This is a genomic window from Paenibacillus piscarius (assembly GCF_022234545.1).
In the GTDB taxonomy this organism is placed as follows: domain Bacteria; phylum Bacillota; class Bacilli; order Paenibacillales; family Paenibacillaceae; genus Paenibacillus_AQ; species Paenibacillus_AQ piscarius.
In genome coordinates this window covers 23506-81176 of record NZ_JAIEUI010000025.1, presented here as the reverse complement: position 1 = coordinate 81176, position 57671 = coordinate 23506, and the positions used below count along the sequence as shown (strand labels likewise).

General features: G+C 55.8%; 51 protein-coding genes and 1 riboswitch (1 of these 52 running past the window's edge). Of the genes, 11 read left to right on the top strand and 40 right to left on the bottom strand.

Annotation, left to right across the window (positions count from 1 at the left end):
• From K1558_RS28225 to K1558_RS28205, 5 genes are all read right to left on the bottom strand, one after another.
• A protein-coding gene (locus K1558_RS28225; RefSeq protein WP_238655308.1) for an RNA polymerase sigma factor crosses the window boundary here: on the bottom strand, positions 1-212 show its start. 391 nt of this gene lie to the left of the window's left edge; only the first 212 of its 603 coding nucleotides appear in the window; its start codon is at positions 210-212; its stop codon lies beyond the left edge, outside the window.
• Between the two features lie 163 nt (positions 213-375).
• A complete protein-coding gene (locus K1558_RS28220; RefSeq protein ID WP_238655307.1) occupies positions 376-1344 on the bottom strand; it encodes a glycoside hydrolase family 43 protein in 969 nt (322 codons plus the stop codon).
• A gap of 29 nt (positions 1345-1373) precedes the next feature.
• Complete coding sequence (locus K1558_RS28215) at positions 1374-2210, bottom strand: carbohydrate ABC transporter permease (RefSeq protein ID WP_274529039.1); 837 nt, start codon at positions 2208-2210, stop codon at positions 1374-1376.
• A 24-nt stretch (positions 2211-2234) separates the two neighbouring features.
• The gene (locus K1558_RS28210) at positions 2235-3125 is read right to left on the bottom strand and encodes a carbohydrate ABC transporter permease (protein WP_238655306.1); all 891 of its coding nucleotides are present in this window, start codon (positions 3123-3125) and stop codon (positions 2235-2237) included.
• Positions 3126-3230: 105 nt separating this feature from the next.
• Complete coding sequence (locus K1558_RS28205) at positions 3231-4631, bottom strand: ABC transporter substrate-binding protein (protein ID WP_238655305.1); 1401 nt, start codon at positions 4629-4631, stop codon at positions 3231-3233.
• Positions 4632-5019: 388 nt separating this feature from the next.
• On the opposite strand from K1558_RS28205, the gene K1558_RS28200 reads away from it, so the two are divergent.
• Positions 5020-5979 (top strand): ArsR/SmtB family transcription factor, encoded by a 960-nt coding sequence (locus K1558_RS28200; protein ID WP_238655304.1) that lies wholly within the window; start codon positions 5020-5022, stop codon positions 5977-5979.
• Between the two features lie 77 nt (positions 5980-6056).
• The gene (locus K1558_RS28195) at positions 6057-6215 is read left to right on the top strand and encodes an asparagine synthase (protein ID WP_238655303.1); all 159 of its coding nucleotides are present in this window, start codon (positions 6057-6059) and stop codon (positions 6213-6215) included.
• Between the two features lie 715 nt (positions 6216-6930).
• Here the strand turns inward: K1558_RS28195 and K1558_RS28190 are convergent.
• The 16 genes from K1558_RS28190 to K1558_RS28115 form a co-directional block, all read right to left on the bottom strand.
• Complete coding sequence (locus K1558_RS28190; protein WP_238655302.1) at positions 6931-7701, bottom strand: class I SAM-dependent DNA methyltransferase; 771 nt, start codon at positions 7699-7701, stop codon at positions 6931-6933.
• 21 nt (positions 7702-7722) lie between these two features.
• Positions 7723-8649, bottom strand: coding sequence for a CvfB family protein (locus tag K1558_RS28185; protein WP_238655301.1), 927 nt, complete (start codon positions 8647-8649; stop codon positions 7723-7725).
• Positions 8646-8993 carry a ribosome silencing factor gene (rsfS, locus tag K1558_RS28180; RefSeq protein WP_238655300.1) on the bottom strand — a complete coding sequence of 116 codons (348 nt, stop codon included), beginning with the start codon at positions 8991-8993 and terminating at the stop codon, positions 8646-8648. Before rsfS ends, K1558_RS28185 begins: the two co-directional genes overlap by 4 nt.
• A complete protein-coding gene (yqeK, locus tag K1558_RS28175; RefSeq protein WP_238655299.1) occupies positions 8990-9568 on the bottom strand; it encodes a bis(5'-nucleosyl)-tetraphosphatase (symmetrical) YqeK in 579 nt (192 codons plus the stop codon). Before yqeK ends, rsfS begins: the two co-directional genes overlap by 4 nt.
• Entirely contained in the window at positions 9540-10142 is a 603-nt protein-coding gene (locus K1558_RS28170) for a nicotinate-nucleotide adenylyltransferase (RefSeq protein WP_238655298.1), read from the bottom strand. Before K1558_RS28170 ends, yqeK begins: the two co-directional genes overlap by 29 nt.
• Before the next feature lie 12 nt (positions 10143-10154).
• Entirely contained in the window at positions 10155-10448 is a 294-nt protein-coding gene (yhbY, locus tag K1558_RS28165) for a ribosome assembly RNA-binding protein YhbY (protein WP_238655297.1), read from the bottom strand.
• Positions 10449-10509: 61 nt separating this feature from the next.
• A complete protein-coding gene (gene aroE / locus K1558_RS28160; protein WP_238655296.1) occupies positions 10510-11391 on the bottom strand; it encodes a shikimate dehydrogenase in 882 nt (293 codons plus the stop codon).
• Positions 11392-11410: 19 nt separating this feature from the next.
• The gene (gene yqeH, locus K1558_RS28155; protein ID WP_238655332.1) at positions 11411-12532 is read right to left on the bottom strand and encodes a ribosome biogenesis GTPase YqeH; all 1122 of its coding nucleotides are present in this window, start codon (positions 12530-12532) and stop codon (positions 11411-11413) included.
• Positions 12533-12540: 8 nt separating this feature from the next.
• A complete protein-coding gene (locus K1558_RS28150; protein WP_238655295.1) occupies positions 12541-13065 on the bottom strand; it encodes a YqeG family HAD IIIA-type phosphatase in 525 nt (174 codons plus the stop codon).
• Positions 13066-13163: 98 nt separating this feature from the next.
• Complete coding sequence (locus K1558_RS28145; protein WP_238655294.1) at positions 13164-15407, bottom strand: DUF4129 domain-containing transglutaminase family protein; 2244 nt, start codon at positions 15405-15407, stop codon at positions 13164-13166.
• Positions 15404-16654, bottom strand: a complete 1251-nt coding sequence (locus tag K1558_RS28140) for a DUF58 domain-containing protein (RefSeq protein ID WP_238655293.1) — start codon at positions 16652-16654, stop codon at positions 15404-15406. Before K1558_RS28140 ends, K1558_RS28145 begins: the two co-directional genes overlap by 4 nt.
• A gap of 1 nt (position 16655) precedes the next feature.
• On the bottom strand, positions 16656-17612 hold the full coding sequence (locus K1558_RS28135; protein ID WP_238655292.1) for an AAA family ATPase: 957 nt from the start codon (positions 17610-17612) through the stop codon (positions 16656-16658).
• Positions 17613-17911: 299 nt separating this feature from the next.
• Entirely contained in the window at positions 17912-18262 is a 351-nt protein-coding gene (spoVAE, locus tag K1558_RS28130; RefSeq protein ID WP_238655291.1) for a stage V sporulation protein AE, read from the bottom strand.
• On the bottom strand, positions 18259-19293 hold the full coding sequence (gene spoVAD, locus K1558_RS28125; protein WP_238655290.1) for a stage V sporulation protein AD: 1035 nt from the start codon (positions 19291-19293) through the stop codon (positions 18259-18261). The genes spoVAE and spoVAD overlap by 4 nt, the downstream gene beginning before the upstream one ends.
• A gap of 3 nt (positions 19294-19296) precedes the next feature.
• Positions 19297-19794: a stage V sporulation protein AC gene (spoVAC, locus tag K1558_RS28120; RefSeq protein WP_238655289.1), complete on the bottom strand. Its 498-nt coding sequence runs from the start codon at positions 19792-19794 to the stop codon at positions 19297-19299.
• Positions 19795-19928: 134 nt separating this feature from the next.
• Positions 19929-20099 (bottom strand): hypothetical protein, encoded by a 171-nt coding sequence (locus K1558_RS28115; RefSeq protein WP_238655288.1) that lies wholly within the window; start codon positions 20097-20099, stop codon positions 19929-19931.
• A 148-nt stretch (positions 20100-20247) separates the two neighbouring features.
• Between K1558_RS28115 and K1558_RS28110 the strand changes: the two genes are divergently transcribed.
• On the top strand, positions 20248-21321 hold the full coding sequence (locus K1558_RS28110) for a M42 family metallopeptidase (RefSeq protein ID WP_238655287.1): 1074 nt from the start codon (positions 20248-20250) through the stop codon (positions 21319-21321).
• 87 nt (positions 21322-21408) lie between these two features.
• Here the strand turns inward: K1558_RS28110 and K1558_RS28105 are convergent, their stop codons facing one another.
• From K1558_RS28105 to K1558_RS28070, 8 genes are all read right to left on the bottom strand, one after another.
• On the bottom strand, positions 21409-22554 hold the full coding sequence (locus tag K1558_RS28105; RefSeq protein ID WP_238655331.1) for a mannitol-1-phosphate 5-dehydrogenase: 1146 nt from the start codon (positions 22552-22554) through the stop codon (positions 21409-21411).
• The gene (locus K1558_RS28100) at positions 22554-22988 is read right to left on the bottom strand and encodes a PTS mannitol transporter subunit IIA (RefSeq protein WP_238655286.1); all 435 of its coding nucleotides are present in this window, start codon (positions 22986-22988) and stop codon (positions 22554-22556) included. The genes K1558_RS28105 and K1558_RS28100 overlap by 1 nt, the downstream gene beginning before the upstream one ends.
• A gap of 16 nt (positions 22989-23004) precedes the next feature.
• Complete coding sequence (locus K1558_RS28095; protein WP_238655285.1) at positions 23005-25071, bottom strand: BglG family transcription antiterminator; 2067 nt, start codon at positions 25069-25071, stop codon at positions 23005-23007.
• A gap of 196 nt (positions 25072-25267) precedes the next feature.
• Positions 25268-26707, bottom strand: a complete 1440-nt coding sequence (locus K1558_RS28090; RefSeq protein WP_238655284.1) for a PTS mannitol transporter subunit IIBC — start codon at positions 26705-26707, stop codon at positions 25268-25270.
• 286 nt (positions 26708-26993) lie between these two features.
• Positions 26994-27857 carry an aldo/keto reductase gene (locus tag K1558_RS28085; RefSeq protein ID WP_238655283.1) on the bottom strand — a complete coding sequence of 288 codons (864 nt, stop codon included), beginning with the start codon at positions 27855-27857 and terminating at the stop codon, positions 26994-26996.
• A 119-nt stretch (positions 27858-27976) separates the two neighbouring features.
• Positions 27977-28291 carry a DMT family transporter gene (locus K1558_RS28080; protein ID WP_238655282.1) on the bottom strand — a complete coding sequence of 105 codons (315 nt, stop codon included), beginning with the start codon at positions 28289-28291 and terminating at the stop codon, positions 27977-27979.
• A gap of 1 nt (position 28292) precedes the next feature.
• On the bottom strand, positions 28293-28676 hold the full coding sequence (locus K1558_RS28075; RefSeq protein WP_238655281.1) for a DMT family transporter: 384 nt from the start codon (positions 28674-28676) through the stop codon (positions 28293-28295).
• Between the two features lie 62 nt (positions 28677-28738).
• Positions 28739-28849, bottom strand: a riboswitch (guanidine-I (ykkC/yxkD leader).
• A gap of 116 nt (positions 28850-28965) precedes the next feature.
• Entirely contained in the window at positions 28966-31245 is a 2280-nt protein-coding gene (locus tag K1558_RS28070) for a glycoside hydrolase family 3 C-terminal domain-containing protein (protein WP_238655280.1), read from the bottom strand.
• 119 nt (positions 31246-31364) lie between these two features.
• Between K1558_RS28070 and K1558_RS28065 the strand changes: the two genes are divergently transcribed.
• The 7 genes from K1558_RS28065 (at position 31365) to K1558_RS28035 (ending at position 39586) form a co-directional block, all read left to right on the top strand.
• Positions 31365-32630 carry a helix-turn-helix domain-containing protein gene (locus K1558_RS28065; RefSeq protein ID WP_238655279.1) on the top strand — a complete coding sequence of 422 codons (1266 nt, stop codon included), beginning with the start codon at positions 31365-31367 and terminating at the stop codon, positions 32628-32630.
• 112 nt (positions 32631-32742) lie between these two features.
• A complete protein-coding gene (locus K1558_RS28060) occupies positions 32743-33075 on the top strand; it encodes a hypothetical protein (protein ID WP_238655278.1) in 333 nt (110 codons plus the stop codon).
• 205 nt (positions 33076-33280) lie between these two features.
• Positions 33281-34657 (top strand): radical SAM/SPASM domain-containing protein, encoded by a 1377-nt coding sequence (locus tag K1558_RS28055; protein WP_238655277.1) that lies wholly within the window; start codon positions 33281-33283, stop codon positions 34655-34657.
• A gap of 70 nt (positions 34658-34727) precedes the next feature.
• Entirely contained in the window at positions 34728-34868 is a 141-nt protein-coding gene (locus K1558_RS28050) for a hypothetical protein (RefSeq protein ID WP_238655276.1), read from the top strand.
• A 78-nt stretch (positions 34869-34946) separates the two neighbouring features.
• Positions 34947-36314 carry a radical SAM/SPASM domain-containing protein gene (locus K1558_RS28045; protein WP_238655275.1) on the top strand — a complete coding sequence of 456 codons (1368 nt, stop codon included), beginning with the start codon at positions 34947-34949 and terminating at the stop codon, positions 36312-36314.
• A gap of 28 nt (positions 36315-36342) precedes the next feature.
• Positions 36343-38298: a B12-binding domain-containing radical SAM protein gene (locus K1558_RS28040; RefSeq protein WP_238655274.1), complete on the top strand. Its 1956-nt coding sequence runs from the start codon at positions 36343-36345 to the stop codon at positions 38296-38298.
• A 40-nt stretch (positions 38299-38338) separates the two neighbouring features.
• The gene (locus K1558_RS28035) at positions 38339-39586 is read left to right on the top strand and encodes an MFS transporter (protein WP_238655330.1); all 1248 of its coding nucleotides are present in this window, start codon (positions 38339-38341) and stop codon (positions 39584-39586) included.
• 13 nt (positions 39587-39599) lie between these two features.
• On the opposite strand, the gene lpdA is transcribed toward K1558_RS28035, so the two are convergent.
• Positions 39600-40994 carry a dihydrolipoyl dehydrogenase gene (gene lpdA, locus K1558_RS28030; protein ID WP_238655273.1) on the bottom strand — a complete coding sequence of 465 codons (1395 nt, stop codon included), beginning with the start codon at positions 40992-40994 and terminating at the stop codon, positions 39600-39602.
• Positions 40995-41130: 136 nt separating this feature from the next.
• On the opposite strand from lpdA, the gene K1558_RS28025 reads away from it, so the two are divergent.
• Entirely contained in the window at positions 41131-41712 is a 582-nt protein-coding gene (locus tag K1558_RS28025; RefSeq protein ID WP_238655272.1) for a TetR/AcrR family transcriptional regulator, read from the top strand.
• A gap of 142 nt (positions 41713-41854) precedes the next feature.
• Here K1558_RS28025 and K1558_RS28020 read toward each other — a convergent pair whose 3' ends face one another.
• The 10 genes from K1558_RS28020 to iolC form a co-directional block, all read right to left on the bottom strand.
• On the bottom strand, positions 41855-43591 hold the full coding sequence (locus K1558_RS28020; RefSeq protein WP_238655271.1) for a hypothetical protein: 1737 nt from the start codon (positions 43589-43591) through the stop codon (positions 41855-41857).
• A 33-nt stretch (positions 43592-43624) separates the two neighbouring features.
• Positions 43625-44569, bottom strand: a complete 945-nt coding sequence (locus K1558_RS28015; protein WP_238655270.1) for a sugar phosphate isomerase/epimerase family protein — start codon at positions 44567-44569, stop codon at positions 43625-43627.
• Between the two features lie 42 nt (positions 44570-44611).
• Positions 44612-45484 carry a carbohydrate ABC transporter permease gene (locus K1558_RS28010; RefSeq protein WP_238655269.1) on the bottom strand — a complete coding sequence of 291 codons (873 nt, stop codon included), beginning with the start codon at positions 45482-45484 and terminating at the stop codon, positions 44612-44614.
• A gap of 25 nt (positions 45485-45509) precedes the next feature.
• On the bottom strand, positions 45510-46412 hold the full coding sequence (locus K1558_RS28005) for an ABC transporter permease (protein ID WP_238655268.1): 903 nt from the start codon (positions 46410-46412) through the stop codon (positions 45510-45512).
• 75 nt (positions 46413-46487) lie between these two features.
• Positions 46488-48101 (bottom strand): extracellular solute-binding protein, encoded by a 1614-nt coding sequence (locus tag K1558_RS28000; RefSeq protein ID WP_238655267.1) that lies wholly within the window; start codon positions 48099-48101, stop codon positions 46488-46490.
• A 382-nt stretch (positions 48102-48483) separates the two neighbouring features.
• A complete protein-coding gene (locus K1558_RS27995; RefSeq protein ID WP_238655266.1) occupies positions 48484-50751 on the bottom strand; it encodes a helix-turn-helix domain-containing protein in 2268 nt (755 codons plus the stop codon).
• Positions 50752-51670: 919 nt separating this feature from the next.
• The gene (gene iolE, locus K1558_RS27990; protein ID WP_238655329.1) at positions 51671-52567 is read right to left on the bottom strand and encodes a myo-inosose-2 dehydratase; all 897 of its coding nucleotides are present in this window, start codon (positions 52565-52567) and stop codon (positions 51671-51673) included.
• A gap of 107 nt (positions 52568-52674) precedes the next feature.
• Positions 52675-54669, bottom strand: coding sequence for a 3D-(3,5/4)-trihydroxycyclohexane-1,2-dione acylhydrolase (decyclizing) (iolD, locus tag K1558_RS27985; protein WP_238655265.1), 1995 nt, complete (start codon positions 54667-54669; stop codon positions 52675-52677).
• A gap of 23 nt (positions 54670-54692) precedes the next feature.
• Complete coding sequence (locus tag K1558_RS27980; protein WP_238655264.1) at positions 54693-56153, bottom strand: CoA-acylating methylmalonate-semialdehyde dehydrogenase; 1461 nt, start codon at positions 56151-56153, stop codon at positions 54693-54695.
• A 48-nt stretch (positions 56154-56201) separates the two neighbouring features.
• Positions 56202-57212, bottom strand: a complete 1011-nt coding sequence (gene iolC / locus K1558_RS27975; RefSeq protein ID WP_238655263.1) for a 5-dehydro-2-deoxygluconokinase — start codon at positions 57210-57212, stop codon at positions 56202-56204.
• Positions 57213-57671: the final 459 nt, after the last annotated feature.

The window sequence follows — 57671 nt, the reverse complement described above, 5'->3', positions numbered from 1 at the left end:
GGCCTCTCCAGGTTGTATTGGTCCAGCTTGCGGAAAGTCTTAATGAATACCTCCTGCGTACAGTCTTCCGCTTCTGAATAATGACCTAACATATGATAGCAATACGAGAAAATCCGTCTCTGATACCGTTGCATGATCAGTTCAAACCGGGCCGTGTCCCCGTTGAGGATATCCGGGATCATCTGCTGCAGATCCAGGTCCATTTCGTCCATGTTCTCACCCCTTTCCGTGAAGTCTCTCTTGACCTCTTTATATTCTGTACTACGCATGAGCCTTAGCCTAATGTGACGCTTCGGCAAAAAGAGGCAGCCCAGGACAACATCCTTGTCCCGGACTACCTCTATATCGGAGTAACTCTGCATAACTAATTAATCATCAGAACCTGTCCCGGCCGTCCTTCACCGGCACTCCGAAGTCCGGCGTACCGTCTTCGTTCCAGTGCAGGCGCTGGGCCCGGGTATGGCGGTTCGGGTCGTAGAGCGGATCACCCTTGATCTCCTTATAGTTGCGGGCGTGGTAGATCAGCACATCCGCGCCATCCTCATCCACGGTGAAGCTGTTATGCCCCGGGCCATACTGGCCGTTCTCCTCGCAGGTCTGGAACACCGGCTCGGGATGCTTGACCCAGGAGGCCGCATCCAGCAGGTCGCTGTCCTCATCGGCGGTAAGCAGCCCCATACAATAATTGTGATCGGTGGCGCTGGCCGAGAAGGTCATGAAGATCTTGCCGCCCCGCTTCAGCACGGCTGCTCCTTCATTCACTTTGAACCCGATCACCTCCCACGGATATTCTGGGATAGAGATCATCGTCTGCGGACCGGTGAGTGTCCAGCCATTCTCCATCGCGGAGATGTACAGGTTGGAGTTGCCGTCGATATCGGGGTCCTTTTGCGCCCATACATAGTAGTATACGCCCTTATGCTCGAAGGTCGTGGCGTCCAGAGCGAAGGATTCCCAGGCCGTCTTCATCTGGCCTTTCTCCGTCCACTGGCCCTCCAGCGGATTCGCCGCAGTATTCTCCAGCACATACATCCGGTGGTCGAACAGCCCCTCCTTCGTCTCCGTGGTGCGGGCAGCGGCGAAATAGATATACCATTTGCCGTCCATGTAATGAATTTCAGGTGCCCAGATGTTGGCGCTGAGCGGACCGCTCTCATACTTGCGCCAGACAACCACCGGCTCAGCTTCTCTTAAGCCTTCTATACTCGTAGCTCTGCGCACTTCAATCCGGTCATATTCCGGTACAGAGGCTGTGAAATAATAATAGCCGTCCGTATGCTTGTAGACCCAAGGGTCGGCCCGCTGCTCGACCAGCGGATTGGTATAGTCTCTATTGGTATTCATTATGGTTTCTCCTTCTGTATATGTACCCATTATCCCTTAACGCCGGAGATGGCTACAGATTCGATAATTTGCTTCTGGAACACCAGGAAGATGATCAGCATCGGCAGCAGGGCAATAATCGAAGCCGCCATAATCAGCGGATAGTCCGTCTGAATCGCATAGGTCGCATTGAAGTTCGCAATAACAAGCTGGAGCGTCTGCTTCTCCGGCGAATTCAGATAGATGATCGGCGCCAGATAATCATTCCAGATGCCCATGAACCACAGAATCAATTGGGCGGCGACCGCCGGCTTGATCAGCGGGAATGTAATCGAGCTGTACAGGCGGAAGTAGGAGCTTCCGTCAATTTTGGCCGCTTCAATGATCGCGTTCGGCACACTGCTCAGGTATTGCCGCAGGAAGAAGATCATCACGATATTGCCGAACAGGCCCGGAACGATCAGCGGCAGCAGCGTGTCAATCCAGCCCAGCTTCGAGAACATGAAGAACTGCGGAATCATCACCGCCGGATATGGTATCATGAGCGAGGACAGCAGCAGCAGGAATATCTTATTTTTGCCGGGAAAACGCAATTTGGCAAAAGAAAACGCCGCCAGACTGGAGGTAAACGTCCCTACTACCGTCACGGTCACCGCAATAGTCAGACTGTTCCTAATCCCGCTCAGCAGCGGGCCAGCCTCCCAGATCTCTTTGTACTTATCGAAATGGAAGGGACTTGGAATCCACACCGGAGGCAAGGCGAATACGTCCTGCTTATCCTTGAACGAGGTGGACAGCATCCAGAGCAGCGGGCCGATCATGAACACTGCGCCGATTAATAATAAAACAAAGATAATACTATTGGTCATTCTTCTTCTGCTCGTCATCTTTATCGTCTCCTCCCCTTCAGCTCAATCGACATCGAACGATTGCTTCTCGTTCATCCGGAATTGGATTAGAGTCACGACAAATATGAACACGCCGAGGAAGACCGCCATGGCTGAGGCATAGCCCATCTGGAAATTGCCGAAGGCCTTCTGCCAGATGTAGAACACAACGGAGGCCGAAGCATATTCCGGTCCGCCGGTCGGGGTCATAATGTTCATCTCGGTAAAAATCTGTGATCCTCCAATAATATTGGTCACGACGATGAAGAAGGTTACCGGCCGTACCATCGGCCAGGTAATATGCCGGAAGGACTGGAAGCCGTTCGCTCCATCCAGCTCAGCCGCTTCATAATAGGATCTGGATACGCTCTGGAGCGCCGCCAGATAGAGCAGCATCGTATAACCGAGGCCCTTCCAGACCGCCATAATAATCAGCGCCGGCTTGACCGTATATTTATTGGCCATCCAGTTCGGTCCGCTGATGCCCAGCAGGTCCAGAAACTGATTGACAAGACCATAATCTCCGTTATAGGCCCAGTTCCACATAATCGATACAGCGGCCAGGGATGAGATCACCGGAACATAATAGATTACCCGGAACGCTGTCGTGCCGGGTACGCCCCGGTTGAGCCCAAGCGCAAGCAGCAGCGCCAGCGTAATCCCGATCGGAATCCCGAGCATCATGAACAGCGTATTGAATAAAGCCTTGTGGAACAGTTCATCCGACAGCAGGTCTGTGAAGTTGCTCAGGCCGATCCAGTTCATCTGGCCGAGGCCGTCCCAATCCGTAAATGAGCCATAGATCGAATAAATCATCGGGTAGAGCGTAAAGATCAGCAGCCCCAGCACCGGAGGAAGGATGAACAGAAATCCGTAGATTCTCTCCTTGCGGTACAGATTGGACTTGGCGTTCATAACATCACCTCAAATTCAGATAGGCCAGAAATAAAGTGATGCCAGTCCGTTGTTACAGGATACTTGGCATCACTTGTATTTCGGATAATAACCGTGTGAACCGGCTTACTTCTTGGACTTGGCCTCCTGCTCCACTGCCTTATCCAGCAGCTTCTGCATCTTCGGCTGTTCTGCCTTCACGTACTCTGCGGGGGTAATCTTGCCGTCCAGGACAGGCTGGATATCGGTGAAGAACAGGTTATACCATTCCGCATTGTAGGTGTAATGACCCGGCAGCACGCGTCCGTATTCGTTCACGACCTGCAGGAATTCTTCCTTGTTCGCCGGCTTGGTGGTGGTATCGGCAGCCCACTCTTTTGCCATATCAATCAGGTTCGGAATCTGCACCTTGGCCTTCACCAGCGCTTCCATGCCTTCCTTCGATGCGGTCAGGTAGTTAATCAGCTCTACAGCCTCATCCGGGTGCTTGGTCTTCGCCGAAGCGCCGATGCCGAGCGAGCCGGTCCAGGTTGCGCTCTTGCCGGTGGAGCCGGCCGGATAAGGGATCAGGTCATACTCGAACGGCAGCTTCTCATAGGTGCTCATATCCCAAGGACCTACCGGGAAAAAGGCCATCTCGCCCTTCATCCAGCGCTGGTACGTATCGAGGGTCTGAGCCTGCTCTGTGGATGGTGTAATGCCGTATTTCAGCTGCATGTCAGCGAAGAATTGCAGGGCTTCGATGAACTTCGGCTCATCAATGGTCACCTTGGTCTTGGTGGCATCCAGCCAGTCCGCACCATTGCTCCATACGAAGGAAGGCAAGGCCCACTGTACGTTGAAGCCTGCGCCGAACTGGTCTTTTTTGCCGTCTCCGTCCTTATCGATGGTAAGCTGCTGGGCGACCTTAATGAATTCATCCCACGTATACGGTTTGTCCTTGTCCGGCAGCGGCACCCCTGCTGCTTCGAACATCGTCTTGTTATATCCGAGTGCGAACGGGCCTACGTCCTTCGGCATCCCGTACAGATTGCCTTGCCCGGCCATGGTGCCGTCATAACGGTACAGGTCGACGCCGTACTTCCAGATATTATTAAGATCTATGTTCGGGTTATTCTCTATGTAGCTGGTCAGGTCGAGCAGAATCCCGCTGTTTACATAGGCCTTCAAATCCCCCGATTCAAAATAAAACACATCCGGCACACTGTTGCCTGTGATCGAGGCCTTCAGCTTCGTTGCATACTGGTCAGCCGCCGTCATGACAATCTTCACCTTGACATTCGGATGATCGGCTTCAAACTTCTTCACCACACCTTCATATGCCTTCTGCTCATCGGTCCCCCCGCGGAACATGAAGGTCAGGTTCTTGGTTTCCTGTGAATCCTTCTTGTCTGCACCCGCCGTGGCTTCGCCACCGCTGTTGTTCCCGGACGATGCCTTATTGTTCCCGCCGCCGCAGCCTGTAAGTACAACAGATACCATAAGAACTAACGACAGCAGTGTGAACCAGCCCTTTTTCTTAAACATGTAACCCCTCCTAGGATTTGCTGAACAAACCATAATGCTTCACATTCTTCTCAAACAATTGAGAAACAATTGAATGTATTCGCTTACAGGTTTAAAATAGCATATATAAACGTCTGTTGTAAATATAAAAGTTTAAATCTTTTTAAATAAATAGAAAACAAAACAAAAATATTGACTTTTTCTCATTGGAAAGTGACTAATTTCACTTGATACACACCTTATCGTTTAAAATAAATTAAAATAAACAGATGATTTTACGAAAAATTCGCTTATGTTTAACAATATTTTATATTTAGGTTAAGATTACTTCCTTTTTCCGGGTGATTAGTTTATAATTTTATAAAATAGTCTCTGATTAAGTAACCTACTGGAAGAAGGTACTGTAACTATGATTTATATCAAAGATCTGATGAGCGGAATCGATATTTTCAAGGCGCTCAGCTCGGAAATCCGCATCCAGATTCTGGAGCTGCTGGCGACCAATCAGGCCCTGAACCTTAATGAAATTGCCAAGAAGCTGAACCTTAGCAACGGAGCGATCACCATGCATATCAAGAAGCTGGAGGAGAGCGGCTTAATCGAGATTAATACAGCGGTCGGCAAGCACGGCATTCAGAAGGTCTGTTACCTGAACAAGGATAAGCTGATGGTGGATCTGCGCAGCAAGGATGTCGATAATCTGTACGAGGTCGAGATTCAAGTGGGCCATTACAGCAATTATCAGGCGGTTCCAACCTGCGGACTGGCTACCAAGGACAGCATCATCGGCGATTTTGACGAGCCTCGTTACTTCGCCGACCCGCAGCGCATTGATTCCGAGATTATCTGGATGGCCGAAGGCTTCCTGGAATACCGTATCCCTAATTATCTCAAAGCGAACCAGAGCTTCCGGGAGATCCAGTTCTCCATGGAGATCGGCTCGGAGGCTCCCGGGTACAACGAGAATTATCCCTCGGATCTGTACTTTTATGTGAACGGTATCGAGATTGGCTCCTGGACCAGTCCTGGCGATTTCGGCGATATCCGCGGTACCTTCAACCCCGACTGGTGGCCGCCCCACCTCAATCAGTATGGCATGCTCAAGCTAATCCGCATCAACCATGAAGGCAGCTTCATCGACGGATGCCGCATCTCGGACATCACGCTGAATGACATCAAGCTGGATTACCGGAGCGAGCTGACCTTCCGCATCGCTGTCACCGACAAGCCGGTCAACAAGCGCGGGCTGACGATCTACGGCAAGCATTTCGGCAACTATAGCCAGGATCTGCTGGCGCGTGTGCTCTATAATGTGCATGAGGTGGAAGATCCCACCGGCCATGTGACCACCGCAGGAGCCGCAGACTGACCGGGGCGGGTATAATTCGCGCGTCATTTATACACACTAACGAATGTCTTTCAATCTACCGTGAGGGAGTGTTTCGTATGCGTGAAGGGATGATACCCGCCATACTGGGGACCGTGGTAACCGCTTCGAGTGCAGCTTTTCTGGGAAGCAGATATAAGGTGGCTGCAACCGGCATTCTTGGATTTGGTCTGGCGCATATTGTACTCGGCACCATCGATTTGTTCGAGCACCGGTAAGCAGTGTTGGAAGATGGCCAGGCCGTATCGGAGAGATGCGGCCTGGTTTGCTGTGTTGTGGACCCGCACACCGGCACAGTAGTAAACCCGTCCCCGCGCAGCTACACATTATATGTTGTTTTCCGCATACATTGGCCCTGCCTACCCCCGCAGCTGCACCGATTGTATGTTGTTTTCCACATACATTTGCCCAGCTCCCCCTCGCAGTTGCACATTGCATGCTGTTTTCCACATACATTCGCCTCGCTCACCCTTGCAGCTGCACATTGTATGTTGTTTTCCACATACATTCTCCCCGCTCCCCCTTGCAGCTGCACATTGTATGCTGTTTTCCACATACATTCGCCTCGCTCACCCTTGCAGCTGCACATTGTATGTTGTTTTCCGCATACGCCGGCAATGGACCCTACTAAATAACAACGCAAAAAGGCCCCCACCCGATGGCAGGGACCTTTAATAGTACTAATCATTTCAAGAAGCTCTTAAAGAATGTAACGCAAAGCGGAGGAGCGGAGGGGAAATTTGGAACTGTAGGAGCGGTAGCGTCCGCCTGAAAGCTTTCTGCAGGAAAGCTCGCATCGTAAGCATCAGCTAGTCACCGGATTTCATCCGCAAACAACGGTATAAATCAAGAAATCTGGGGATGGGCAGCGGCCGGAAGTCCAAATGTTCACCGGAGTGACGCTCACGCTGCCAGTTCAGTTCTTAAAGAGCTTCACTTCACCGCCACATAGAACAGCCGCTGCGCCGAATCGTCCGCCTCAATCCACTCAAAGTCCGCATAGATTGACACCTCGCGGAATCCGGCGGCAAGCAGCTCCTGCTTCATCCACCCGGGATCATACGCCCGCTGCGTGTGGATCTCTTCAAACCGGCGGTAGACGTCGTGGCGGCCCTCCTCGCGGGCGAAGATGGACAGATGATGCTCAATCTCCCGGCGGGGTACATCCAGCTCACAGGTCCAGATATAGGAGATGTCCGGCTCATCCAGCACGAAGGGCTGCTCTTCCTCGTAGCGTATCAGGGTGTTCGGATGATGGACATCGAACAGGAAGGTGCCGCCCGGCTTCAGTCCGGCATACGTACTGGCGAATACAGACCGGATGTCCGGTTCCTCCAGCACATAATTCAGGCAGTCACAGAAGGAGATGACGGCGTCCACCGGCTCCGGCAGCTCCCATTCCTTCATGTTCTGCTGCACCCACTGCACACTGCCCTCCCGCAGGAATCTGCGGCCCTGCGGCTGCTCCTCCAGCTTACGCCGGGCAACCGACAGCATGTCCGAAGACAGATCAATGCCGGTCATATGGTAGCCTGCCGCCGCCAGCGGAAGGGTCAGGCTGCCTGTCCCGCAGCCAAGCTCAGCTACGGTATGCGGCTTGCCGTACCTGCTCCAGGCGGTCTCGGCAAAGGCCAGCCAGTCCGTATAAGGCATGTCCGCCATCAGCGCATCGTAAACATAAGCAAATTTGCCATAGGAAGACACTGCTACACCGCTTTCTTTGTACTATTGTTCATCCGAATCCGCATCAGGGGCAGGGCTGCTGTTCCCTTCCCGGTCCGCCAGATAGGTCCAGTTCTCCTTCTGGACGATCAGACCTTCCTTCATCAGCTTGCCGAGCGCACGCTTGAAGGCGGACTTGCTGATGCCAAAACGCTGCTTGATAATATCGGGCGGCGTGGCATCCGAATACGGCATCCCGCCGCCCGGGCGGGAGTTCAGGAACTCCAGCAGCGCGGCTGAATCGACATCCCGGCCAACCTCCTTGCGGTGGCCCATGCTGAGATTCACGCGGCCATCCTCACGGATATGCGTGATCCGTGCTTCAATCACTTCACCCAGACGCAGCAGCCGGCTGCGCTCGGAGGAATGCACCATGCCGATGATACCGAAGCCCAGCACACCGGCATCCACAAGGACGAAGGTTCCCATCTGCAGCGGCTTGTACACCCGGGCTGTAACAGACTGTCCCTGCCAGGAGGCAGGGGCAGGCACCGCCAGCGGCGCCAGCTCCTGCTCGCCGGCCAGCTTGGCCCGCAGGCGGCCCTGCTTGTCATGCTCCATGATGGCGAATACCTTGTCGCCAATCTGCGGACGCAGCTCTACCAGCTCAGGCAGCTCTCCGAGCGGCAGCAGCAGCTGGCGGCCTAGCCCCATCTCCAGGAAGCAGCCCAGGCGCGGATGGATATCAGCCACTTCCAGCAGAGCCATCTCGCCAAGGGTGAGATAAGGCTTTTTCATCGTCGCCGCAGGGCGGTCCTCCGTATCGAAGAAGATGAAGACCTCCACCTTGTCGCCAATCTTCGGCTTGCTGCCCACCAGTTCGGTATAATGAAGCATAATATCCTCATCGCCCGCGCTCAGGAAGTACCCGTAAGGGGATACCTCCCGCATCACTTCAAGCGTTACCGTCGTTCCAGCAATCAGACTCATACCGTCTCCACAACCTTCGCATCTGACCACAGACGCTCAATGTTATAGTATTCGCGTTCATCGCGGTGGAAAACATGGACAATTACATCGCCCAGATCCATCAGCACCCAGCGCGCCGCATCCATTCCCTCGATGCCCTTAATGATCCCGCCCGCTTCATGCACAACCTTGCGTACCTCCGTAACGATCGCCTGAACCTGAGTATCGGAATTACCGTGGCAGATAATGAAATAATCAGAGATCGGTGATACGTTGCGCAGATCCAGGGCGACCACGTTCATTGCTTTTTTATCCTGGACGGCGTTCAGGGCCAGCTCCAGCAGCTTGTTTGAATTTACACTCATTGTTTATCCTCCAATGTTCTTACTAAATCGTTGCGCGCCAGCACCGTAAGCGGGAACACGATCCGGCGCTTCGCAAGCAGCAGGCTGATCGTCGAATCGAACCCGGCGACCAGCCCTTCCTCCAGACTGGACTCTGCCAGCCTGCGGATCTCATTCACTCCGGGAAAATCGCGTCCAGGCTCGATATAATCAGCCAGACAGACGATTTTGTCCAGCAGGGTCATGTTCTCCCGTCCTGAGGTATGGTAGCGGATCGCGTCCAGCACTTCAGCATCCCGGATGCCGTAATCATGCCCAGCGACATAAGCGCCCACCTCGGCGTGCCACAGCTGCTTGTCGTACCGGAGAAGCTCTGCAGACAGCCCGTTCTGCTCAATGACCTCACGCATCCGCTCCACAGGCCAATACTTGGCCACATCATGCAGAATCGCCGCCGTCTCGGCACGGGCCGGATCAGCGCCGTAACGGTGCGCCAGCTCCACAGAGGAGGCCATGACGCCAAGGGTATGCTTCCAGCGTTTGTCCGGCATCTGGCCGGAGACCTGCTCAATCAGCGCTTCGCGGCTGTACTCCATACAATCCACTCCTCTGAACATAATCATACACAGCGTCCGGCACCATATAACGGATCGATTTGCCCTCCGCAGCGCGGGCCCGGAGCATCGTCGAGGAGATATCCACCAGCGGCATATCCGCCAGCAGCACCCTTCCGGCAATGAAGCCGGGCAACAGCCCGAGATCAAGCGGCGTGCCCGGACGGCCGACTCCGATGAAGACGAGCCGCTTCACCAGCTCCTCAATCCCCTGCCACTTAGGCAAATACTGAACCATATCTGCACCCACAATGAAAAAGAATTCATGCTGCGGATACTCCTCCTGCAGGCCGATCACCGTCTCCAGCGTATAGGACACCCCGCCTCTGACGATTTCCCAGTCGAGGATGCCAAAGGACGGGTGATTCTTCACCGCCTCCCGTACCATCGACAGCCGCTCTTCGCCTGTGGCCCCGGCTTCATGCTTGTGCGGCGGAATATGCGAAGGCATGAACCAGACTTCGTGCAGGCCGTAACTCTCCCGCGCGGTCTCCGCTGCCATCATATGCCCGATATGCAGAGGATCGAAGGTTCCTCCCATGATTCCTACTTTCAAGGTGTTTACCTCCTAGCGGGGAAGCTCAATCGTTTTGTTGTCGCGGGATTCCTTGTACAGCACGATGGTCTTGCCGATCACCTGCACCAGCTCGGAGCCGGACTGCTCGGCAAGCGCCGCACCAATCTCCTTGGGATCGTCCGCGTTGTTGTTCAGCACACTGATCTTCATCAGCTCGCGCTTCTCAATCGCCTCTTCAATGTGGCGGATCAGATGATCGTTAACGCCGCCTTTACCGACCTGAAAGACAGGATCGAGGTGATGGGCCAGTGAGCGTAAATAGCGTTTTTGTTTACCAGTTAACATAAATAGAAAAACTCCTTAATTAAACATATATAATTCTATTATACCCCGATATGGGGAGAAATCATTTGTCTGCACTGCCCCCGAGGCACTCCTCGATGGTCTGGCGCATAATCTCCGCAGGCGCTTCAAGTCCTGTCCAGTATTCAAAGGCATACGCCCCCTGGTACACAAACATCCCCAGCCCGCCGTGAACGGTGCAGCCCCGCTTCAGAGCCTCTGTCAGCAGCCGGGTATGCAGCGGATTATAGATCAGATCGCTGACCACCATACCTTCATGCAGCCCGGCCGGATCGATTGGCATCTCCTCCATAGAGGGATACATGCCTACCGACGTCGTATTAATCACGATATCCATTCCGCCAATCATACCGGGGACAGCTTCCATCCCCGCACCGGCTACACTTCCCCGGCTGCCGAAGCTCTCTGCCAGATGATGCGCCCGTTCCTCATTGCGGTTGGCGATCAGGACCGATGCCGGCTGCTCCTTAAGCAGCGCAGACACAATCCCTCTGGCCGCCCCTCCGGCTCCGATCACCAGAATACGGGAGCCCGAGAGCTCCGGGACTGCCTCTGTCTTCAGCGAACGGACATAGCCGATGCCGTCGGTGTTGAACCCGGTCAAGACCCCGTTGTCGTTCACAATGGTATTGACCGCGCCCACATCCACAGCGCTTGCATCCAGCCGGTCCAGATACTGCATGACCGCCACCTTATGCGGAATCGTGACATTCACCCCGCGGAAGCCAAGCGTGCGGATCGCCTGTACTGCCTCGCCCAGCTCGTCCGGCATGATATGGAGCGGTACATAAGCGCCGGGAAGTCCCAGCGCCCGGAGTGCTGCTCCATGCATTAACGGAGATTTGGACTGGGCGATAGGGTCACCCATCACCCCCAGCAGAAGCTCCTGCTGTACGTCCTGTATGTTCCTGCCTGTCCCGGTCATAGGTCGTCCTCCTCTACGGTTAGATCAGCGAAGGACGCGTAAGCACCTTGACGCCGCGCGGTACATGGACAGCAACGACTGCCCCAGAGGTGCTGTTCACCTTAATCCAGCCGAGGCCGGAGATGAACAGATCCGTCTGTGCATTCTTGCCGATGCGGAATTCATGGCGCTGCCAAGGCGGCAGCTTATCCATATCCGCGGTTCCCGGCGGCGATAACATCTCGCCGCGGTGGTCCTGATACAGAGAGTCTGCGCGCTCCAGCTTCGTGCGGTGAATCTTCAGCGTACCGCTGATGTAGCAGGTGAAGGACTGGCGCTCGCCCTGAATGAAGTCGAAGCGGCCCAGCCCCCCGAAGAACAGCGACTGGCCTTCATTCAGCTGGTATACCGCAGGCTTCAGCGGGTTCTCCGGCATCACGGCGCCCAGATCCTTGCGCTCCACCAGCTCGCTGTACCGCCATGGGTAGACGATTCCCGGGGTATCGATTATAAAGTGTCCATCATCCAGCGGAATCTTGACCATATCCAGTGTGGTGCCCGGGTAACGGGAGGTGGTCAGCTCTTCATCCAGATCGCTGTAATCGGAGATCAGCCGGTTGATCAGCGTCGATTTGCCGACGTTGGTTGCCCCGACCACATAGACGTCACGTTGTCCGCGCAGATCGGCGACCGCCTCCAGCAGACGGTCGAAGCCCTGGTTGCGCTTCGCGCTGACCAGCACGATCTCCACCGTGCGCAGCCCATGCTCCTTGCAGCGCTGCTGCATCCAGTTGCGCAGCTTGTTCCAGTTCGTTACTTTGGGCAGCAGGTCGATTTTGTTGACTGCCAGAATGACCTGGTTGTTGCCGACAAACCGCTGCAGGCCGGAGATTAGTGAACCCTCCAGATCAAAAATATCCACGATATGAATCACCAGCGCGTTCTTCTCGCCCACTCCGCTGAGCAGCTTCAGGAATTCATCCTGATCCACCGATACCGAAGAAGCTTCATTGTAATTCTTGATCCGGAAACAGCGCTGGCAGATCACCGGCTCCCGTTCAAAGGCGCTCTCCGGGATATAGCCGGGCTGCTCCTTGTCCTTGCTCTGAAGCTTAATCCCACAGCCGCTGCATTTCACCGGCCGCTGAATGTCGTTGTTCATTGAACTCATTAAGATTTATCCTCCTCATGCCACAATCCTTGCTTGCGCAGCCGCGTCAGGGCAATCTGCTCCACCCTGCGGTTGATCCGGGTGCCGAATCCCTCGTCCTTGACGGAGATCGGCAGCACCAGCACCGTGAACAATCCCAGGCGGTTGCCGCCGTACACATCGGTAAGCATCTGGTCTCCGACCACGATGGTCTCCTCCGGTCCCAGGCCCATCAGCTTCATGGCCCGGAGGAACGGAGAGTTGCTCGGCTTGCGGGCCTGATGCACATACTCGATGTTCAGCGGTGTCGCAAAGCGCGATACCCGGTCCATATTATTGTTCGAGACAATAACCAGCTTGAAGCCGATCTCCTTCACCTTCTCGAACCAGAGCAGCAGCTCGGGCGTCGCCAGCGGCGCCTTGGCGCCGACCAGCGTATTATCCAGATCGGTAATGATTCCCCGGTAGCCTTGACGGTACAGCTCTTCCAGCGAAATATCAAACACCGTATTGACCCGGAGTTTGGGAACTAACCTTTTAAACAATTCTTTTCACCTCATTTTTATACAGGAAACTGATTGCCCGGCACTAATGACTGTTTAAGAAGCAAAAATTCCGGTCTGTTCTTGGCCGCTGCCCGGCATTACCTGCGGATCTTCATGCCATTTCGCAGCCGCAAAGCTTCAGTATACACGCTGTGCCAGTCTTTGTCTTCAATAACCTCCGGGCTGTAATACGCCCGCTCGAACAAGGCCAGGAGCAGCGACAGATTCCCGGCCACTGCCGGACGTTCACGGCTCCACCGGTCCACGGCTTCGCGCAGCGTCTCATGCTCTTCCTTCAGCATTCCCTTTCTGCGCATATACCTTACCCACCGCTCGGTTTCTGCGACAACTTTGTGCGCAGGGGTCGGCTGGCGGCGGACACGCATCCGCGAGATCAGGAACAGCAGACTCATCCGCCGCTGCCAGAGCAGGAATCCGCTCCAGAGCAGGAGCAGTACTGCTGCTCCTGCCACAGCCCAATATCCGGGATGGAAGCTGTTCCCGTTATCCTTCCGGGCAGGCGTTGACTGTTCAGGCTGAACCTCTTCCGTCTCGGGAACGTCAGGCAGGTCAGTACTCTCTTCCCCGCTCTGTGCCAGCACAGGGACATCGAACCCGGGCGTTGCCTCTACAGGAACCCAGCCGTAATCACCGAAATAGATCTCCGCCCAGGAATGGGCATCGGCATTCGTGATGGTATAGTTGTTATTTACATAACCGGCAGCGGCCTGCTGAAGCATCACGCTGTCCGGAATCTCGGCCTGCTCTCCCGGCGCATACCCCTTCACCCAGCGGGCCGGGATGTCCAGGGACCGTGCCATAGTTACAAGGGCTGTAGAATAATAATCACAATAGCCCTCCTGGATATCGAACAGGAAGCTCTCGACCATGTCCTTGCTCCGGGCCCGTGAGGTATCCGGCTGATTCGTATACGGGAAGGTCGACTGCAGATATTGCTGCAGCAGAATCGTCTTCTCGTAAGGCGTCTGCGCCCGGGCGGTAATCTCCTGGGCCAGCGCCTTGACCCGCTCGGGATAATTATCCGGGAGCTGGAGATACTTCGGGTCAACGTTGCTATTGCCATATAGCGACTGATAGGTCTCCTTGCCTAATTCCTGAAACGGAATAACCGGCACCTCTGAAGTCACCACATAGGTCTGCGGGAACGCACGCGTGTCGCTTGCAGCATTCCATAACAGCTCGCTGTCCTCGCTGCGCCACGCCAACCCGCTGCTGCGTTCCTCCCCGTCAATCGAGTCAACTGCCGATATGGAGTAGCCGCCGAAGAGAACCGGATAGCTGTTGCCGCCTACAATCCTGACAATCTGCTTCAGGGTACGGGTCTCGGCCTTAGGCGCAGCGGCGCGTTCCAGCGGCTCTCCCACCTGCACGGGACGAAGCAAACCGCGGTCTGCTGTATTATCGTCGCTCCAGCCTTTACCTGAATACACGCTGCGGGTCTCGCCGCGCATATAAGTGCGCAGGTCGGTCTGAACGGTCATCACCGGAGAATAGTCAAAATTAAAGCCCCCGCCCAGGTTATCGTCATTCAGGCTGTAGCCCGAGGTGGTTCCGCCGCTGCCCGTTCCGCCGCCTGCACTGTCACTGCCGCCGGAGGAGGTTCCTAAAGAGACGGACTTCCCGTTCCAATGCTGCCAGGCCGTATAAGGATCTGTCAGTGTCGGCCGCACACCCGGCATATTCACCCCGACAATAATCACCAGCGAGAAGATGATCGCTATATTCAGTACAACCTTCATCGGATACTTCAGCATGTAAGTCCAGCCCCGGGGATAATGCAGCTGGAAATTCCGCAGATGCCGGGTCACCAGCCAGCCCATCCCCGCGAATACCGTCCAGGCCACCTCCTGCCACAGGACGGCTGTCGTGAACGAATCCAGGGCGGCGAAGGCGGTAATATTCATCGCGATGAACATCAGCACCCGCGATTTGCTGTTGACCCACCAGGCACATACCAGCAGCAGCAGCCAGGACCCCAGGGCGAACCAGATGTACGGATTCATCGCCGCGGCGATCCCCGCAAGCCGCTCCGGCAGCGGCGGCAGCATCGGATCGGGAACATAGACTTCATATTTCAGAATAATGTCGTACACAATATAGAGTATAGCTGCGCCTTCGGCCAGAAGACGGTAGACACTTTTGAACGGAAGAATGATTTCGATAATAACAACAATGAATAGCGTCACTGCAACGGCAACGCTTGTCTGCTGCAGCCAGACGGGCGCAGTGTACGAGACCCACTGCAGGGCGATGATAAGCAGCCATAGCAGGGTCAGCCCGTGGTGCCAGGAAGATCGGATCGCTTGTCCCCATCGCTTCATCGGGCAGAATCACCTCCAAGTGCAGCAGGCAGCTCCTGGAGCGCACTGATGCTGTAGCCGGTCACGCCATGGGAATGAAGAATGCTGTGCCATTCCGCGGCCCGGTATTTCCCGGAGGAATGAAGGACATGAACATGGGACGGCGTCATGCCCCGGCTGTCTGCCCAGCGCAGAGTATCCAGCACCTCGCGGCCGCTCTGCGGGCTGATCAGAACGAAGTACGCGCCTTTGGGGAGCATCCGCTCCACCTTCTCCAGCCTGGTAATCAACGAACCCCGGCCTTCTGCATTGATATCAATTAAATACTGGATCATCTTCTGACGCTCGGCATTGCCTTCAGCCGGACTGAACACCTTACTGTGCTTATCGAGGCAGCAGAGGCCGATGCCTATCCGTTCCCGGACACCGAAGCCCAGCAATGAGGCGGTAATGGATACCGCCAGCTCGAACTGGGCGGCGTTGTAGTAGCCGCTCGAGCTGCCGTCCAGCACCAGGATTGTCCGCGGAACCGATTCATGCTCGAATTCCTTGGACTTCCATTCGCCGGTCTTCGCCGTCGCGTTCCAGTGGATGCGCGTCAGCCGGTCGCCGTAGACATAATCGCGGACACCGTTGATCTGCGTGGTCTCCCGCCGCGACTGGAGCAAGGAGACCTGCGGCCCGGACAGGCGGGCCTTGCGCTCATAGAGCTGCCAGCGCGGCACCACGACCGCCCGCGGCATCACCCGGAACTGTCCCTCCGCCTTGAAGGATCCCTTGTGCTCCATCAGGCCGAAGATGTCCTCGCTGAGGATATCCGTGCTCTCGAAGGCATAGCGGCCCCGCTCCAGGGCGGGCGTCTGGAACATCAGCTCTCCCCGTCCGCCCATATTGGGGATCAGGCTCTCCTCGAACACCCAGGATTCGCCGTTGTGGCGCTTCAGGATCTCACGCACCACGACATAGGGCAGCGGCAGGAAGCCCGGAACTGTCACCTCCAGCTTCACCCGCAGATGGCCCCCGGCATGGAGCAGATCAGGCTTATCCTGCTCAGAAGAGAAGCTGCGGATACCCTTGGCCCGCCTCACCCCTTCAAGCCCCCCGATGAATAAATACAGAATCAATACCGACACCATAATAAACAGCATGAACGACGTCTTGCCGCCCTGAAAAAGCACATAGAACAGGGTGATGACCCAAATCGCCAGCACGCCCATGAACTTCCTCAGCTCGACCGCAGCCGCCGCCCTTTCTAGTAAGGCTCTCATCTTATTGCCTCATGGTGACAGGCACCTGAATGCCCTGCAGGAGCTTGTTCAGCAGTGAATCCATACTGATATTGTCCAGGCGGGATTCCGGCCGCAGCAGGATGCGGTGTCCCAAGACATATGGGGTGAGGGTCTTTACATCATCAGGCAGCACATAGTCGCGTTCCTGAATGAAAGCGTACGCCTTGCAGGCCATCATGAAAGAGAGCGAAGCCCGGGGGCTTGCGCCCAGCAGCACCTGCGGGTGCACCCGGGTATGACGCACTACGTCCAGCAGATAGTTCAGCACCGGGTCGCTGATATAGATATCGCGGATCTCCTCCTGGATGGCTGCGATTGTATTCATGTCGGTGACCGGAGTCAGCCGGTCTACCGGCTGGCCCTCCTGATGGGTCAGCAGCAGATTCTTCTCCGTATCCGCATCGGGATAACCCAGGCTGATCCGCAGCATGAAGCGGTCCAGCTGGGCCTCGGGAAGCGTATAGGTTCCCTCGAAATCAATCGGGTTCTGGGTGGCGCAGAGCATGAACGGATGAGGAAGCGGATAGGTCTCCCCGTCCACCGTGACATTGCGTTCCTCCATCACTTCCAGCAGTGCCGACTGGGTCTTGGTGGTCGCGCGGTTGATCTCATCCGCCAGCAGAATATTGGTCATGACCGGCCCGGGGCGGAAATGGAACATCTCATCGCGGGGATGGTACACCGATACACCGGTTATATCACTCGGAAGAATATCCGGGTTGCATTGAATCCGGCGGTACTCGCCGGACATGGAGCGGGAGAGCGCGCGGATCAGCTGGGTTTTGCCCGTGCCGGGAACATCTTCAATCAGAACATGTCCGCCTGCGAGCAGCGCGGTAAGCAGCAGTTCTATTTCAAAACGTTTACCAAGAATACAAGATTCCAGATTAGTGCGGACAGCCTTCATAATTTGCGTCGATTCTTGACGTAGGGGCATATACGGTGAACCTCCTAATTCAGAATAAGCCGTAATATATACATTTTACATGATAGGAGTACCCAAAGTACATGTCAGGCCCAGTGAATTTATCCCATCGCTTGCAAAAAGGCCCCGCACAACCCCCTCTGCGTTGCAGCAAATGTATTAGGTTTTCTGCATACATTGGATGTTCGCGCCTCCCCCAGCACATTGTGCTCGGTTTTCGCATATATTCGACCCGTGCACCTCCGCTGCACCACTAATTTTCATGCAAAAAAAGACCGCCAGAAGCGGTCCGCATAAGTTAAAGGGGAGGCTTACCCCTTCGGTCGCACTACTAATGCCGCCAGGAAGGAGAAGACAATTGCTGCAGATATCCCCGCGCTGGTCACATCGAAGATCCCGGTAACGACCCCGACCCAGCCGTCGCGCTCAAGCTCGGTCAGTGCTCCGTGGACCAGCGAGTTCCCGAAGCTGGTAATCGGGACGCTGGCTCCGGCCCCGGCGAATTTCACCAGCGGATCATAGATGCCGAAGGCGTCAGCAGCCGCTCCAAGGACGACCAGCGTACTCATCGTATGGGCCGGCGTCAGCTTCAGCACATCGAACATCAGCTGGCCGATCACACAGATGGCCCCGCCCACCAGAAACGCCCATAAATAAATCATGCCTCTTCACCTCCGCTCTCCAGAGCCACCGCATGGGCTACGCACGGAATGCTCTCACCTTGCTGATAAGACAGCGGCGAGAGCAGCGCTCCGGTTGCCACTATTAGTACACGCTTCAGTTCGCCCTTCTTCATGCGTTTCATAATATGCCCGAAGGTAACGGTGGCTGAGCAGCCTGCACCGCTTCCCCCGGCAATAACGTACTTCTGCTTGTCCAGATCATACATCATGAGGCCGCAGTCATTGAAGACCGTCTCCTCCATCGGGATGCCCTCCTTGGCCAGCAGATCCTTGGCAATCGGCAAGCCGATAGACGCCAAATCCCCCGTGACAATGAGGTCATAATGGCCTGGAGACAACCCCGTATCCCGGAAGTGCGCCGTAATCGTGTCCGCCGCAGCCGGGGCCATGGCAGTCCCCATATTGAACGGGTCCTTCAGACCCAGGTCCATGATCCGGCCAAGGGTGGCATGTACCACATACGGTCCCTTCACGGTTCCATCATTGACTCCAACGACGGCACAGCCTGAACCGGTAACCGTATACTGGGCGGTTGGAGGCTTCTGCGAGCCATATTCGGTCGGGAAGCGGAACTGCTTCTCCACAGTGCAGTTATGGCTGGAGGTTCCGGCGAGCGCCACCTTCCCGCCGCCGGAATCGACGATCATAGCGGCGATGGCCAGACTCTCCATCGAGGTGGAGCAGGCACCGAAGACGCCCAGGTAGGGTACGCCGAGCTTGCGTGCGGCGAAGGAGCTGCTGATTATCTGGTTCATCAGGTCGCCGCCGATGAAGAATTCCAGCTTGTCCTGATCCAGATTCGCATTCATCAGAGCCAGCTTGGCGGCCTTCTCGAATAAGGCCCGCTCTGCCTTCTCCCATGTCTTCTCGCCCATCTCCAGCGTATCGTAGATGAAGTCGAAGCTGGACGCGAGCGGCCCTTCCCCTTCCTCCGGACCCACGACGGCGGAGCTTCCAAGGATGACAGGACGGCTTGTAAATTCCCAGGTCTGACTACCGAGCTGCTTCATCGTTTAATGTGCACCTCCCCAGCCCATCACGGCATACACGACCCCGACTACGAAAGCGGCAACCACCCCAAACACAATAACCGACCCGGCCAGCTTGAACATATTCCCGCCCACACCGAGCACCAGCCCTTCGGCCCGGTGCTCCAGCGCGGCGGAGCACATGCTGTTGGCGAATCCGGTGACAGGCACCGCAGTGCCCGCCCCGCACCACTGGGCCAGCTTGTCATATACACCGAAGCTGGTCAGCATGACCGAGAGAAGAATGAGAATAGCTACGGTCGGGCTTGCCGCCTCTCTGGAGGTCATATCGAAGACCGCCATGAATGCCTCCTGAATGCCTTGTCCAAGCACGCAGATCAATCCTCCAGACAGGAAGGCACGGATACAATTCTTAAAGACCGGACGGGATGGCACATATGGCTTGGCCAGTTCCTGATAAGACTTCGGAGTAAGGCCGTCGAGATTCAGCTTGACGCCTGATTTTTTGGTTTTTGCCGGCAAAAGAGACACCTCCTGGACCTAGATACGAAAGGGAGCGGGCCGCCGGGTGACGGATATCCCGTCCCTATCGTGATGTGCTTCATTGAAGTTTTCCTTATTGTTCACATCAGGAGGCTCCGTTATGTCCCTCCTGTTCAGGAAAAATAAAACAGCACCAGAATCAACAGGAGAAACAGCACCAGAATCAGTACTGCCTCATTCGGCTGCCGGCGGCGGTACCGCCCCGGCGCGGCCACCCTGCGGGGCGGCATCTTGCTGAACCTTGCCTGGCTGCCCGGCCTTACTACGCTCCCTGAGAGCCACATGCTCCTCGCTTCCTTTCCCGGCCCCTGCGTGCAGGGCTCTTACTGTATAGTATTCGTACTGCGGGCTACGGTGTCCGTTCGCCTATAACAGCGTGGACAAGCACGGCAACAATGTTCATACTAGAAGCTATAAAGGAGCGATATGTATATGAATCCAGAAACACTTGAGTTATTCAGAACCTTAACGGAATTTCCTTCAGCCCCGGGCTTCGAGCGCGAACTCCGCGCCTATGTTAAGGAAGCCATGACCCCTTATACGGATGAATTCGTTCAGGACCGCCTGGGCAGCCTGTTCGGCGTTCTGCGCGGGGAAGCGAACGGTCCGAAGATTATGGTCGCCGGCCATTTCGATGAGGTGGGCTTCATGGTTACCGGCATTACCGATAACGGCATGATCCGCTTCACACCGCTGGGCGGGTGGCTCGCCTCAGCCGTTGCCTCGCAGCGGCTGCAGATTATCACGCCGAAGGGGACACTGGACGGCGTAGTCGGAAGCACGCCCATCCACTTGCTTAGCGCCGAGGAACGGAGCAAAGGCGGCGAGATCAGCAAGATGGTTCTCGACATCGGCGCGGACAGCCGCGAGGAAGCGCAGAGCTTCGGCGTAGCACCAGGCCAGCAGATCGTGCCGGTCTGCCCGTTCACCCCGCTCGCCAATCCGAAGAAGATTATGGCCAAGGCCTGGGATAACCGCTATGGCGTCGGCCTCGCGATTGAACTGATGAAGGAGCTTCACGGTAAGACGCTGCCGAACACCGTTTACGCCGGTGCCACGGTGCAGGAGGAGGTCGGGCTGCGCGGCGCACGGACATCTGCGAATCTGCTGGCACCCGATATTTTCTTCGGCCTGGATGCCAGCGCTGCCGCTGATATGACCGGCGACCGCCAGGCCTTTGGCCAGCTCGGCCAGGGCGCCCTGCTGCGTATCTTCGACCCGACGATGATCACCCACCGCGGGCTGATCGAGTATGTTCAGGATACGGCGGATACCCACAGGATCAAATACCAGTATTTCGTCTCCCAGGGCGGGACGGATGCCGGTCAGGTCCATGTCAGCGGAATCGGCATTCCGTCCGCTGTAATCGGTATCTGCTCGCGCTACATTCACACGGCCAGCTCCATCATTCACAGCGATGATTACGCAGCGGCCAAAGAGCTGCTGATCAAGCTCGTAGAAGGACTGGACCGCACAACGCTGCAGACCATTCTGGAGAATAGTTAATCCATCTCCCCACAAAAAAATTACAGACAACACAAACAGCCGCAGGGATAGCTAATAGGCTTCCCCTGCGGCTGTTTGTCTATTATTCTATTTCAGCTTGGCGTAATGCTCCATGGCGGCCTGGTGAATCGGATGATCTGCAGCCAGGCCGGTAGCCTTCGCAAGCGCAGCCTCTGCACCCTCTGCAGCAATGGCTGCCTGAAGCTCGACTGCTTCCGGGTCATCGCTTGCCTTGAACAGCAGTGCGCCGGCCATGGAACGGGCCAGGGCTGTATAGCTGAGCTCCCGCTCATAGGCTTGGGTGGCAGGCGATACCAGACGGTCACTTGGCGACAGCTTGCGCAGCGGCGAACGGCCGACACGGGACACCTCATCGGTCAGCGCCGGGTTGCGGAAGCGCTCCAGGATTTTATCGATATACTTGCTGTGCTCTCCTGCATCGAAGCCATGCTTCTGGATCAGCACCGCGCCGGTCTCCTCCAGCACCTCACGGACCTTGGCGGTCAGAGCTTCATCGGCCATCGCCTGCTGAATCGTCTCATAGCCCTGCAGGAAGCCCAGATATGCCGCCGAACAATGGCCGGTGTTCACTGTGAACAGCTTGCGCTCAATGTACGGCTCCAGATTATCAACGTAATGCACGCCCTCAACCGGCGTATAGCCGGGAAGCATCTGCGAAGCGTCCACTACCCATTCATAGAACGGCTCCACGACTACCTTAAGGATATCCTCATGCTGCTGGAGCGGAACGATCCGGTCCACCGCCGCATTCGGAAAAGCGACTGAAGCCTCTGCCTTCGCCCGGTCCGCTTCATCCAGCTTCGCATAGACCAGCTCCTTGAGCTGCGCGCTGCCACCGATGGCATTCTCACAGGCGATGACATGCAGCGGCGCGGAGGAGAATGCCACTCTCCGTCGGATGCCATCTGCTACCGTTCCCGCAATGTGCTTCAGAATCGATACCCCGACCGCTGTAGTCACCAGATCCGCTTCCGCAATCGCTGCCGCCACCTCTTCAGCATGAGTTACGCTGCTAAGGGCGGTTACGTTCTTCACGATTACTGTCTCCCGGCCTTCACTCGCCAGGGTGACCGGATACTCGCCGCGCTCCTGAAGCTGGGCGACGAACGCCTCATTGACATCGACGAAGGTCACCTTATATCCTGCCTGCGACAGCAGCAGCCCGATGAAGCCCCTGCCGATATTCCCCGCGCCGAAATGGACCGCCTTCATCATTCCAGGCCTCCTTCGAAGATTGCAATTACCTCTGCAGGAGTAGCCGCGTTCATTACCCGCTCAATGGCATCCTCCTCGGAGAAGATCATCGCTACGTTCGTCAGCACCTCCATATGACCGTCACCGGCAGCCGCAATGCCGATTACCACGAACGCCGGCTCATCACCGCCGAAATCCACACCGTCCGGGAAGCGGATAATCGATAACCCGGTAGATTTGATAAAAGGCCGCGCCTCCTTCGTACCATGAGGAATCGCCAGCCCGCCGCCCATATAAGTGGACACGACTTCCTCGCGCTCCAGCATCTTCGGAACATATTCCTCCGTCACATGCCCTGCATCGACCAGCAGCTTGCCGGCCATGCGGATCGCTTCATACTTGTCGTTCGCAGCTCCATGCATAATCACTTTATTCTCTGACAGTATACTCATAGGTTCTCTCCCGCTTTCATAGTTTATTGTGGTAGAAATGAAGCAGCTCCGAGGACAGGTAGCCCCGGATCTCTGTCTCTGTATGTTCCTCCAGCAGCCGGACCAGCTCAGAATTCAGCAGCAGCGCGCTGATCTCGCTGAGTACCTCCAGGCTCTCCTTGGACAGCCTGCGCGGAGCCAGCATGAGCAGAATGACTCTAACCTCTGTGTTGCCCTCCAGAATTACAGGCTGCTGCAGGCGGTACAGGGTCAGCGAGGACAGATGGATATGGCTGCTCCGGGTATGGAACAGAGCCAGCGCGGTGTCCGGGATCACCTGACTCGTCATCCGCTCCCGTTCAAGCAGACGCTCCAGCACAATATCCGCATCGCCAACCACCCCGCTGCCCTCCAGCTTGTTCAGCATCTCGACTAGAGTTGCCGTTAAATCCATGCCCGCGTTGTCCAGCGGATGGAACCGGAACCGCTCCAGCAGGCTGACGATTTCATCGAGAATCCGCTTGTAGCTCCTGAGACGTTCAAGCGAAGCCTCATCGTGTACCGGCCGTTCCTGATCAGCGCTTGGGCTATGCTCCTGCGGCCGCAGGGTGGTGTTCTGAATATAGTCCAGCAGCTTCTCAATTTCCTCTGCGGTGAGCAGCGGGCTGATTTTGATATAACGGTCCTTGTCAATCGGCAGGTCAATGGTTGAAATGATGAGATCGTAATCCATATCAGGCAGCCGTGCAGCTTCATACCAGGCGATATTGCCGAGAATCTCAATCTGCGGCATCTCCTTGCTCAGCCGGGTAGCCAGCAGACGGGAGGAGCTGAGTCCGCTCGCACAGACCAGAATGGCGCGGACATTACGCCTGAGCTGGCTGAGCCGCTCCATGGAAGCGCCGAAATGCATCACCAGGAAGCCGATTTCCTCATCCGGGATCTCAAGCTCCAGCTGGATGTCTTCCACAGCGGCACGGACAATATTGAACAGCGATTCATAATCCCGGCGGATCGGCCCGAGGAGCGGATTGCGGATACGGGTGCCCTCGCGAATCCGTTTCAGGGCCGGATCAATATGCTCCAGCAGCCCTTCCCGCAGGGAGCGGTCGCTCTGGAAGGGCAGCCCGGTCCGTTTGACCACACTCTCCGTCAGCTTATAGACGATCTCCATCAGCTCAATATCGCCGTAAGCGAAGCCGGAGGAGGAGAAGGAATCCTGTACACGGTCGAATAAACCGGCAATATACAGAATCTCCACCCGGGGAATGGTCAGCCCCAGTGCGCCTGCGAGCTGCTGGACGAACCGTTCAGCCCCGGCAATGTTGCGGTGGTCCGACAGTCTGGAATAGCCGGCTTCCTCCCCGCTGTCAATACTGCGGCCGATTTCAATCCGCCGGGCCGTGACCGATAAGCTCAGCAGCATCTCCATGTACACGATCTCGGGCAGTTCGGCCGTCCATTTCCATTCCATATCCCACAGCGTATTCTCAACCTCCATGAGACTGGCCTTGCCTACCGTCGTCAGCAGCAAGCGGAAAGCGTGGTTGCTCTCAGCCAGAGAACCATGGCCGACCAGATCGGACAGGTCCAGATGCTCGGCGGCCAGGCGGCCGATCGCCCGGCGCTTGTCAAGCTCGCTGCCGGTGATCTCGACGCCATACCCTCTGCGGCGGACCAGCTCCAGGCCGAACTTGCGTACCCACTGCTCCAGCTCATCCAGGTCATAGCTGACAGAAGCGACTGTTACCTTAAGGGAATGGGCCAGTGTGAACAGCTTCACGGGCTCCTCGGCCTCCAGCAGGACGCACAGCTCATACACCTTGCGGTCCTCCCCGGAATAATCTGCCGGCTTCTCTTCCTGCAGATACAGGCGCAGCTCCGCAAGACCCGCCTCCGGGCCGTTCAGCTGGATGCCCTTGCCCGATTTGCGGATCAGGTTCAGGCCGAAGCGGTTCAGCACGGACTCAATGTCCTCCATCTCCCGGTGGACGGTTCTTACACTGACACCGGTGGCCGCAGCGATCTCAGCCGCGGTGATCTCTTCGCTGACGCCAAGCAGCAGCCACAGGATCTGGCGCTGCCGGGCGGTTATTTTCCTCATTCCCGCCAACCCTCCTCCTTATATCCGGACAGAAACGGCTGTGCCGTCCTATAGGGGACGGCTTCCGTTTCTTCGGGAACTATAAGGATAAAGTATAGTGGAGCCTATTTCTGGATAGGAGATAAACGCCGGCTTTGGGGGCCAGCGTCTCCTGATCTAACTTTATGCGTATATTCCAATTTTACACGTATGCCTCTTACTTCAAACGTTCCACCAGCTCGTCGTATTTCGGGCTCTTCAGGAAGTTGTCGATCGAGATATGCTCGGCGTCCGGATTGCGGGCAATCGCCCGGTCCGTCAGCGTCTTCTGGGTCACCACGATATCGGCGTCTGCTGGGATCTCACTGACCGCAGAGTTCACCACCGTAATGTTCACCCCGGCGTTCTGCAGCTTCTTTCTCAGGACCGATGCGCCCATGGCGCTCGAGCCCATACCGGCATCGCAGGCGAAGACGATTTTGTGCACACTGTCTTTGTTACGGATATTGGAAGCTACGTTCGCTGCAGCTGCAGTCTGGGCCGCAGTACCGGCAGACTTCATATCTCTCATCTTGGCTTCTGCCGCTTCCAGATCCATCTCTTCCTCATCATTCTTCTTCACCGACTTCAGCAGCAGCGCTGCGAGCAGGAAGGATACAACGGTTGCCACGATCACACCGGCCAGCATCGGGAGATAACCGCCCTTAGGCGTCATGGCGAAGTAAGCAAAGATACTGCCTGGCGAAGGAGAAGCGACCAGGCCTGCACCCAGCATCTGGAAGGTGAAGGTACCGGATACACCGCCGCCGATGACCGCCAGGATCAGACGCGGATTCATCAGGATGTAAGGGAAGTAGATCTCATGAATCCCGCCCAGGAAGTGAATGATTACGGCACCCGGTGCAGAAGATTTAGCAGAACCTTTGCCTACCAGCCAGTACGCGAGCAGGATACCGAGACCAGGACCCGGGTTCGATTCAAGCATGAACAGAACGGATTTGCCGATTCGCTGCGACTCTTCAAGTGCGATTGGTCCCAGTACACCATGGTTAATGGCGTTGTTCAGGAACAGCACCTTAGCTGGCTCAATAATGATGTTGATGAGCGGCAGCAGGTTGTGGTTAACCAGGAATTCAACGCCGTTCGACAGAATATTGGTTAATCCTTGAACCAGCGGTCCAACTCCCTTTAACGCTCCAAGCGTCAAGGCACCGCCGATGATCCCCAGCGAGAAATTGTTGACCAGCATTTCGAACCCGGCTCTGATTTTGCCGTCCACCGCTCGGTCGAACTGCTTCAGAATCCAGGCCGCCAGCGGCCCGACAATCATCGCGCCGAGGAACATTGGAATCGTGGTTCCGACGATAACCCCCATGGTGACCAGCGCGCCGATGACTGCCCCGCGTTTGCCGTGAACCATCTGTCCGCCGGTGTAACCGATCAGCAGCGGAAGCAGGTAGTTGATGATTGGACCTACGAGAACAGCCAGTTTCTCATTGGGAAGCCAGCCGGTTGGAATGAATAATGCTGTAATTAATCCCCAGGCGATAAAAGCGCCGATATTCGGCATTACCATACCGCTGAGCATACGTCCTAATTGTTGAACCTTCACCCGTGCACCGCCGGATGAAGCTTGCTTCGTTGCCGTTGTGGCCATTTAAGATGCCCCCTTATTATAATGAATGGGAATCTTCCCCTTAGCTTAATCCGAAGGGAATCTCCCTGTGAACACATCGTAATTCAAAGCGCTTTCTTTGTCATCAAATTGAAAACACGGTTTCGGCAGGAACGTTGTTGACAACATTTAAGAGCTCCTGCCAAACGGTTGCCGCAGGTATAGAATGCACCTTATTCTCTGAAAATATCAGAATTGCGGTATTACAATTTCACACGGCAAAAAGGCCGCCTCCAGAGCGGAGACGGCCTTGCCATACTGCATTACATCAGATCATATCGAGCGGGACCTTCCATGACGGCTGCGGAAAAGCGTCTTCCAGCTGCCACAGCTCATCCTCCGACAGCACCAGGCTGCGGGCGGCCGCATTCTCCTCCACATGCGCGGGGGATCCGGCCTTGGGAATCGCCAGCACATCGGCTTCACGGATGCTCCAGGCCAGCAGAACCTGCAGCGGCGTTACCCCGTGGCTGCGGGCGATCTGCTGAACCGCCTCATTGTCCGCAAGCCCTTTGCGCAGAGCTCCTGCCTGTGCCAGCGGCGAATAGGCCATCACGGGGATCTGATGTCCTCTCAGCCACGGCAGCAGCTCATGCTCGATGCCTCTGGAGCCAAGATGATAGAGGACCTGATTCACGGCGCAATGGTCACCGCCCGGAATGCTCAGCAGCTCCTGCATATCCGCTGTATCCAGATTGGAGACACCCCAGCGGAGGATTTTGCCTGAAGCCACCAGGGCCTCCATCCCTTCAACCGTCTCCTGCAGCGGAACGCTTCCGCGCCAATGCAGCAGATACAGGTCCAGGTGGTCCGTACCCAGCCGCTTCAAGCTGGCTTCACAGCTGCTGACCAGCTTCCCGTTGCCTGCATTGTGCGGATATACCTTGGAGACCAGGAAGACCTCATCCCGGATGCCCCGCAGCGCTTCGCCGACCAGCTCCTCGGAGCGGCCGTCCCCGTACATCTCAGCCGTATCAATCAGATTCATCCCCAGCTCTACACCCCGGCGCAATGCGGCAAGCTCTTCCGCCCGCTTGGACGGCTGCTCGCCCATCTGCCAGGTTCCCTGCCCCAGCCGGGGCAGCACCGTTCCATCCTTCAGGCGGACCGTTTCCGATACAGATCTGCTCATATGTGATAAGTCTCCTTATAAGAATAATGTTCTTACTAACTATACTTACCATATTCGGTGCGGCGAAACATCCGTTAAGTGTCTAACTCGGTAACGTTTCCGCCAGGATCAGCCAATAATCAGCCAATCAGCTTCAATCCGGCAACCGCACCGAGGATCAGCACGATACAGAAGATGCGCCGCGGATCGCGGGCTTCCCCGTAGAAGAGCATCCCCAGGATTGCCCCCCCGGACGCGCCGATTCCTGTCCAGATCGCATAGGCAATTCCCATTGGCAGAGTCTCCATCGCCAGGGACAGCAGCAGGAAGCTTGCTCCGAAGCCCAGCACAAGCAGACACACAGACTGCCAGTTGCGGTGCTTGTGCAGCCTGCCAATCATCGCGACCCCGAACATCTCACAGCAACCGGCGGCAATCAGCATAACCCATGCCATATCAGTTCAGCTCCTTTGCCTGCTCCGTTGCAGCCTGGGCAGGAGTCACCAGCTTCAGACCAATGACTCCTGTGAGCAGCAGCATAACCAGCAGAAGCTTCAGCGGACGGAGCGGCTCCCCGAACAGAAGAGCGCCGGACAGAACCGTGCCTGCCGTTCCAAGCCCTACGAACACCGCATAAACCGTACCGACCGGCAGCCTGCTGCTGGCCCGGATCAGGGCGTAGAAGCTGACCAGGATCGCCGCCGCCGTTACCGCCCATTCCCAGAGAGCGGCAGCGTGCTTCAGTCCGATGACCCAGATCACCTCGAAGCAGGCTGCACCGAATATCAACAGCCACTCCTTCGTATCCGTGCTGCCGGTTGTCGTTCTATTCCTGTTCATCCCGTTCTCCCCTCATCTGATAAAAAAATGAAGCCCGGAAGGTTACCGTCAATGATGACGATACCTCCCGGGCTTTTGTCCCTCCGTGTTACACGGATTAGCTTCATCCGTGTGTTCTCTCTCGGACCAGGCCAGCGGTGCGTACCTGCTGCGGAACCCTAGAGAACAATTAACTGCTTATGAAATTACACCGTATGTTAGCAAATTACGCTGCGTAATGCAACCCTGAAATCGAGCGGAACACCGGGAGTGCAGCCTGGATACTGCCTTCACGCTTGGCTATTCAGTTCTACTCCTGTCCGGCCAGCCTGTTCAGCTCCTGCAGATCTGCTGCCAGATCGGCTTCGGTGTACTTGCCCTGGCCGAAGCCGATCATTGCCCGCAGCGGCATGTACTTCATCATGGCAAACAGCATTTCGGGATTGTCGCCCAGCGCATCGTCCAGCCCGAACACACTGCTGAAGCCCTTCGCCTTCTCTTCCGTCAGCGGATTTGCCAGCAGGTCGCCGACGGTGGTGTTGCGGTGGAACCGGCCGGGCAGCTTGACGGCGGATTCTACCGTAAGCTCTGCGCTGAGACGGAGTTCACGTGAGGACGAGCCCACAGCAATGCGGAACTTGCCGCTCTCCACATGCCAGTCTCCTAACTTCACATTATAGTAAGCGAAGGAACGCTTATCCAGCGTGAAGGTGACCACACGTTCTTCTCCCGGCTGCAGCCCAATCTTGGCGAAGCCCTTCAGCTCCTGCAGCGGACGGATCACGCTGCTCTCCACATCGCTGACATAGAGCTGCACAACCTCCTTGCCTGCTCTGCTGCCGGTATTCTTAACGGTAACCGATACCTGCACAGTGTCAGTATCCTGAATACAGGTCTGATCCAGCACCAGGTTGCTATACTCGAACTCCGTGTAGCTGAGGCCGAAGCCGAACGGGAAGAGCGGCTCGATTTCTTTTTTGTCATAATAGCGGTAGCCTACGAACAAGGCTTCTCTATACTCCACCGTATCGCCTTCTCCGGGGAAGTTCAGGAAGGACGGATTGTCGCTCAGCTTCATCGGGAAGGTCTCCGCCAGCTTGCCGCTCGGGCTTACTTCACCGAAGAGCAGATCGGCAACCGCGCCGCCGAAGGCCTGGCCGCCCAGGTAGCCTTCAAGCACAGCCTTCGTCTGCGGAAGCCAAGGCATCTCCACCGGTGAGCCGTTGCTGAGCACCACGATAATTTCACTCTGCACCGCAGCCACGGCTTCAAGCAGCTCCTTATGACTAACTGGCAGCTGCAGATGGCTGCGGTCATAGCCCTCCGATTCATAACGGTCCGGCAGGCCGAGGAACAGCACCGCTGCATCCGCCTGGGCTGCTCTATCGCAGGCTTCACGCAGCAGATCAGCATTGGTATCATCACTCGCAAGCTCATAGCCCTGAGCGTACAGGAAGCTGGCCGAATTCCCGGCGACCGCCTGCAACTCCTCGAAGGCATCATCCATCCGGCTCGGATTCACATGCGAGCTGCCACCGCCCTGATACCGCGGCTTCCGGGCGAACTCACCGATCACGGCAATCCGGCCATTCTTGGCAAGGGGCAGAATGCCACCCTCATTCTTCAGCAGCACCATGCTCTCCCGGGCCACCTCGCGCGCAAGCTGATGATGCTTATCTACATCGAAGACCGCTGCCGGGTTGCGGTTCTCTACGCTTTTGAAAATAAAGCCCAGCATCCGCTCCACCGCCAGATCCAGCGTCTCCACCGGCAGCTCGCCGCTGTTCACCGCAGCTACAATCTTGGCATCGCCAATTCCCCCGCTGGACGGCATCTCCAGCTCAAGCCCCGCCTTCAGCGCCTCCACGCGCTCATTGACCGCACCCCAGTCTGACATGACGAAGCCTTCAAAGCCCCATTCGTCACGCAGAATCCGGGTCATCAGCCGGTGGCTCTCGGACACATACTCCCCGTTCACCTGGTTATAGGAGCTCATCACACTCCAGGGCTGGCTCTGCTTCACGGTGCCTTCGAAGCTGGCCAGATAGATCTCGCGGAGCGTCCGTTCATCGATGACCGCATCCACCGACATGCGGCGGTGCTCCTGGTTATTGGCGGCAAAATGCTTCAGCGACGTTCCCACGCCCTGGCTCTGCACGCCCTTCACATGGCTTGCCGCCATCTCCGAGGCCAGGAACGGGTCCTCCGAGAAATATTCAAAGTTCCGGCCATTCAGCGGAGAGCGCTTGATATTATTGCCCGGTCCGAGCAGGACGGCAACATTCTCCACCTGGCATTCCGTTCCCAGCGCTTCGCCCACACGGAAGATCAGGTCACGGTCCCACGAGGAGGCCAGTCCGGCCGCTGACGGGAAGCAGGTTGCCGGTACGCTGTCGTTCAGTCCAAGATGGTCTGCGCTGCCCTGCTGCTTGCGGAGCCCGTGGGGTCCGTCGGTCACCATCACTGAGGGAATGCCCAGACGTTCAATGCCTTTGGTGTTCCAGAAATCCAGCCCGGAGCAGAGCCCGGCCTTCTCTTCCAGTGTCATCTGTGATACGAGCTTCCGAATCTCCGTTATGTCCTTTGCCATCATACAGTCCTCCTAAGAATGCGTTTTCTTGACTCCATTCTATACGAATATCACGGTCAGTTATGGTATTATTATTTGATCTTTAGTATTCTGTTTAGATAAAAGAGGGGGAAATGTCCATGCAGAAGCTAAGCGGAAACGATGAAGGGATACAGTACATCTGCAAGCTGATCTACGAGGCATACCGGGTCCCGGTCTTGTGGCTCGATAACGCAGCCGTGCCCCGGCTAGCCCTGGGGCTGTCTGCCATGGACCGGCCCTCCGTGCAGGGAACAGGCGGCCTGCCGGCTGAGGTGGTGGCGCTGGCCGGGGGGAGCAGAAGTGGTGCACATAAAACCGGAGCGGGGGACCCCGTGCTCCCCCGTCTGCATACGACAGGCTTCCTGGAGAATTTCATTATTCTCCAGCTTCCCGGTGCAGGCGGGGCCATCGTCACCGGGCCGGTGCTGAACGCTCCAGTGACCGGAGAGAACGCAGAGAGCCTGCTGCGCGATCACAGTATTCCGCCCAGGCAGCAGGCCAGCTGGCTGGAGTACTACAGCAGCTTGCCTGTAATCAGCCTAATGCGCTGGTATCATGCGGCACTGCTACTGCACACGCTTGCCACCGGGCAGGCGTTGTCCGTGACGGAGCTGCTGCTGGATGCGGGTACACTGGCGGAGCCTCCGCCTCCGGCAGACGCCAGCCCGGATCTGGACCTGTCCTACCGCCGCGAGCATACCTGGCTGCATCATGACCCGATGCAGGAGCGGGAGATGTTCCGTCATATTACGGACGGGGACAAGGCGGGGCTGCTGCGGACCCATGCTTCTTTTGCCGAGGAGAGCTATGGACGGCTGTCCCGCAAGAGCCAGCTGCGCAGCAAAAAAAATCTCGCTGTCTCCTCCATCACTCTGGCCACCCGCGCCGCGATTGAAGGCGGGCTGTTCTGGGAGATCGCCTATACGCTCAGCGACTTCCATATCCAGCATATTGAGGAGCTGCGCGATATTCCGGCCGTCGACCGTGCCATGCTGGCTGCACTCTGTGACTTCGCGGATCAGGTGGCGGACAGCCGCAGCGCCAGGCCTTCCCGGATTTCCGACCGGTGCCGGAACTATATTTTCAATCATCTGTATGAAGAGCTTCCGCTCAGCAGACTCGCTGAATACACCGGACTGAACGCCAGCTACTTGTCCCAGCTGTTCAAAAAAGAAACCGGAACCGCTATCAGCGACTACATCCAGCAGCAACGGATCGAAGAAGCCAAGCGGCTGATGGAGCTGCCTGGCATTATGCTGTCGGATATCGCTACCCGTCTGCATTTCAATGACCAGAGCTATTTTACCAAGGTGTTCAAGAAATATACGGGTCTCACCCCAAGACAATACAAGCAGCAGCGATAAGAGTCTTCCTGATGACTGCTGAGAATAGCCAACCTGATGATTTCAGTAATTTCGCAGTGGGATGCTATAATTAACCAGAAATCTATATATTTGTACGAAGGAGCAGATTAAGATGGCGGGTATCGTAATCATTGCAGGAATCGTGTTAATCGCCGTTCTGGGAATGAATAGCAGCAGCCGTTCCGATTCCAGGAAGAGAACCTCCCGGAACAGTGACTCATCTGCGGACAGCTACTTCTTCCCCGGAGCTGATCCGAACATTGCAGATGATGGCAGCCGTCATCATGGACACGGGAATCATCAGGATCACGGGCATCACCACGGCGGCAGCAGCTGGGACAGCGGCGGTCACCACAGCAGCCATGGTGGCGGTGATTACGGCGGCGGCGACTCTGGTGGCGGGGACTCCGGCGGCGGAGATTCCGGCGGCGGTGGCGGCGACTGAACAAAAGCTGGTCAAACAATATAGCCTTCCGGCTGCTGTATTATGCAGCCCGGGAGGCTTCTTTCATGTATCGATAGTTTTATCTCATTTATTAGATTATTTCCTATTTTATGACTTTTTTCATAGTGACGATTAAGGAAAAGTTTTACATTATTTACAGACAAGTGGACAACAACTCTAGCGGTTCCAGGAGGATGAGAAGCGTATGAAACTATCTAAGTACAATTTCAAATACAAGTTAAACGATGATGTACAGCTGATCATGAATACGCTAAGCGGTGCCGTAGACCTGGTGGAACCGAAGGTAGCCCGCGCTCTTTTTCATTCCGCCTCTGATTCATTAGCCGGTCTCGATCTGGAGACCCGGACTCTGCTTGCGGACAGAGGTTATCTTTCGGATAAGAACGAAGAACAATATATACGTGACTCCCTGGATACCTTTTACCGCTCCCACCCGGCCTTAACCTTCACGGTTTGTCCCACCTACACCTGCAATCTTGCCTGTCCGTACTGCTTCCAGTCCGGCATTCATCAGGACTCGCCGACGCTTACGCTTACGCAGGTCCGTGAGATGTTTCAAGCGATGGATCAAATGGTGCAGAAGCAGCCTGATACTGTTGTCCAATTCGAGCTGTTCGGCGGCGAGCCCTTCCTGGCCCGCAATCAGCCCCAGGTAGAATACATTTTGCAGCAGGCCATCGACCGAAACTGGCCTATTCTATCCATCACGAACGGAACCGAGCTTGGAGCGTATTTCCCTTTTCTGCAGAAGCATTCCGCGCATTTCCATCATATGCAGATCACCCTTGACGGCCCGAAGGAGATTCACGATCAGCTGCGAAAATACAGAGACAATAGCGGCAGCTTCGACCTTATCTGCGCGAACATTACATTTCTGCTGGAGCATCATATTCCCGTCACTGCGCGGATCAATACAGGCCGTGAGAATGTCCGCTATCTGCCGGAAATCTTCGCCGGGTTCGAGCGGCTGCAGTGGACAAGCTCACCTGATTTCTCCTGCCAGATCGCTCCGATCAACGATAATTTCAATACGGGAGATGTTGCCGGCTATCAGCCTGATTACGAGCTGCTGAAGCAGCTTCATTCGCTCTTTCCGGACTGGGAAGCCACCCGCAGCAGATACAGAGTCTACCTGGGGTATTTCATGGAGAAGAAGCTGCGTATACTCCGCAAAGCTATTTTCGATACAGACGATGAGCATTATTATTTCGATCTGTCCGGCTGCAGCGCTTCAAGGCTTCATAATCTCGTATTTGGTGCAGACGGGCTGTTGTATCCCTGTGTCGAAACTGTGGGATTCACAGATTATTCGATCGGGAGCTATCTTCAAGGCCTGCAATTGAATGAAGAGAAGTGGCAGAGATGGCACCGGGATATCGCAGTGAATGACAAATGCAGCCAATGTAATCTTGCTCCTCTATGCGGGGGCGGCTGTGTGCTGAAAGGAAGCAGTGACGGTGAATTGAGGAACTTTGAAGCGAGCTGCAGCTATACAAGGCAATACTTGAAGACCTACCTCGACCTTCACCGGGAGCGTCTGCTTGAAAGCTACTACCAATGAACCGTCTGCTTCATTCCCTTGATGCCAAGGCATCCGCCTTGTCATAAATATTCTCTTAGGAGAGGAGGTAATGGACATGAAATCACTGACCAAGAACAAGGATCTCTGGACGAATCTCTCAGCCAAAGATTTGGAAGAAATTACGGTTCCAATGGCCTGCTGCCAAAAAGCATCCATTCAAATCAACAACCCGACCAAAAAAGCCATCTAACAGCATCCTTATTATTGGACAATAGCGGGAAGCGCATGATTATGCCTTCCCGCTGTTCTTACCAGGGGGGATAGAGTGATGTATATTTCCGGTTATATTTTCACATATCGCTTAAGCAATGGCCGCCATCTGATCTTCAATTCGCTCTCAGGCGCGATGGACATTGTGGACGAGCATATCAGCCAATTCCTCCAAAAGCAGCCGTCAATCCGCCCTCCTTCTGATCAGGAAGAGCAGTTTCTGGTCGCCAGAGGCTATCTTTATGAAGATCGCGCCGGGGAGCAAGCTCTGATCAACCGGTACAAAGAATACCTGGATCATCATCACCTGGCTGAAATTTCATTTGTGTTCTGCCCGTCGATGACCTGCAATTTGAAATGCGTCTACTGCTTTGAGCCGCAGGAAATCCGCTCCAGCAAGGAACGGATGACCGATGATGATGTGCTGGCGGCCTTCCTGGCTATGGATGAAATCATGGCGGGGCAGCATTCTGCGAAGCAGCACTTTATTATTTTTGGCGGAGAACCGCTCCTCCCCCTGAATGCTTCTGTGGTCAGGCTTATTCTTGAGCAGGCCAGAGAACGGGGGATTACAGGAACGATCATTTCGAATGGAGTCTTCCTGTCTCAATACCAGGACCTGCTGGAGCCTTACAAGGATATGATCAAGATCCAGCTGACGATTGACGGCCCCGAGGGCGTTCATGACAAACGGCGGATTACTCATGCCAATCAGGGTACCTTCCGGACAATAACAGAACAGATTGACGCCTTCCTGGAGCAGCAATTCGACATTACGGTCCGCGTCAATCTGGATGGTGAGAATATAGAGCATCTGAATGAGCTGCTTGATGTTTTCGCGGACCGGCATTGGAACACTCATCCTAACTTCTCAGTTGCAATGTCTCCAGTGGAGAACTATGCCGGCAATTCCGCCCCAAGCCTGCTGCCCAATTATCAGCTTACCGAAGCTATCAAAATGCATGTGCCTAATGACAAACTAAAAAAGCTGAATGTGACATTAAACAGTGATCTGACCCGGCTCACGCTGCCCTTTGAGAAGGTGCTGGATACCGGCATCGTGACGGATAACTATTTCCCGAATATGTACTTCTGCGAGGCAGCCGGAGCCAAAACCTTCACCTTCTCGCCGGATCACCAGATCTACCCGTGCACCAGCATTATAGGCGACAGGAAGTGGAGTCTTGGAACCTATTATCCGCGGCTTGAGCTGGATCAACAAAAACTTGCGTTGTGGCAAGGACGTCATGTCTTGAATCAGCCGGAATGCAAAGCGTGCAATATCGCTTTTCTCTGCTCCGGGAATTGCCCTGTTCAAGCGGAACGGACCACCGGTTCGATCATGGGTTCCTACTGCGGAAATGTGAAGCGTGATCTTGGCGGCCATCTGGAGCGGCTGAATGCTTCGTTCGTGGCATTAAGCTAATTCTTCTTTTATGTGAGGTGTGTAGAATATGATCCAACTGATATGTCCGCCCTACAATGCTTCTGTGGATACCGTAGATCCTCCGCTCAACCTGCTTGTGCTGGGTGCTGCCCTGATGGATGCGGGCTATGCGGTCTGCCTCACCGATCTGGCTCTACGCTATTCAGGCATCAGCCATTTTGATGCAGCCGCCCTCAACGATATTGCAGCGACTATCATCAGCAAGCCCTCCAGCATTCTCGGGTTCACGGCGATGTGCGGCAATTATTCTATCGCGCTGAGGATTGCCGAGGCATGCAAGCGGCTGGATCCGGACAGAATCATCATTCTTGGCGGTCCTCATGCAAGCTTCGTTGCCGAAGAGACATTAACCTGCTTCCCGTCTATAGACTATATCGTTATTGGAGAAGGTGAGCAGACGCTGCCCGAGCTGATTGCCGCCTTGGAGTCCGGCCAGCCTCTTACCGGAGTAGCAGGATTATGCTTCCGCGCTGAGGGAAGCGTCCACACCAACCCGCCGCGGCCGATCCTGAGGAACCTGGACGATACGCCGTTTCCCGCCTTCCGCTTAATAGAGGATTTATCTGCCTATTTCACTACCGCCGAGACCCGGTTTTTCCCGATTGAGGCGGGACGCGGCTGTCCCTTTCATTGCAGCTTTTGCAGCACTTCAACCTTTTTCTCGCGAAAATACAGGACGAAAAGCCCTGCGCGGATCATCGCGGAAATGCGGTACATCCGGGAGCAGTGGGGGATTACCCATTTCAGCCTAACGCATGATAATTTCACGGTGAACCAGAAGTTCGTCAGACAATTCTGCCGGGAGCTGCTGGATGGCGGCGAGTCCTTCACCTGGAGCTGCTCCTCCCGGACCGACCACGTGGATCTGGAGCTCTTCGAGCTTATGATGCAGGCCGGATGTAACGGTGTATTCTTCGGGATCGAGAGCGGCAGCCAGCCCATCCAGCAGATCATCGGCAAAAAACTCAATTTGAATCAGGCCTACGAGCTGCTCCGGGAGCTGCACCTGTCGGGGCTGTCGTGCACCGTCTCCTTTATTACGGGATTTCCGGAAGAAACGGAGGAAGACCTCAATCTGACTCTGGATATGATCGTCCGGCTGCTCTCTATAGGCATAGCCGATGTGCAGCTGCACCAATTATCTCTTTTTCCCGGAACCCAATTGTATGAGGCTGAGAAGGACGGTCTGATGCTGGACGACCAGTTCTGGGGCACCAACGATATGAACAGTGACTTCCAGCTATCCGGCATTGAAAAGAATTGGATTGCCAGCTACCCGCAAATCTTCAGCAACTATTACACCTTACAGTCTGTGGATACACAGGCCCTGCACAGAATTAGAAAACTCTATTACCCGCTGGCCCATTCTTTCTTCCGCACCTTGTATTATCTGAACCATCTGGCCGGCGTTACCTACACCCGCACGATTGCTTTCGTCTCCTCCCGACTGGCTATGCCTGAAGCGGCTCCGCCTGCCGGAGAATTAGCCGTCCTCCTGGAGGAGCTGATCCAGGGGCTTGATCCCGAAGCAGGACTGCTTCTGAAGGACCTTCTGTCTTATGAGCAGGCGGTTATGGAACTGATGCAGCGGAGTGCAGGGGTTCAGGACAAGACCGGGATGAAGCCTGTAAAAGTGATGCAGCCGCATTACTCTATCCCTGAGCTGAAGCTGCATAGCCCCCTGCCTGCTGATCTTCGGCTTGTGGAAGGACAGGAGGATGAAATCGTGCTGGTACTGGAGGACGCAACAGCTCTTGAAGACCGAAGAGGCTACGTCCGGGTCATGAGCATGGATCATTTGAGCATTGCCATTATTCAGCAGATGGAGAGCGGAGGCGACTTTGAGAGCGTTGTTCATAACCTGTCCCTGGAGAATCCCTTTGCGGCTAATGAGGAAGAACGGCAGAAGTGGATCGGACAGGTGTATGACCATTTCTATAGGCATCAATTGCTGATTTCGTGAGTGATAATAACGGAAGAGAGGGGCCCTTTCCTTGTGGATTATGCTGAAGAACGGCGTGTTTCGCCGGTTATGGTGCACGCAGACCTTATCCTCCGTCGGAGATGAGATCCGCAATTGGGCCATCCTGTTCTGGGTATTTGCGGAAGCGGACCAGGCGGTCTTTTACCGGACGGCTCTTCTGTTTGCCCAGATGCTCCCTGTCTTCATCATGGCCCCTCTGGCCGGAACATGGGTAGACCGGCGGAAGCCCAAGAAGGTGCTGCAGGCCACGCTCGTCATCCGCGCCTTCATGTCGTTTATACTCGCCGGATTAATATGGTTCGAGCAGGTTCCTCTGTTGCTGGTGATGCTGGCCTTTACCTGCACAGTGCAACAATTTTTCCAGCCTGCCATCAGTAAGTTGACGGTCACAGCTGTGGATCATGAAGATTACGGAACAGCGAGTTCTTCAGTGAAGACGATTGATACGTTGATCAGTCTTGCCGGGCCTGCTATCGGAGCCTTTGTCTACCAATGGTGGGGGGCCTCCACTTCTTTGATCGCGGACGGCTTTTGTTTTATCCTGGGCAGCCTGTGCATTCTGAATCTAAGGATCAAGCCTGTCCCGCTGGCGGATTCCTCGGATTCCGCTCCTGTCCCCTCCTTCTGGACGGATGTACTGGAGGGCTTCCGGTATATTCTCGCTTCGCCCCTCACCAAACGGTTATTTATTATGCTGTCAGTGATGGGAGTGTGCACAGGGGCCATTAATTTGTTGAACATTTATTTTGTTGTGAACGAGCTGCATTTAGACCAGAATTACCTGGCCTGGGCCAGCACTGCCGGAGGCATTGGCATGTTCGCGGGGGCACTGGGCCTGAACCTGCTTGGGGCAAGATTCAAGAATTACATTCACATCAACATTTGGGGAGCAGGGGTCATGACTGCCGGGCTGCTGCTGCTCACGTTATCCTTCGGCCCCTGGTCCATGCTGCTCAGCCGTGTCATTATCGGGATCGGCATATCCCTGCTGAGCATTACGCTGTCCACCCTGTTAATGACCTACGTTCCAGAGAACCTGCTGGGCCGCGTCGGCTCCGTGTTTGAAGGAGGGCCGCTGGCGACCAATATGGTGTCCTATGTTTTCTTCGGATGGCTGTATCTGTATACCGGCGCCAGGCTGATCTTCGGCATCTCCTTCATGCTATTCTGTATGGCGTTCCTGCTGGCCCTCAGCCTGCAGTCGCTAACCTCCCCGTCCCGGAGAGTCCGCGCCGAGCAGCAGGAGTTCATCGGCCACTCCCGGTAGCTTCCCAAGCCGCTTATCGTTGAATTTGCATTTCTATCTTCCGTCTGGCATGTCCGGCGGCTTCCATAATCACCTCGCCCAGCGTCGGGTGGGGGTGAATGGTCATGGCCAAATCCTCTATCGTTGCTCCCATTTCAATAGCCAGGGACAGCTCAGAGATCAGGGAGGAGGCTTCAGCGCCGACGATTTGTGCTCCCAATATCAGGCCGGTGGCGGCATGGGCTACTATTTTCACAAAACCTTCCGTTTCCTTCAGAGCCAGTGCCCGGCCGTTAATGGAGAACACCGATTTGCCGACGGCAACGGGGATGGATTGCTGCCTGCAGTCCGTTTCGCTCAACCCGGCGCTGGCCAATTCAGGACTGGAAAACACAACCAGCGGAAGTGCCTTATAATCGATCACGGAGCGTTTACCCGCAATGGCTTCGGCTGCAACCCTCGCTTCATAAGAAGCTTTGTGGGCCAGGGCAGGACCCTGGATAATATCGCCGATGGCATAAATATGCGGGATGGATGTTCTGCACTGCTCATCAGTTACAACCAGACCTCGGGCGGATAAAGCCACGCCGATGCTCTCCAGCCCCAGTGTCCCGTCCGTGTTCGGTTGTCTTCCGACCGTAACCAGCGCATATTCCGCTTGGATATCGCAAGGCTCATTCTGATGCTGATAGTATAGCTCAATGCTGTTAGTATGCTGGTGGGCACCGGTGACTTTTGCCCCTGTAATAACCGTTATTCCATCCTCCTTCAACTGACGGACTACAGGTGCAGTAAGCTCTCCTTCAAATCCGGGCAATAGTTGTCCGCCGCCTTCAAGAATCGTAACCTTCGTTCCGAATCTGGCGTACATCTGCCCCAGCTCCACGCCAATATAACCGCCGCCCACCACCACAAGGCTGTCAGGAATTTCAGGCAGGGACAGCGCCTCAGTAGAAGACAGGATACGTCCGCCGAACGGTAAAGCTCTGATCTCAATCGGGCGGGAGCCCGTGGCCAGTATAAGATGCTGGAAGCTAATTCGCTGCAAGCCAGTTTCGGCATGATGAATTGCGGCAGTATGCGGACCGACCAAGCTTGCTTCGCCTTCCAGAACGGTAACACGGGCAGTTTTCAGCAAAAAGCGGACGCCTCCGGACTGTTTATTCACAACACCCTGCTTGAACGCCTGAGCCTCACTGAAGGAATACCCTTCTTGAACAGCGCCCCATTGTCTGCGTAAGGCAAACCGTTCCGCTTCGGCAATCAGTGCTTTCGAAGGGATACAGCCTACATGTGTACATACTCCGCCAATCTGATGACGCTCCACTATAGCTGTACTCAGTCCAAGCTGTGACGAGCGCAAGGCTGCCGCATAACCCCCCGGGCCTGATCCAATCACTAAGACATCTACCGGTTCTAACTGCTTCATTCCGTACACCCCCGAGTTAAAATATTATGATCATAATATATTATAAACATCATATTTTAACACAGTCAACCAATTGACAGCAGATAATATGATGGGTATAATATTTTAAAATCAAAGATAGAGGAAGGGAACAGCGATGCCTTACCCGGAAGGCCATAAGCTCAGAGTCCGGCAACATATCCTCACCAGCGCCGCCAAAGCATTTCGGACCCATGGAGTTCAAAACATCAGTCTGCCTTATATCATGAAAGGTGCCGGATTGACACACGGGGGCTTTTACTCCCATTTTGAAAATAAAGATCAGCTGGTGGTTGAAGCCTGCCAGTTCGCGATCAGCGATACTATTGAGATACTGCAGCGGGTTGCCGACGCAGCCAAAGACGGGGAACAGACTCCGCTTGAGGCGGTCATTGATTTCTATCTAAGTCCCCTCCACCGGGATCAGACGGAAACAGGCTGCATTCTCCCTGCTGTCTCCGGGGAGATCTCCCAATTATCTGAGACGATCCGGCAAGCTTACACCCGGGAATTGCAGCGCCTTATGGCGTTTATTACGAATTTGGCAGGCGTAGACAATTCTACCGGTTATGCGCTGGTAAGCAGTATGGTCGGTACAGTAGCTCTGGCGCGCTCGGTCAGTGACCCTAAGCTCAGTGATGAACTATTACTGGCGGGCAAAGTACAGGCGAAACGGTTGATAGCAAACATGGGAGATTGATCAGATTGAGATCAGGTGCACTTGTGTACCTCATTGTGCAGCCGTTCCCCCATCCCCACGCCAAAAAGACACCAGTATCCGCAGAAAAGCAGATACTGGTGTCTTTATAATGCTCCTTAAACCACACGCTCTCCCCTTAACCCTAAGAAGGAGACAGTGTAAGCTTAAATGTCTTATCAAACGGAGTAACCAGGTTGACGAGCACCGACTTGCAGCTGTTCTGCTGCGAGGACTCGCGGGCAGAGCGGCTGCGGTGGGCCAGCTCTCCGCCGGTCAGCCCGATCCAGTCTCCGGCGCAGGAGTAGCGGAGCGATCCGCCGCTCCAGAGGCAGTAGTCCTCATGCACCGTCTGCAGCTCGTCTGAGGTGAGGTTACCCTCCAAGCCGAAGTTGAACGAGAGCTGGGCCATAACCTGGGCGGGCTCCGCGCAATGCAGCCGGATGGTCCAGCCATCCGCTGTCCGGTGGACCTCGGTCTCCACGCAGAGCGTCTGCTCGTGGGTCAGCGGGCGTTTATGATGCGGCAGCAGATACCATGGGCTCACCTCTGCCGCCGCCGACGGCGGAAGCAGCGAAGCAGCCACCGGGCCGTAGTAGCCCTTCTTCTGCACGCCCTTCAGAGAATAGCCCTCCGGCAGCCGGGTCAGCTCCTGCATCGGCACGAAGCCGGGATAGAAGCTGGTGCTCAGCTGCACGGACAGCAGTCTGACCGCCCCGTGGCGCAGTGCGAAGAAGGAAGGCGTCTCCGTGATCAGCGTCACGCTGGTCGCCCCGTCTCTAAGCCGGGCAACCGGCGCGCCGAAGTCGGTATGCAGCCGGCTATGGAAGATCTGTCCATGGTGGCCCGCCGCCTCCATCCCCTCAAGGTAGCGCTCCCGCAGGAAATCCCCGTTCAGAATCTGCTCATAATGAACGGGCAGCTCCGCTGTGCTCTCCGGCGGCTGCTGCAGCTCCGGCTCCAGCAGCATGCGCACCAGCGCGTTCACCGAGCAGACGCCGGGATCGGCCAGGGAGCGCCCGGCCCATTCGGCCATGGCCGCAAGCACGGGATCCTTGTCCGAGCGGGCCAGGATGGCATAAGGCAAATAATAAGGAGACAGGTCATGCACGACGCCGAGATCCTGCCGCCCGGAATAATCGGTCACGACCTCACCCGAAGGATGGACGAGATAGACCATCATATGCAGGTTCCGCCGGACCGGCTCCAGCAATTGCGGCTGATCCAGCAGCCGGGCGGCATGGATCAGCATAATGTCGCTGACGGCGCTGTAGATGCCGTTGCTCCGCTCGGTCCATTCCCCGTCCGGCGTGATGTCCATGCCCTCCGCCAGCCACTGCGCCGCCCGCTCTTTCGCCTCCTCCACGCCGAACAGCTCATGCAGGAACCCGAGCGCCGCACACATCACCCAGCGGTGATTCGGCGTATGCACGCCGCCTGTCAGCATGACGGGAATGGTCCGCTCCAGGAACAGGCGCATATCGTCCAGCACCGGCTGAAGCGGCGGCCACGCCTCCTGCACCAGCAGTTGATACAACTGGGCATAGCCGGCCACCACGAAGGCCGTATCCGGCGGCGAGTGATAATTCGTCCATCCCGGCGAGATCGAGCCGTCCTCATGCTGGAAGCGCAGCACGAAGGCAGAGGCCAGCTTCAGCCGGTCCAGCAGCTCCTCATTCCGGTAGTAACGGGAATCCGGGTTCACCAGAGCGGCTCCCCAATAACACATATCCGTCGGGGTCCCGGTTGTATGATTCACCCAGGCCATCCCGGTATGGGAATCAATGGTACCTCCATAATAAGGGCTGTCCGGCTCCAGCATCTGCCGGGGCAGCCCCTGCTCTACAGCTCTGTCATTGCTGTTCACCAGTTGCTTGTACATGGTGCTTCCTCCTTACGGCTCTCTCATCCATTACTATTTCCGGCCGGCCAGCTTCGCCGTAAGCAGGCGGTGGCTCTCCTGAATCTCTTCCGGGCGGCAAGCCGCCTTCAGCTCATATACCTTGACCTGCGCACGTTCAATCATCGGCAGATAGGCATCATAGAAGTCAGGATCTCCGCTGTTCACATAAGGACACCAGTGATCGTCGAGACCGATCGTCTCATGGATGTGAACGCCGACAATATCATCCATCAGGCCATCCATCCCGCCAATGCTGTCGTACAGTCCCAGGCGGTCCATCATAATGGCATGGCCGGTATCAAACCAGATGCCGACCGGCGCTCCCTTAAGCGCCTGAATAATCGTCTTCGCCTCAGCCAGTGTTGGAATCTGCTGCGGCTTCGAGCGGGTCTCGATGCCGAAGCGGATATTCAGCCCCTTGGATACCGCGCGGTTGCAGACGGTATCCAGGCTCTGGATGATTGTCTGTACATACCCGGCGCTGCGCGCTTCTCTGCGCTCCATCAGCTCCGCCCATTTGCTGCGGTAGGCCGCTGATTCCTTGCCCTGTGTATTGTAGAGCTGCTCCAGTTCCCCGGAGATATCATACGTGAACGGCACCTCGCCCGGATGCACCACTACGGCTTCCCCGCCGTAGCGCTGTGCATACTCCGCCGAGCGGACCAGCAGGTCTACCGCCCGCTTGCGCTTCTCCTTATCCTCGAAGCCGAGCAGCACGGAGTCTGTGCCGTAGTCGCGGTCCGGTACATGGGGAAACGTATTATGCACGCTGGATATGCCGATCTCTCCCCGTTCAATCATCGGCTCGATCGTAACCAGCATTTCCTCCGTCACATTATAATTCAGCTCTACCCTGCGGAAGCCCAGCTCCCGGATCTCATTAAGCAGTCCATCACCTGTTGTATGACGTCTCATATTCCAGCAGGTGGAGAAGGAGAATTCTCCCTTATCCTCCATTACAGCCTCTCCTCTCATCGCTCCAAAGTAGTGGGTACACCATCAGCCTTTTACAGCTCCTAGCATAACACCGCTGACGAAATATTTCTGCAGCCAAGGATAAACGACCAGAATCGGCACGGTTGCGAAGACGACCGTAGCAGCCTTGAGGCTCTCCGGCGGCAGCTTGGCACGGGCTGCACCCTCCAGATTAGTCAGCTCAGTAATCATATTGTTCTGGACCATCTGGAACAGCTTCAGCTGAAGCGGATACAGGTCGGGATTATTGATGTACATCAGGGAATCCTGGAATCCGTTCCAGCGTCCGACCGCATAGAAGAGCGCCAGCGTAGCCATCACCGGCATGGACAGCGGCAGTACAATGCTCATCAGCGTGCGGAAATGCGAGCTGCCGTCAATCTCAGCCGACTCCTCCAGGCTCGGCGGGATGTTGCGGAAGAAGGAGATCAGGATAATCAGGTTGAACGGGCTGACCAGCCCGGGCAGAATCAGCGACCAGACCGTATCGATCATGCGCAGATCTCGGATCAGCAGATACTCGGGAATAATCCCGCCGCTGAAGAACATGGTGATGATAATGACGTACATGAACAGCTTGCGGCCCTTCAGCTTGCTTTTGGTCAGCGGATAAGCAGCAGCGATGGTGAAGAGCATACAGAGCACCGTGGTGGCGATGGTCAGGATAATCGTGAAGATCAGTGAACGGATCATCGCATTGTCGGTGAAGACCTGCACATATGCCTTCCAGTTCAGTTCAATCGGAAAAATCGTTACTTCCCCGGAGGTAATCGCCCGCGTGGAGCTGAGGGACACCGCAATGACGTGTACAAACGGAGCCAGACAGAACAGCACGAACAAGGCTACAAAGATAATATTAACGGTATCGAAGATCCGGTTAGAGGTACGTTCACTCATCGTACTCCGCCTCCTTTCATCATGATTATAGAATGCCGTCGCCGGTCACTTTTTTCGAGATATAGTTGGAGCCCAGGATGAATACCAGCCCGACCACCGCCTGGAACAATCCAACCACAGTTGCCAGCGTATATTGTCCAGACTCCAGACCGATGCGGTAGACGAAGGTACTGAGTACATCCGAATATTCGCGCACCGCTGTATTGCCGATCACGTATGGACGGTCGAAGCCGATGCTGACCATTTTGCCCAGATTGAGAATCAGCAGGGTGACAATAGTAGGTTTGATGCTGGGAAGCGTGATGTAGCGGATCTTCTTCATCCGGGTGGCGCCGTCCACCTCAGCCGCCTCGAACAGCTCGCGGTTAACACCAGTGAGCGCAGCCAGATAGAGAATGGTTCCCCAGCCGGCACTTTGCCAGACACCCGTGAACAGGTAGGTAATCAGCCACGGACCTTTCTCCGTCAGGAACGGAATCGGATTCAGCCCCATGCTCTCCAGCAGGCCGTTGACCATACCGGATTGGTTGCCGAACAATTGATAGACAATTCCCCCGATGATGACCCAGGAGATGAAGTGGGGGATGTAGAGAAGGGTTTGCGATATTTTTTTGAACCAGACCGACTTGATCTCATAGAGCATAATAGCCAGAATAATCGGGGCCGGGAAGGATACCAGCAAATCCAGGAAATTAAGCATAAATGTATTGCGCAGACTGCTGTAGAACTCCTTCATGCCGAAGACCTCACGGAACGCATCGAAGCCAATCCACTCACTGCCGTTAATCCCCTGGAACAGGTTGAAGTCTTTAAAAGCAATCTGCACCCCGTACATCGGGCCGTAGCGGAAAATCAGGAAATATATAATGGGCAGCGACAGCAGCGCGTACAGTTGCCAGTACCGTCTGATATAGGACGCTTTGCTCAAGGTTACTCTCCTCCTAAGGGGAAAAACCGGGCAGAGCAGCGTGGCGCTCCCCCCGGTTCTCACTTTGTATTGTTGTTACTTCGCTGCCGGAAGCTCGGCAAGCCCTTGCTCCAGCTCTGCCTTCAGCTTGTCTCCGCCCAGAGACATGTAATCCTTCATTTCCTGCTCGAATGTGCTGTCGAATTGCTCCGGCTTCGCCATCGCGGTCTTCACGATGATCACTTTAAGCTTGTCGCTGAGTGTAGTGCCGTATTTCGATTCAGCTTCAATCGGCTTGCCGAAGACGATAGGACCCACAGTATCCGTATTGGCAATGTCAATCGACTGCTTCAGCGCCTCCTGGTTGGCCGCAGGGAAGCCCAGAATCCAGGCTTTCTCATTCATCGCCTGATCGCCGAGGTTCTTGCCGTTGGAGATAATCGCAGTATCCCCGGATGTGAACAGACGGTCCTGGAACTCCTGGGACACATTCTCCTTAACAACCGGGATGCCGTCCACCATATCGTAGTTCTCGCCTTCAACGCCGTTGTAGATATCAATCAGATTGTTGCCGGTTGCCATCCAGTCGAGGTATTTCACCGCTTCTACCGCACGTTTGCTGCTCTTAGGAATCATGATGTACATGCCGTTCGAGGCATAGCGGGATTTGATATATTTATTGTCCACCTTGGCATTGGTGAGGACATCCGCCGGCAGCAGCTTGCTGCCCGGTACATTCTTGTAGAGATTCTCCAGCGTACCATCGGCATAGAACAGACTATCCACATCCTCGGAGAAGAAGCCGACGTTGCCGTTCTGAATATCCTTGGACACCTGGGCTTTGTCTTCATCCAAGCTGAAGTCCTTGCTGATCAGCCCTTCATTGTAGAGCTTGTTCAGGAACTGGGCCGCATCCTTGAAGCCCTCATGCAGCGGCAGCTCGTAGGACTGGCTGTAGGTGAGGTCGCCGCTGACCGGCTTGATGAAGGAGTAGATCAGGGTCTCTAATTGAGCAGAGCCGAGCGACATGCCCATCGGGATGTTTTTGCTGCCGAGGCCGCCCGGGTCCTTCTCCTTAAACGCTTTCAAAGTAGTGTACAGCTCATCCGTATTCTTCGGCACCGGCAGACCCAGCTTATCCAGCCAGTCCTGACGGATATATGAAGCGTAGCGCCCTGTAATCGCCCGTTTGCCCGGAATCGCGAACTGCTTGCCGTCGAGCTGGCCGAAGGCCATCGTCTCATCGCCGATGAATTTCTTCAGCGTCTGGCCGTGCTCATCCAGTAAGGCACCGACATCGGTCAGCCCGCCCTGCTGGGCGTAACGGTAGAAGACACTGGAATCATAAGTGAAGACAATATCCGGCACATCCGTATTGCTGGCCATTAGCACGTTCAGCTTGGTCACTTCCTCCGAGCGCTGCACCGGGACGAATTCTACATTAATATTATTCGGATCACCGAAATTCTTCTGAATCATCTGGGACATGAAGTTATTCGTAATGGTATATTGCTTCGGCGTTTTACCGCGGTCGAAAATCTCTACCTTCAAGGTGACGCGTTCGGCGTTCTTCCCAGCTTCTGCTGATCCTCCGGCTGCGCTGTTCTTCCCGTCTGAGGAGCAGCCGGCCAGCAGCGCCGCACCCATTACTGTGGTTAAGCCGATTGCCATTGCTTTCTTTAGAACTCCCTGTTTCGCGTTCGTTGTCATTGTTCCATCTCCTTCGCCTGTGTGCAGGCTATAATGGTGACTTCATGATACCCCCGAGCTTCCTGTGCCCGTACCTTTTACAGCGTCCCGGTTCATGTATGCGCCTTCATGGTTGCGCCGGCCTCGGTGTTCAAGGCGGCTTGTTGTTCCGGGATGACCACAGTATTCCATACGATCCGGGACGCTGACAATAAACCTGTTTCGGATGGGGAAACCGCCCTGAATTCGGACATCCGGTTTATCGGACCAACCATTTTCGTGTTATAAACCGCTTTCATATCAGCAAAAAACGAGGCCGCAGCGCTCTTCGCAGCCCTTAATTACGGGCAGCGGCGAACGATACGGCCTGATAAACTGAATTCCTGCAGCGGTGCTGTTTCGTCTAATCCTGCGCTTCTAGTTTGGCGGCGGCCTCGCGGCGTTTCGCGGCCCGGTAATCGCCCGGCGTGATCCCGGCAATCCGCTTGAACACCCTGCCGAACGAAATCGCATTCGCATAGCCTACCTGAAGCGCGATATCCTGCAGCGGACCATCCGATTCCTCGAGCAGTTGCTGCGCTTCCTTCATCCGCAGGTCGGTGAGGAAATCCACGAACTTCATTTTGAACTCGGTCTTGAACAGGTAGCTGGCATATTTGCCGGAGATCTGGAAGCGGTCACTCAGATGCTTCAGCGACAGATCGGGATTGGTGAAATTCTCTTCGATATAATCCTTCATCTCGTTGACCATGGCCCGGTAGCTTTTGGTCTCGCTGGCAGAAACATAGGTGCGGAACAGATCGGTGACATATTCAAACAGAATCGTCTTCACCTCTTGAATCGATTCCGCCTCCTCCAGCTGCTTCAGCCGGACCTCAGCTTTCTCCGCCGACAGCTCGTCCTGCAGCTGCTCGGACATCACAGCCACCTCCCGGCTCAGCATCTGCAGCATGGCCTGGATTAAGGAATGTATCTCTTCATCCTTCAGGAAATCCTGCTCGAACACGGCAAAGATCTGCTCGAGCTGCTCCCGCCATTGACTGCTGGAGGTGCGGAACAGCTTCACGAATTCAGCGATCATCTGGAGATATTTGTACGTCTCCAGCAGCGGCTGGCGGGCCTCACGGGATTCCGCCCAGGTGATATCCTCATGGATCAGCAGCTTATGCTGCATGACATATTCGGCGGCAGCATAGGATTCGCGGATCTTTCCCGGCCCGGCTGCGGCCGAACCGATGCCGAAGCTCAGCGAGATCCGCAGATTCTGCTCGACCCAGGAGCGGCAGTCCTCCGCGAAGCTGCGGATCTTAGCTTCCATCTCCTTATCGCTGCCGGTAGCCAGGAATAGAATCGCCGCCCGCTCGGTTCCCACCCATTCAGCCCAGGCCTGCAGCTCCGCATTCCGCGCTAACTCCTGGAACACATTCATCAGTGCGAACTTGAGCGTATTCTGGTCTCCCCGGGTATAGCGGTCCTCGAATACCTGCTCATAACGGTTAATCTCCGCCAGCATCACCATGAAGCGGGAAGAGGCATTCGCTCCGTTCAGCGGGGACAGCTCCTCCAGCCGCCGGGTCGCCTGATCCAGCCGCTCGCTGTGCAGCAGGTCGGTGAACAGCTTGCTGCGCTGCAGCAGGAGGTTCTCCCGCGTTTTTTTATCATAATCGGTCATGTGGTTGATCAGATCTTCGAGTACGCCGTCAATCAGCATCATCTCGTCCGGCCGGTCAGTGGACTGGTCCAGCTTGCGGATCTGGTGGCCTTCAATGCGGTTCATGATCACCTGGATCGGCTTGTAATTGCGCCGCGTCACATAGACCAGATACAGAATTGCACAAACCACCGTCCCAATAGCAATCGCCACCCAGAGATAGGAGATGACCGACACCCAGCCGAACAGGTTCCCGCCCTTGATTCCGCTCTCGAATGTCCAGCCGTTCCTCTCCAGATGCAGCGTATTCAGCAGCTTGCCGTGGGCAGCGCCGTCCGTATCGGAATGCGCCTGGTACACTGTGTTGCCCTTGCTGTCCAGAATGGTCATGAACGAGAGCTGCTGGTTGACCATGCTGTCGATGAGCTGCTCCAGAGCGCTCATTTTGATATTGATCACGAGCATACCGCCTGAGCCGAAGGGCAGCGGCATCGCTTTATTGGTCGTCAGCACACGGATCGGTGTCCGCTGGAAGAGGTCCGAACGGTAATCTCTCACAGGCTGCCAGCCTTCCGGCACCGTTCCGGACGCGGTCATTGCCTTAATCCAGGCCTCATCGGTGAAGCCCTCCAGCTCCTTCCGCCCCGTATCCGTTAAAACGCTTCCATTCACACGGTCATACAAATATACCGATTGAATATAGGAGGATTCCTGAATCAGATTGCGCAGACTCTGTGCCACCGCATAGACCGTCGCCTGGTCCGGCTGGCTCTGCGTATTGAAATAACGCTTGTAGACCTCGCTCCGTTCCACCGCCTCCAGCACGGACAGCTCGGCCTCCTTGATCGTGCGGTCCACACTATCCCGTACATAGCTGGCCGAGATGCGGTCCGCCTTCTTCGTCTCCATCCGGGAGATGTCGTTGATGAATACAAATGAAGCAAAGATGAGGATCGTCACCGTCAGCAGAAAAATAGGGAAATAGGACAGCAGCAACCGGCGATACCAGGTACGCAACAATAGACATCCTCCTCACAACCGTTATGATCCAGGGCCGCGGTCCGGCGGCTTGATGCTCCGCAGGGCGGTAAACCGGTGGAATGGTGAACCGCAGGGCGGGCTGCGGGGTATTGCAGGTGTAGCGCTTACAGGTGCGATGAAATGCAGATGCGGCTAAGCGCAAGTACAGCCCCGTCCGAATTGCTGCCATTATAGCATATGTGCTTCTCCTCCAGCGAACCAGATAAAGTCAATCACCTGCGCGCTTCTCCCCACTCCCCCGCACGTGCCAATGCGCGCTTGGGATAGACGATTCGCCCTCTCATTCCCGCGTTCCGCCTACCTCCAGCTAACTCTGAGGTATTTATCCCTTTGATCCCCAGTATCCCGCCCTCCTTCGCGGAACCCAGCACCTCCATAGCGCAGCATTGTTGCATTTTCTGCAGGAATTTTCTAACTTAGTTACTGGCTGTGGCGTATTGTTGCAGTATTTGCAGGAATTCTGACGTATAGAGTAACTAAGGGCTGGCATTGTTGTATTCTGTGCAGGATTTCCGTACAGCCCGCTCACATGTAGCAACATTGTTGTAATTTGTGCAGGATTTTTTATATTTTTTCGGCATCCCGCTTACTTCAGGCACACTCTGAGGGATTCCCTCTCTCATTACGGCGTTTCGGCTACTCTTGAGCTCCCGACTCACCCTTGTCGGTCGAATACAGGTGCACTAATGCACCTCACATACCCGCCAGTCACGTATCCGCAGGCTTCAATTGCAAACATTGCAAATTAAATCCTACACACGCACAAAATCACCCCGCAGGGTGAAGTGCCTTTCTCTACTCTAACGATCTGCGAAATGTTCCTCTCTAAGTAACCACTCCCCAACAATACCAGCAAGCCCAAGGACAGCTGTCCTTGGACTCATAGACTACAACTAGACTACAATCCGCTAATCTCCCGGATATAACGGCGCGCCTTGATCGCATACTCCAGCGGGTCGGCCAGCGCGGGGTCCTGCTCGGCTTCGACGACGAACCAGCCCGTATACGGGGAAGCGGCCAGCTCGGCAAAAATCTCCCCGAACCCAATACAGCCATCGCCCGGAACGGTGAAGGCTCCGGCTTTTACCGCCTGCAGGAAGCTTAGTCCCTCCGCCTTCACCCGCTTGACCACCTCGGGCCGGATGTCCTTCAGATGGACATGCCTGATCCGCGGCAGATGCTCACGAAGCACGTCCAGCGGATTCTCACCCGAGAAGGCCAAGTGGCCGGTATCGTAGAGCAGCGACACCTCGCCGGGGTCCGTCAGCTCCATTAACCGGGTAATTTCCGCTGCGGTCTGCACGCCCGTACCCATATGGTGGTGATACACCAGCGTCATATCCTTCTCCGCCGCCAGCCGCCCTAGTCCGCCCAGCCCCTTTGCGAGCGTGGCCCATTCGCTATCGGTAAACACCGGCTTGTGCGCGAACAGCGGCGTATCCATCTGCCCCTGAATGCTCCGGCCCTGCTCGGACACCACTATCACCTTGGCGCCCATCTCGTGCAGGAAGTCGCGGTGCTTCCTGAATGCTTCAGCCGTCTCTTCATACGGCCGCACCGTCAGGTATGCGCTGAACCACGCGCTGGCAATCCGCAAGCCGCGCAGCGCAAGCGCCCGGTGCAGCACCTCCGGGGAGCGCGGATACTTGTTGCCCACCTCGCTGCCGGTATACCCGGCAAGCGCCATCTCGCTGATACACTGCTCGAACGTATTGCCGCCTCCCAGCTCAGGCATATCATCATTCGTCCAGGCGATCGGAGCAATCGCCAGCTGGACGGCATTGTCTCGGAACATGCTCATGTTCTACCCCTTCCACAATCCCAAGTATGGCAGAATCCTTCTTATACTGTGCGAGGCCTCTGCCCTGCTTCGCGCATATTAAGCGCACATACAGCGCCCGCTCAGTAGCTCCGGGCCTTCTCCAATCCGCTTCGCTTCCGGTTATACGCCTCCTGTACCGCTTCAAGGCCGGACACTTCCGCTACTCCGACATTCCACCAGGCGCCATAGCCGTGGGTCATCGTCTTCGGCAGCACCTTAATGTCGATCAGCGTGGAGCGTTCCGACTGGCGGGCCGCTGCCAGGGCCGTCCGAAGCTCTTCAACTGTCGAAGCGCGGAAGGTCTGAACCCCATAACCGGCCGCGCTCGCTGCATAGTCGATCCGCATCAGGTCACCGCTAAGCTGGCCGTCTGGTCCGCGATAACGGAATTCCGTGCCCATGCTGTCCATCCCCTGCTCCATCTGCAGGTTATTGATACAGCCAAACCCGGCATTGTCCAGCAGCAGAACATTGATCTTACGGTTCTCCTGTAAGCTGGTGACCAGCTCGGAATGCAGCATCTGATAGCTGCCGTCCCCGACCAGCGCGTAGACCTCACGTTCCGGCTCAGCCAGCTTGATGCCCAGGGCACCGGCAATCTCATACCCCATACACGAGAAACCGTACTCCATATGGTAGGTATCCGGCACCTCCGAGTTCCACATCCGCTGCATGTCTCCCGGAAGACTGCCCGCCGCTCCGATGACAATTGCATCCTGCGGAATAACTTCATTAATGATCCCCAGCACCTGCGTCTGGGTCAGCGAAGTGCCCAGCACCTCTGCATATTCCGGGAGCTTCTCATCGAGATGTCCGGCGACCTCGGGAATGAACTCTCCGGCCAACCGATCCAATCCACTCTCCTCTGATGCGCCGCCCGCTTGCTCCTTCATTCCGGCACCCACCGGATACTCAACACCAGCCAACCGTTCCCTCTCCATAGCCCACGACTGCTTAGCCTCCGCAATATCGGTCCCGTACTCAGAGCGATATCCCCGTTCCTCCAACGCTGCGGCCAGCGCATTCAGGCCTTCGGCCGCATCGCAGACCACCGCCAGCGCGTCCAGCTTGGCCGCATGATATGGCGAAGCATTCAGCGTCAGGAATTCCACCTCAGGATGAGCGAACAGACTCTTCGAAGCGGTGGTGAAGTCCGTAAACCGGGTGCCGACGCCAATCACCAGATCCGCCTCCTGTGCCAGCGCATTCGCGCAGCCGTTTCCGGTCACGCCGATGCCGCCGAGATTGTACTCGAAGCTGCTTGGGACGGCGCTTTTGCCGGCCTGGGTCTCTCCGAACGGAATGGCGAATCTCTCGGCAAAAGACCGCAGCGCCGCTCCCGCATCCCCGTACCGCACACCCCCGCCGCAGATCAGCAGTGGCCGCTGCTTCCCGGTGATCAGCTCAGCGGCAGCCGTAATTTCCTGCGGGTGCGGCAGTCGTGGGATGACCCGGTGAATCCGCTTACGGAAGAAGTCAGCCGGATAGTCCCATGCTTCGCCCTGCACATCCTGCGGCAGCGCAATCGTCACCGCTCCGGTATCCCCCGGATCAGTCAGCACCCGCATCGCGTTCAGCATCGCTGACATCAGCTGCTCCGGCCGGGTCACCCGGTCCCAGTATTTGCTGACTGCCTTGAAGGCGTCATTGACCGTGATGGACAGGTTATGCGTATGCTCCATCTGCTGGAGCACGGGGTCCGGCTGCCGGGTGGCAAAAGTATCCCCCGGCAGCAGCAGCACCGGAAGCTGATTCGCCGTCGCCGTGGCGGCAGCCGTCAGCATATTGGCCGATCCCGGCCCGACCGAAGCGGTACAGGCCATAATCTTCCGCCTGCGGCTCTGCTTGGCGAACGCTGCCGCTGCATGGACCATTCCCTGCTCATTGCGCCCCTGATACACGGTCAGTTCACCCGGTGCCTCCTGCAGCGCCTGCCCCAGACCGAGTACATTGCCATGCCCGAACACGGTGAATACCCCGTGCACGAAGCGTTCCGGACCACCGCCGAAATCGACGTATTGCTGATCCAGAAATTGAACGAGCGCCTGCGCGGTTGTTAATCGGATACGTTCCACTTCATGTCCTCCCTTCACCTTGTTTACTGCCAGCGGGCAGTGACGACTTTTTTGCGCGTATAGAATTCTACCCCGTCACTTCCATTGGCATGAAGATCGCCATAGAACGAATCCTTCCAGCCCGAGAACGGGAAGAACGCCATCGGCGCGGGCACCCCTACATTGACACCCAGCATCCCGGACTCGATATGTTCGCGGAAGTAACGAACCTTGCCGCCATCATTCGTAAAGATACAAGCCCCGTTCGCAAACCGCGAGCGATTGGCAATCTCCACGGCCTCGGCCACATCCTTCACCCGGATTACTGAAAGCACCGGCGCAAAAATCTCCTCCTGCCAGATCTTCATCTCCTCCGTCACCCCTTCAAACACCGTCGGCCCGATGAAATATCCCGCTCCCTGCACGGCAGCATCCTCCCGTCCATCCCGGAGCAGCTTCGCGCCTTCGGCGATACCCTGTTCGATGTAGCTGATCGTCCGCTCTTTATGCCCTTGACGGATTACCGGCCCGAGGAATGTATCCTCCTCCAGACCGTTCCCAATCGTCATGCTGTTGCATTCCCGCAGCAGGATGGAGATCAGCTCGTCGGCCACTTCCTCCTGCACCGTTACTACCGAGCAGGCCATGCAGCGTTCCCCGGCAGAGCCGAAGGCCGCATTCACAATCTGGGAGGCTGAGGCCGCAAGGTTGGCGTCCGCCAGCACGATCGAGTGGTTTTTTGCTCCTGCCAGCGCCTGGACACGCTTGAGGTGGGCTGTTCCTTTTTGGTAGACATATTCCGCCACCGGCTGTGATCCGACAAAAGAAATCGCCTTCACCTCCGGGTGCTCCAGCAGTCCGTTCACCACCTCATGCGCGCCGTTCACCACATTCAGCACACCACCCGGCAGTCCGGCCTCCTCCAGCAGTTCCGCGAGGCGGGCCGCCAGCAGCGGTGTCCGCTCCGAGGGCTTCAGCACAAAGGTATTGCCGCAGGCAATCGCCAGCGGGAACATCCAGCACGGCACCATCATCGGGAAATTGAACGGGGTAATCCCGCCGACCACCCCAATCGGATAACGGTACATCCCTGACTCGATGCCCGTCGCAATATCCGGCAGCTGCCGGCCCATCATCAGCGTCGGAGCGCCTGCCGCGAATTCTACACATTCAATGCCGCGCTGGACCTCGCCGTAGGCTTCTTTGAAGCTTTTGCCGTTCTCCATCGTGATGATCTTCGCAAGCGGTTCCCAATTCTCCACCAGCAGCTGCTGATACCGGAACAGAATCCGTGCCCTGCGCGGCACCGGTGTGCCCGACCATCCCGCAAAAGCCTCCTTAGCCGCCGCCACCGCCCGGTCCACATCCGCTCTGCTGGACAGAGGCACTCTGGCCAGCTCCTCACCCGTAGCCGGATTCATAACCGTCTCCGTCTGCGCCGTCTCTGCTGCGACCCACTGCCCGCCGATATAATTTTTCAGTACTTGTGTGGCTTGCTCTGCCATGTTGTCCACTCCTTCGGTTCTATATATTAAGCTGCTGCTTATGTTTGCTTATTGTGCTCCCGCTGTGATCTCCTCGTTGGTGCGCAGGAATTCCTCCAGTTTCTCCAGAGTTGGCATAGCATCGGAGCAGCTGTGGCGGGAGATGACAATGGATGCTGATGCGCTTCCGCGCCGCATGGCCTCGCTGACACTGTGCCCGCTCATCAGACTGTGGATGAAGGCCGAAGCATACGAATCGCCCGCACCGAACGTCTTGAGGACCTTAGCCGGAAAAATCCCGCTCCGGTGGCTCTGCCCATCCGCTGTATAGCCGATCGACCCGCTGCCGCCGTGCTTGATGACTACCAGCTCTGCCTGATGCGCAAACCAGCGCGCTGCCGTTGCCTGATCATCCGCGCCAGCCAGATTGTATAGATTCTCCATCATATCGAATTCTTCGCGCGTGCCGATGATGCAGTGGCTTTTCTCGGCTGCGAGGTTATAGTAGACCGCTGTCTCAGCGGCTGATGTCCAGGTATACGGTCGGTAATCGAGATCGAAGAACACGGTCACGTTATGCTTGCGGGCGAATTCCAGCGCCAGGAATACCGCTTCGCGGGATGGGCTCTGGGCCAGCGCCGTGCCGGAGATGAGCAGTGCCTTGGAGCTTGCGATGTACGCCTCTGAGATCTCTTCCGTGTTCAGCAGCAGATCGGCCACATGGTCGCGGTACATCAGGATGCTGCACTCCTGCGGGCTCTTAATTTCGGTAAAAGCCAGCCCCGTCACCGCACCCGTCCGGTCCACGCAGACCTGGCTGTCGTCGATGCCGTCCTTCTGCAGGTAGCTGCGGATGAACCGGCCCATCTGGTCATCGGCCAGCTTGCCGATGAAGCCGGTACGCATGCCGAGCCGCGCTGCCCCGATGATAATATTGGCCGGTGAGCCGCCGACATATTTGGTGAAGGTCATCGTCTCCTCCATCGGCCGCCCGGTCTCATTGGCGTTCAGATCAATACACAGCCGGCCTACGGCAATCAGATCCAGCCGCCGGTCAGGGTCGAACTGTAAACCGTTCATAGTAATGCCTCCTTGATCATGCTAGGGAAAGGGTAGTTGAATGAATCGTAAGTAATAAATTGTGAGCAATGAGTTGTGATTAAGGATCAGAGAATAAAGAGTTTAGAATATTGATTAAATAAATCAGTGATTGAGTGATTGAGTACAATAATAATGGTCTAGAATTTGCTCTTGGAATTGCTAGTGAAAGCATTGGATGCTGATTACTGTACTTATTTGTCGGGGGAGGGTAAGCGCTTAACCTTAATTTTCTTCTCCAGTATAGTTTAGAAGTGTGCTTTTGGCAATCCTTATTTTGAAAGCGATCTCAACATGCCGTCCACTTGCCTTCGCCTCACTCAATGTGTGATCTGTTTTTCGCATACATCCGGACCGCTCGCCTCCACCACGCTGAATCTGGTCGGTTTTCCGACTACATTTGCTCCACGCGCCCACGCAGTGCCGAATCTGGTCGGTTTT

Coding starts and splice junctions, on each gene's coding strand:
- K1558_RS28220 (WP_238655307.1), bottom strand. CDS start 1,344: ATGAATACCAATAGAGACTATACCAATCCGCTGGTCGAGCAGCGGGCC.
- K1558_RS28215 (WP_274529039.1), bottom strand. CDS start 2,210: ATGACGAGCAGAAGAAGAATGACCAATAGTATTATCTTTGTTTTATTA.
- K1558_RS28210 (WP_238655306.1), bottom strand. CDS start 3,125: ATGAACGCCAAGTCCAATCTGTACCGCAAGGAGAGAATCTACGGATTT.
- K1558_RS28205 (WP_238655305.1), bottom strand. CDS start 4,631: ATGTTTAAGAAAAAGGGCTGGTTCACACTGCTGTCGTTAGTTCTTATG.
- K1558_RS28200 (WP_238655304.1), top strand. CDS start 5,020: ATGATTTATATCAAAGATCTGATGAGCGGAATCGATATTTTCAAGGCG.
- K1558_RS28195 (WP_238655303.1), top strand. CDS start 6,057: ATGCGTGAAGGGATGATACCCGCCATACTGGGGACCGTGGTAACCGCT.
- K1558_RS28185 (WP_238655301.1), bottom strand. CDS start 8,649: ATGAGTCTGATTGCTGGAACGACGGTAACGCTTGAAGTGATGCGGGAG.
- rsfS (WP_238655300.1), bottom strand. CDS start 8,993: ATGAGTGTAAATTCAAACAAGCTGCTGGAGCTGGCCCTGAACGCCGTC.
- yqeK (WP_238655299.1), bottom strand. CDS start 9,568: ATGGAGTACAGCCGCGAAGCGCTGATTGAGCAGGTCTCCGGCCAGATG.
- yhbY (WP_238655297.1), bottom strand. CDS start 10,448: ATGTTAACTGGTAAACAAAAACGCTATTTACGCTCACTGGCCCATCAC.
- aroE (WP_238655296.1), bottom strand. CDS start 11,391: ATGACCGGGACAGGCAGGAACATACAGGACGTACAGCAGGAGCTTCTG.
- yqeH (WP_238655332.1), bottom strand. CDS start 12,532: ATGAACAACGACATTCAGCGGCCGGTGAAATGCAGCGGCTGTGGGATT.
- K1558_RS28145 (WP_238655294.1), bottom strand. CDS start 15,407: ATGAAGCGATGGGGACAAGCGATCCGATCTTCCTGGCACCACGGGCTG.
- K1558_RS28140 (WP_238655293.1), bottom strand. CDS start 16,654: ATGAGAGCCTTACTAGAAAGGGCGGCGGCTGCGGTCGAGCTGAGGAAG.
- K1558_RS28135 (WP_238655292.1), bottom strand. CDS start 17,612: ATGCCCCTACGTCAAGAATCGACGCAAATTATGAAGGCTGTCCGCACT.
- spoVAE (WP_238655291.1), bottom strand. CDS start 18,262: ATGATTTATTTATGGGCGTTTCTGGTGGGCGGGGCCATCTGTGTGATC.
- spoVAD (WP_238655290.1), bottom strand. CDS start 19,293: ATGAAGCAGCTCGGTAGTCAGACCTGGGAATTTACAAGCCGTCCTGTC.
- K1558_RS28115 (WP_238655288.1), bottom strand. CDS start 20,099: ATGTGGCTCTCAGGGAGCGTAGTAAGGCCGGGCAGCCAGGCAAGGTTC.
- K1558_RS28110 (WP_238655287.1), top strand. CDS start 20,248: ATGAATCCAGAAACACTTGAGTTATTCAGAACCTTAACGGAATTTCCT.
- K1558_RS28105 (WP_238655331.1), bottom strand. CDS start 22,554: ATGAAGGCGGTCCATTTCGGCGCGGGGAATATCGGCAGGGGCTTCATC.
- K1558_RS28100 (WP_238655286.1), bottom strand. CDS start 22,988: ATGAGTATACTGTCAGAGAATAAAGTGATTATGCATGGAGCTGCGAAC.
- K1558_RS28095 (WP_238655285.1), bottom strand. CDS start 25,071: ATGAGGAAAATAACCGCCCGGCAGCGCCAGATCCTGTGGCTGCTGCTT.
- K1558_RS28090 (WP_238655284.1), bottom strand. CDS start 26,707: ATGGCCACAACGGCAACGAAGCAAGCTTCATCCGGCGGTGCACGGGTG.
- K1558_RS28085 (WP_238655283.1), bottom strand. CDS start 27,857: ATGAGCAGATCTGTATCGGAAACGGTCCGCCTGAAGGATGGAACGGTG.
- K1558_RS28080 (WP_238655282.1), bottom strand. CDS start 28,291: ATGGCATGGGTTATGCTGATTGCCGCCGGTTGCTGTGAGATGTTCGGG.
- K1558_RS28075 (WP_238655281.1), bottom strand. CDS start 28,676: ATGAACAGGAATAGAACGACAACCGGCAGCACGGATACGAAGGAGTGG.
- K1558_RS28070 (WP_238655280.1), bottom strand. CDS start 31,245: ATGGCAAAGGACATAACGGAGATTCGGAAGCTCGTATCACAGATGACA.
- K1558_RS28065 (WP_238655279.1), top strand. CDS start 31,365: ATGCAGAAGCTAAGCGGAAACGATGAAGGGATACAGTACATCTGCAAG.
- K1558_RS28060 (WP_238655278.1), top strand. CDS start 32,743: ATGGCGGGTATCGTAATCATTGCAGGAATCGTGTTAATCGCCGTTCTG.
- K1558_RS28055 (WP_238655277.1), top strand. CDS start 33,281: ATGAAACTATCTAAGTACAATTTCAAATACAAGTTAAACGATGATGTA.
- K1558_RS28050 (WP_238655276.1), top strand. CDS start 34,728: ATGGACATGAAATCACTGACCAAGAACAAGGATCTCTGGACGAATCTC.
- K1558_RS28045 (WP_238655275.1), top strand. CDS start 34,947: ATGTATATTTCCGGTTATATTTTCACATATCGCTTAAGCAATGGCCGC.
- K1558_RS28040 (WP_238655274.1), top strand. CDS start 36,343: ATGATCCAACTGATATGTCCGCCCTACAATGCTTCTGTGGATACCGTA.
- K1558_RS28035 (WP_238655330.1), top strand. CDS start 38,339: ATGCTGAAGAACGGCGTGTTTCGCCGGTTATGGTGCACGCAGACCTTA.
- lpdA (WP_238655273.1), bottom strand. CDS start 40,994: ATGAAGCAGTTAGAACCGGTAGATGTCTTAGTGATTGGATCAGGCCCG.
- K1558_RS28025 (WP_238655272.1), top strand. CDS start 41,131: ATGCCTTACCCGGAAGGCCATAAGCTCAGAGTCCGGCAACATATCCTC.
- K1558_RS28020 (WP_238655271.1), bottom strand. CDS start 43,591: ATGTACAAGCAACTGGTGAACAGCAATGACAGAGCTGTAGAGCAGGGG.
- K1558_RS28015 (WP_238655270.1), bottom strand. CDS start 44,569: ATGGAGGATAAGGGAGAATTCTCCTTCTCCACCTGCTGGAATATGAGA.
- K1558_RS28010 (WP_238655269.1), bottom strand. CDS start 45,484: ATGAGTGAACGTACCTCTAACCGGATCTTCGATACCGTTAATATTATC.
- K1558_RS28000 (WP_238655267.1), bottom strand. CDS start 48,101: ATGACAACGAACGCGAAACAGGGAGTTCTAAAGAAAGCAATGGCAATC.
- iolE (WP_238655329.1), bottom strand. CDS start 52,567: ATGTTCCGAGACAATGCCGTCCAGCTGGCGATTGCTCCGATCGCCTGG.
- K1558_RS27980 (WP_238655264.1), bottom strand. CDS start 56,153: ATGGCAGAGCAAGCCACACAAGTACTGAAAAATTATATCGGCGGGCAG.
- iolC (WP_238655263.1), bottom strand. CDS start 57,212: ATGAACGGTTTACAGTTCGACCCTGACCGGCGGCTGGATCTGATTGCC.